This is a genomic window from Pontibacter diazotrophicus (genome assembly GCF_003367245.1).
Lineage (GTDB): Bacteria > Bacteroidota > Bacteroidia > Cytophagales > Hymenobacteraceae > Pontibacter > Pontibacter diazotrophicus.
In genome coordinates, this window is sequence record NZ_QRGR01000003.1 from 115,344 (window position 1) to 173,014 (window position 57,671).

At 46.8% G+C, this 57,671-nt stretch carries 47 protein-coding genes (2 of these 47 cut by a window edge); 20 read left to right on the forward strand and 27 right to left on the reverse strand.

From position 1 onward, the window contains the following. Positions 1-557 carry the end of a glycosyltransferase family 4 protein gene (locus DXT99_RS02660; protein WP_147294159.1) on the forward strand. 697 nt of this gene lie to the left of the window's left edge, so 557 of the gene's 1,254 nt are visible here — the last part of the coding sequence; its start codon lies off the left edge, out of view; it ends in the stop codon at positions 555-557. Positions 558-741: 184 nt separating this feature from the next. Here the strand turns inward: DXT99_RS02660 and DXT99_RS02665 are convergent, their stop codons facing one another. The 11 genes from DXT99_RS02665 to DXT99_RS02715 all read right to left on the reverse strand — a co-directional run bounded on the left by DXT99_RS02665 (position 742) and on the right by DXT99_RS02715 (position 12,314). Then, entirely contained in the window at positions 742-1,725 is a 984-nt protein-coding gene (locus DXT99_RS02665; RefSeq protein ID WP_246000416.1) for a glycosyltransferase family 2 protein, read from the reverse strand. A 64-nt stretch (positions 1,726-1,789) separates the two neighbouring features. Then, positions 1,790-2,677 (reverse strand): alpha-1,2-fucosyltransferase, encoded by an 888-nt coding sequence (locus tag DXT99_RS02670; protein WP_115563980.1) that lies wholly within the window; start codon positions 2,675-2,677, stop codon positions 1,790-1,792. A gap of 176 nt (positions 2,678-2,853) precedes the next feature. Continuing rightward, positions 2,854-3,993 carry a glycosyltransferase family 61 protein gene (locus DXT99_RS02675; protein WP_181885005.1) on the reverse strand — a complete coding sequence of 380 codons (1,140 nt, stop codon included), beginning with the start codon at positions 3,991-3,993 and terminating at the stop codon, positions 2,854-2,856. A 293-nt stretch (positions 3,994-4,286) separates the two neighbouring features. After that, the gene (locus DXT99_RS02680; protein ID WP_115563982.1) at positions 4,287-5,291 is read right to left on the reverse strand and encodes a glycosyltransferase family 2 protein; all 1,005 of its coding nucleotides are present in this window, start codon (positions 5,289-5,291) and stop codon (positions 4,287-4,289) included. A 15-nt stretch (positions 5,292-5,306) separates the two neighbouring features. Then, a complete protein-coding gene (locus DXT99_RS02685; RefSeq protein WP_115563983.1) occupies positions 5,307-6,218 on the reverse strand; it encodes a glycosyltransferase family 2 protein in 912 nt (303 codons plus the stop codon). A gap of 9 nt (positions 6,219-6,227) precedes the next feature. Further along, positions 6,228-7,247, reverse strand: a complete 1,020-nt coding sequence (locus DXT99_RS02690) for a polysaccharide deacetylase family protein (protein WP_115563984.1) — start codon at positions 7,245-7,247, stop codon at positions 6,228-6,230. After that, positions 7,244-7,990 (reverse strand): methyltransferase domain-containing protein, encoded by a 747-nt coding sequence (locus DXT99_RS02695; protein WP_115563985.1) that lies wholly within the window; start codon positions 7,988-7,990, stop codon positions 7,244-7,246. The genes DXT99_RS02690 and DXT99_RS02695 overlap by 4 nt, the downstream gene beginning before the upstream one ends. After that, positions 7,983-8,870, reverse strand: a complete 888-nt coding sequence (locus DXT99_RS02700; RefSeq protein WP_115563986.1) for a glycosyltransferase — start codon at positions 8,868-8,870, stop codon at positions 7,983-7,985. The genes DXT99_RS02695 and DXT99_RS02700 overlap by 8 nt, the downstream gene beginning before the upstream one ends. A 13-nt stretch (positions 8,871-8,883) precedes the next feature. After that, a complete protein-coding gene (locus DXT99_RS02705) occupies positions 8,884-10,146 on the reverse strand; it encodes a glycosyltransferase family 2 protein (RefSeq protein ID WP_115563987.1) in 1,263 nt (420 codons plus the stop codon). A gap of 26 nt (positions 10,147-10,172) precedes the next feature. Beyond that, on the reverse strand, positions 10,173-11,453 hold the full coding sequence (locus DXT99_RS02710; RefSeq protein WP_115563988.1) for an ABC transporter ATP-binding protein: 1,281 nt from the start codon (positions 11,451-11,453) through the stop codon (positions 10,173-10,175). Positions 11,454-11,459: 6 nt separating this feature from the next. Further along, entirely contained in the window at positions 11,460-12,314 is an 855-nt protein-coding gene (locus DXT99_RS02715; RefSeq protein WP_115563989.1) for an ABC transporter permease, read from the reverse strand. Between the two features lie 1,154 nt (positions 12,315-13,468). On the opposite strand from DXT99_RS02715, the gene DXT99_RS02720 reads away from it, so the two are divergent. Beyond that, entirely contained in the window at positions 13,469-16,918 is a 3,450-nt protein-coding gene (locus DXT99_RS02720; protein ID WP_115563990.1) for a PA14 domain-containing protein, read from the forward strand. Between the two features lie 323 nt (positions 16,919-17,241). Then, on the forward strand, positions 17,242-19,461 hold the full coding sequence (locus DXT99_RS02725; protein WP_115563991.1) for a right-handed parallel beta-helix repeat-containing protein: 2,220 nt from the start codon (positions 17,242-17,244) through the stop codon (positions 19,459-19,461). A gap of 128 nt (positions 19,462-19,589) precedes the next feature. Here DXT99_RS02725 and glgX read toward each other — a convergent pair whose 3' ends face one another. Then, complete coding sequence (gene glgX, locus DXT99_RS02730; protein ID WP_115563992.1) at positions 19,590-21,764, reverse strand: glycogen debranching protein GlgX; 2,175 nt, start codon at positions 21,762-21,764, stop codon at positions 19,590-19,592. A gap of 414 nt (positions 21,765-22,178) precedes the next feature. On the opposite strand from glgX, the gene DXT99_RS02735 reads away from it, so the two are divergent. Next, positions 22,179-23,570 (forward strand): mechanosensitive ion channel family protein, encoded by a 1,392-nt coding sequence (locus DXT99_RS02735; protein WP_115563993.1) that lies wholly within the window; start codon positions 22,179-22,181, stop codon positions 23,568-23,570. 91 nt (positions 23,571-23,661) lie between these two features. On the opposite strand, the gene DXT99_RS02740 is transcribed toward DXT99_RS02735, so the two are convergent. The 4 genes from DXT99_RS02740 to DXT99_RS02755 form a co-directional block, all read right to left on the reverse strand. Beyond that, entirely contained in the window at positions 23,662-24,024 is a 363-nt protein-coding gene (locus tag DXT99_RS02740) for a DUF6122 family protein (protein WP_246000417.1), read from the reverse strand. A 105-nt stretch (positions 24,025-24,129) separates the two neighbouring features. Further along, positions 24,130-24,894, reverse strand: coding sequence for an oxygenase MpaB family protein (locus DXT99_RS02745; RefSeq protein ID WP_115563994.1), 765 nt, complete (start codon positions 24,892-24,894; stop codon positions 24,130-24,132). A gap of 180 nt (positions 24,895-25,074) precedes the next feature. Continuing rightward, entirely contained in the window at positions 25,075-26,157 is a 1,083-nt protein-coding gene (locus DXT99_RS02750) for a PAS domain-containing sensor histidine kinase (protein ID WP_115563995.1), read from the reverse strand. 246 nt (positions 26,158-26,403) lie between these two features. Next, on the reverse strand, positions 26,404-26,940 hold the full coding sequence (locus tag DXT99_RS02755; protein ID WP_115563996.1) for a YceI family protein: 537 nt from the start codon (positions 26,938-26,940) through the stop codon (positions 26,404-26,406). 328 nt (positions 26,941-27,268) lie between these two features. Here DXT99_RS02755 and DXT99_RS02760 point away from each other — a divergent pair, with 328 nt between their 5' ends. Beyond that, positions 27,269-27,526, forward strand: a complete 258-nt coding sequence (locus DXT99_RS02760; protein WP_115563997.1) for a hypothetical protein — start codon at positions 27,269-27,271, stop codon at positions 27,524-27,526. 63 nt (positions 27,527-27,589) lie between these two features. On the opposite strand, the gene DXT99_RS02765 is transcribed toward DXT99_RS02760, so the two are convergent. Both DXT99_RS02765 and DXT99_RS02770 read right to left on the reverse strand, forming a co-directional pair. Beyond that, positions 27,590-28,012, reverse strand: a complete 423-nt coding sequence (locus DXT99_RS02765) for a nuclease A inhibitor family protein (protein WP_115563998.1) — start codon at positions 28,010-28,012, stop codon at positions 27,590-27,592. Positions 28,013-28,054: 42 nt separating this feature from the next. After that, complete coding sequence (locus DXT99_RS02770; protein WP_246000418.1) at positions 28,055-28,828, reverse strand: DNA/RNA non-specific endonuclease; 774 nt, start codon at positions 28,826-28,828, stop codon at positions 28,055-28,057. 823 nt (positions 28,829-29,651) lie between these two features. On the opposite strand from DXT99_RS02770, the gene DXT99_RS02775 reads away from it, so the two are divergent. Beyond that, positions 29,652-30,476 carry a Cof-type HAD-IIB family hydrolase gene (locus DXT99_RS02775; RefSeq protein WP_115564000.1) on the forward strand — a complete coding sequence of 275 codons (825 nt, stop codon included), beginning with the start codon at positions 29,652-29,654 and terminating at the stop codon, positions 30,474-30,476. A 116-nt stretch (positions 30,477-30,592) separates the two neighbouring features. Here DXT99_RS02775 and DXT99_RS02780 read toward each other — a convergent pair whose 3' ends face one another. After that, positions 30,593-32,029: a pyridoxal phosphate-dependent decarboxylase family protein gene (locus DXT99_RS02780; RefSeq protein ID WP_115564001.1), complete on the reverse strand. Its 1,437-nt coding sequence runs from the start codon at positions 32,027-32,029 to the stop codon at positions 30,593-30,595. Between the two features lie 187 nt (positions 32,030-32,216). Here DXT99_RS02780 and DXT99_RS02785 point away from each other — a divergent pair, with 187 nt between their 5' ends. The 3 genes from DXT99_RS02785 to DXT99_RS02795 all read left to right on the forward strand — a co-directional run bounded on the left by DXT99_RS02785 (position 32,217) and on the right by DXT99_RS02795 (position 36,315). Continuing rightward, positions 32,217-33,008, forward strand: a complete 792-nt coding sequence (locus tag DXT99_RS02785; RefSeq protein ID WP_115564131.1) for a PhzF family phenazine biosynthesis protein — start codon at positions 32,217-32,219, stop codon at positions 33,006-33,008. Between the two features lie 466 nt (positions 33,009-33,474). After that, a complete protein-coding gene (gene pulA, locus DXT99_RS02790; RefSeq protein WP_115564002.1) occupies positions 33,475-35,406 on the forward strand; it encodes a type I pullulanase in 1,932 nt (643 codons plus the stop codon). Positions 35,407-35,721: 315 nt separating this feature from the next. Continuing rightward, positions 35,722-36,315, forward strand: a complete 594-nt coding sequence (locus DXT99_RS02795) for an HD domain-containing protein (RefSeq protein ID WP_115564003.1) — start codon at positions 35,722-35,724, stop codon at positions 36,313-36,315. Here DXT99_RS02795 and DXT99_RS02800 read toward each other — a convergent pair. Continuing rightward, entirely contained in the window at positions 36,287-36,745 is a 459-nt protein-coding gene (locus tag DXT99_RS02800) for a Crp/Fnr family transcriptional regulator (protein ID WP_115564004.1), read from the reverse strand. The two genes, DXT99_RS02795 and DXT99_RS02800, sit on opposite strands and share 29 nt — an antisense overlap. 8 nt (positions 36,746-36,753) lie before the next feature. Next, positions 36,754-39,477, reverse strand: a complete 2,724-nt coding sequence (locus tag DXT99_RS02805) for an MFS transporter (protein WP_147294160.1) — start codon at positions 39,475-39,477, stop codon at positions 36,754-36,756. Positions 39,478-39,810: 333 nt separating this feature from the next. Between DXT99_RS02805 and DXT99_RS02810 the strand changes: the two genes are divergently transcribed. Further along, complete coding sequence (locus DXT99_RS02810; RefSeq protein WP_115564006.1) at positions 39,811-40,281, forward strand: DUF4126 family protein; 471 nt, start codon at positions 39,811-39,813, stop codon at positions 40,279-40,281. A 106-nt stretch (positions 40,282-40,387) separates the two neighbouring features. Here DXT99_RS02810 and DXT99_RS02815 read toward each other — a convergent pair whose 3' ends face one another. The 3 genes from DXT99_RS02815 to DXT99_RS02825 all read right to left on the reverse strand — a co-directional run bounded on the left by DXT99_RS02815 (position 40,388) and on the right by DXT99_RS02825 (position 42,361). Further along, on the reverse strand, positions 40,388-41,086 hold the full coding sequence (locus tag DXT99_RS02815) for a CPBP family intramembrane glutamic endopeptidase (RefSeq protein ID WP_115564007.1): 699 nt from the start codon (positions 41,084-41,086) through the stop codon (positions 40,388-40,390). Between the two features lie 125 nt (positions 41,087-41,211). Further along, a complete protein-coding gene (locus tag DXT99_RS02820) occupies positions 41,212-41,649 on the reverse strand; it encodes an acyl-CoA thioesterase (protein WP_246000419.1) in 438 nt (145 codons plus the stop codon). A gap of 274 nt (positions 41,650-41,923) precedes the next feature. Further along, positions 41,924-42,361, reverse strand: a complete 438-nt coding sequence (locus DXT99_RS02825; protein WP_115564008.1) for a nucleoside deaminase — start codon at positions 42,359-42,361, stop codon at positions 41,924-41,926. 503 nt (positions 42,362-42,864) lie between these two features. Here DXT99_RS02825 and DXT99_RS02830 point away from each other — a divergent pair. The 6 genes from DXT99_RS02830 (at position 42,865) to DXT99_RS02855 (ending at position 49,057) form a co-directional block, all read left to right on the forward strand. Continuing rightward, complete coding sequence (locus DXT99_RS02830; protein WP_181885006.1) at positions 42,865-43,671, forward strand: phospholipase A; 807 nt, start codon at positions 42,865-42,867, stop codon at positions 43,669-43,671. 180 nt (positions 43,672-43,851) lie between these two features. Beyond that, positions 43,852-44,061 carry a response regulator transcription factor gene (locus DXT99_RS02835; protein WP_181885007.1) on the forward strand — a complete coding sequence of 70 codons (210 nt, stop codon included), beginning with the start codon at positions 43,852-43,854 and terminating at the stop codon, positions 44,059-44,061. A gap of 253 nt (positions 44,062-44,314) precedes the next feature. Next, positions 44,315-44,998: a peptide-methionine (S)-S-oxide reductase MsrA gene (locus DXT99_RS02840; RefSeq protein WP_115564011.1), complete on the forward strand. Its 684-nt coding sequence runs from the start codon at positions 44,315-44,317 to the stop codon at positions 44,996-44,998. Between the two features lie 264 nt (positions 44,999-45,262). After that, a complete protein-coding gene (locus DXT99_RS02845; RefSeq protein WP_115564012.1) occupies positions 45,263-46,900 on the forward strand; it encodes an alpha-amylase family protein in 1,638 nt (545 codons plus the stop codon). A gap of 45 nt (positions 46,901-46,945) precedes the next feature. Beyond that, positions 46,946-48,550 carry an alpha-amylase family glycosyl hydrolase gene (locus DXT99_RS02850; RefSeq protein WP_115564013.1) on the forward strand — a complete coding sequence of 535 codons (1,605 nt, stop codon included), beginning with the start codon at positions 46,946-46,948 and terminating at the stop codon, positions 48,548-48,550. A gap of 30 nt (positions 48,551-48,580) precedes the next feature. Then, entirely contained in the window at positions 48,581-49,057 is a 477-nt protein-coding gene (locus DXT99_RS02855; protein WP_181885008.1) for a DinB family protein, read from the forward strand. A gap of 154 nt (positions 49,058-49,211) precedes the next feature. Here DXT99_RS02855 and DXT99_RS02860 read toward each other — a convergent pair whose 3' ends face one another. Then, on the reverse strand, positions 49,212-49,493 hold the full coding sequence (locus DXT99_RS02860) for a hypothetical protein (protein ID WP_115564015.1): 282 nt from the start codon (positions 49,491-49,493) through the stop codon (positions 49,212-49,214). 511 nt (positions 49,494-50,004) lie between these two features. Here DXT99_RS02860 and DXT99_RS02865 point away from each other — a divergent pair. Continuing rightward, entirely contained in the window at positions 50,005-50,733 is a 729-nt protein-coding gene (locus DXT99_RS02865; protein ID WP_115564016.1) for a DUF4397 domain-containing protein, read from the forward strand. Positions 50,734-51,018: 285 nt separating this feature from the next. Next, complete coding sequence (locus DXT99_RS26945; RefSeq protein ID WP_181885009.1) at positions 51,019-51,837, forward strand: membrane or secreted protein; 819 nt, start codon at positions 51,019-51,021, stop codon at positions 51,835-51,837. Positions 51,838-51,856: 19 nt separating this feature from the next. Here the strand turns inward: DXT99_RS26945 and DXT99_RS02875 are convergent, their stop codons facing one another. After that, complete coding sequence (locus DXT99_RS02875; RefSeq protein WP_115564017.1) at positions 51,857-52,780, reverse strand: lytic transglycosylase domain-containing protein; 924 nt, start codon at positions 52,778-52,780, stop codon at positions 51,857-51,859. A gap of 424 nt (positions 52,781-53,204) precedes the next feature. Beyond that, positions 53,205-54,290: a hypothetical protein gene (locus DXT99_RS02880; RefSeq protein ID WP_115564018.1), complete on the reverse strand. Its 1,086-nt coding sequence runs from the start codon at positions 54,288-54,290 to the stop codon at positions 53,205-53,207. A 515-nt stretch (positions 54,291-54,805) separates the two neighbouring features. Here DXT99_RS02880 and hrpB point away from each other — a divergent pair. Together hrpB and DXT99_RS02890 are read left to right on the forward strand one after the other, a co-directional pair. Continuing rightward, positions 54,806-57,358 (forward strand): ATP-dependent helicase HrpB, encoded by a 2,553-nt coding sequence (gene hrpB, locus DXT99_RS02885; protein WP_115564133.1) that lies wholly within the window; start codon positions 54,806-54,808, stop codon positions 57,356-57,358. A 170-nt stretch (positions 57,359-57,528) separates the two neighbouring features. Next, positions 57,529-57,671, forward strand: partial view of an AsmA family protein gene (locus tag DXT99_RS02890; RefSeq protein ID WP_147294161.1) — the 5' portion only. 3,775 nt of this gene lie beyond the right edge of the window; the window shows 143 of its 3,918 coding nt (coding positions 1-143); the start codon lies at positions 57,529-57,531; the stop codon falls past the right edge of the window.

Below are 57,671 nucleotides of genomic sequence, written 5' to 3' on the forward strand. Positions count from 1 at the left end.
CGAAGCACCAAATCCCTGAGAAGTTCATGCTCTTTTTGGGCAACACTGCTCCTAAAAAGAACACCAAAGGTGTGCTTTCAGCCTATGTCGAATATTGCCAATGCACAAAAGATCCAGTACCTATCGTTATCCTTGATCATGACAGGTCACATGTACTAGCCTTTTTATCTGAGTTCAACAAAAAGCATCTTATACCGCATTTTGTGTTTCCTGGGTATGTGGCACCTCAGCAGATGCCTATGATGTATAATGCAGCCGCCGTTTTCCTGTATCCTTCACTTCGTGAAAGCTTTGGCCTGCCTATTTTAGAAGCTATGGCATGCGGCACGCCTGTTATTACTTCTACCACTTCCTCTATGCCAGAAGTAGCCGGTGGTGCAGCTTTATTAGTAGACCCATATAAGGAAAAGGAAATTGCGGAAGGCATCCAGAAGCTATTATCTGATGATAACTATTACACCGATCTTGTGGCGAAAGGGTTGAAAAGAGCTGCTGACTTTACCTGGAAATCTTCCGCGAAAGCCTTACTATCTATATATGACACCTTTGACAACTAAGTTCAGGACACGTCACTCGCGTCTTATTGAAAACTTTTGGGTCAGCAATACGATTGGGTTTGTCAAACAGCTATACCGTACAGGATTGGTCTTTTCATGCTGATTAACCAACTCTGATGAAGAGGTATAGAACTTTAGGAGCAGGATATATTTCTGATTGGCAAGTCGAAAGAGAACTTTCTATTTACTTTCTATTTAAAAACATCTTAACATAAATCTTAGCAATCTTCAAGTATAACAGAAGGTCGCTGTGCAGGGATAGTGTTTGTCTTACCTGCTGCTGAACGCCACTTTTGTTATGGGAAGAATGCCAGACCTGGTTGGCCACCCTGATGCCGTAGTGGGCGTAAAACTTTTTTGTTTTTTTCAGCAGCTTCTCTCTCTCATCTTCTGGCAGGTAGCCCTGAATATATTCCATTACCCTTAAGAGATCTTTTAGATACTGTCCGGTTATAAACTTCTGCCCTGAAATGGAGCTGCCGTGCTTGCGGTAATCAGCTAATACCTCCGGTGTATAGGCTATGGGATAATACCGTGCTATTCGAACCCACATCTCCCAATCCTCACCGTAGGTTACACCATAAAATCCGCCTAACGCTTCATACACCTCCCGCCGCACTGCAATTGCTGCATATTGTACCCGCTGATACTCGCTTATTTTCAGAAGCCAGTCCTTCAAAATACCGTCCTCTTTCATTTCAGGCCTCTGATCGTACATTTTCTGGCCTCTTTCATCAATGTAAGCAAAACCGCTAAAAGCAGCTCCGGCTTCTGGATATTTATAAAACAACTCATCCAGCTTTTGGTAATACCCATCAACTACTCTATCGTCACCATGCAAAATATGTACTATCCTGCCCTGTGCCCGATTGATGCAGGTTACAAAGTTACAGAGGCTACCCACATTCTGTTCCTGCCTGTAATACTTCACCCTTCCTTTGCCGATGGCAAGTACCAGGGCCTCCACATCAGCATCCGTACTGGCATCATCTATTACCTCAATCTGCATATCCTCTGGGGCAATGCCCTGCTTCAAAACACTTTCAAGCGTTTCTGTAAGGTATTGTGAGCAATTGAATACCGGAATCATCACTGACCAGTAGGGGCGGTTTCCGGTGACTGCAACCGGTTGTATGGAGGGCGGAGAAGATGGAATCCTTTCCATCATATGAATATTATTTAGTTGTGGAACAATATATATATCCTTTTTAAATAATCCAGAACATTATAGTCTATAATTTAATCCAGGAGGGGAATTGGATGTGAATACCTTTATTCATCTCTTCGCTTACCACCCATTTTTCAGGAGCTATGACAATTTTGTCCGGGTTCTTGTTTAAAAATGCGGCCCACCAGCTAAAAGTACTGTTCGCGATTATGTTATGACGACAGTGGCTCATGGCGTCTAATTCCAGATAATCCTTCTTGCCTCCTTCAACGTCAACAAAGGTCATAGGGACATGCATCTTTAAATTATCTTTTGCCCAGTCTAAATCGTCAGAAAATATATAGAAGTTAGGATTTTTTATCTGGCTGTTAACATGTTCAACTGCCTTTTGATAATAGTGCAATGGCATTACGCCAAAATAAGATGCGTTGTTCAAATCACTAACATAGTCCCCCCTCCTGATGTGTAGAGAAACAGAAGTGCTATCTTTCTCAATATCTTTTAATGATTTTACGGTAAATGTTTCTTCTTTCTTGAGCGTCAGTTCTCCCAATATGGTAGCATCAAGTTTTTCATAATATTTATGATGTTGCCAGAAACCCTCCAGCAAAACATTAGATGAAACTTTCATCACCTCAGGTTCAAACCTCCAGTTTTCATCTTCCACATAATACTTCCTTTTATACTTAGGACGGTAGCTGTCTATTTTCCTATATATTTTAGCATAGAGAGAACTACTATAATATTCTCCTATGAGCTTTTCTACTTCACTTTCAGTAGCAAGAACTTCATCAATATTATAGTGGTTGAGCTTATAACTTCTTCCGTCTTCAACTCCCAGATTTGCTATATATAATTTAAGTGTTGTTTCATTTTTGATTGCCAACTGCTTTCCTATTGTGTACTGGAAAAGCTGGTTCCCTAAACCACCTGTCAAAGTCACTACCACCATAGTTAGTTAAGGATTTTTAATTTATAAAAAGAAGTACCCGTTTTATATTCAAAATAACACTCAAAAGCGCGTGCATAGAACAGGCAGTTAAAGCTAACTCTGCGTCGCATGCTGTTTATGCTATCTAGAGGTTTAATAAAGGTAAACATTTGGTGCCGTTATAGTTCAAGGCTAAATCAAAAAGCCTTGTTAACCCTCTCAGGCTGCTGCAAAGCCGTATGCAGGGTTTCTTCCAGTTCCGGAACATTTACCACCAGATCAGCATCATTGATTGCAACTGTATCCTCTGAAAGCGGCATGGTTGTACCTGGCATGGTGCAGGGAACCGAATAGTATGCAAGGCCAATGCTGGAGGCCATCAGGTAATAAGCATCATTTAGAAAAGCCTGGTTCATCATTTCCACCACTCTCGCTCCTGACTGCAGAAAGAGAATGTTCACCATATTCGATCCGTGCACACTTACAAAGACGGCTGTTTCAAGCATTAACTGTACCTGCTCGTTAAAAGAAAGGCCTTCAAAATAAATTATTTCAAACCCATACTTTTCCAGAACCGGTAATACCTCGTTTTCATTTAACAGCCTGCGTGTGTTTTGCCGCGAACGCGAAACAAAAATGCGCCTTTCAGGAACGGCAGGCTTGTTATAGAAATGCTTCAGCAGCTTTCTTCTCACCTTAACTATCAGTTCTTCCTCCTCAAGCCTTGGCAATGGTACAGATCCGGGTAGCTGCATATTCTTTTCAGAAGCAGTGGCTTGCTGGAGTCTGTACGCTGACTGGCTCCCATATTCCTCCTCCTCGTAATATACCAATTCCGGTAAAGCCAAATTCGAAACTTTTATAACCTTATCATCTCTCCTGCTCAATGGCAGCACGTTTTTAAACCCCAACAGGTCAATCGTGCTCCTGATATAACCGGGGGCAGGATCAGGAATAAGTAACTGGAAATCCGGGTATTTTTTCTGCACCAATAGTAGCCGTGGTAAAGATTCAATCATCCAATGGTAATAGTTTTCAGCAGACCAATTGTCATACACAAGGGCAACAATTTCTGTATCGGGAATCTCTTGTACATCCTTCGCCCACTGCTTCACGAATAGCATCCCTTTTCGGTATAAGGTCATGTCTCTTAGCCATGGAAGGCTTGGCGCAAAAATTCTCAGGTACTTAAAAACAACACCCCGGCCACTCACCCAAACGTCTTTCATAACAAAAATGCGCCGCCCGGGGATGCTTTTAGTTTTAACAAACTGGTTTGCAAACTCCTCCGGGAGCTTTTCATAATTAACGGGTAGAGACACAGGCAAAGAAAACATGGGAGGTAAAACATCCTCTGCTCTAGTTTCCTTCCAAAGCGGGAGTATGCGAGCTATCAACGTGAAAGATCGATAGACAGTCTCACGAAAAGATTTCCTTATTATCGTCACTTTCATGGAAGCATGGCATAAGATTAACAATATATTTTCCCGGAACAAAAGCTATCTAGTTGATACACCTGCTCCTCCTCTACCATATTTTTGCTTGTAAAAAAACTCAGAATCAGCCATAAAACCTTCTCCAACCCTACCTGCCAATACTAAAAGAAGGGAGGTAAAATATCCAGTGCTGACTAAACTACCCGCAGCAAACGAGCCTTTACAACATGATACAGAAGCTTAAAATAGCCTGCCCTTAGCAACAATAGAGTCCCCTTGAAACGCGGTAGGTTTCTAGCGAAATAATCAAGAATAAACCTCCTCTTATACTTAGCTGCTTGCTCTATGGCGCTGGTGTCTCTGTTCACATTTTCCCTGGCTTGGATAGCGCTTGTTAGCTTGTCCAATTCCCGTATACAATTCAAGACGCTGCTAACACTCTGCTCTGCCAGTAAGGGTTGGAAATTATGCTGCAAACACTCCACAAAACTAGCAGGGATGGTATAATCCGGGCCTGCATAGTACCGAAAGTTGCGCAACAATTGCTCTTGCTGCGCCTGCTCGTACTCCTGTTTCTTGAGCACCTGGTGCAGGCTTTGGTTAGTAACCCGGTAATCGAGCAACACCTCAGGCAGATTATAAATCACAAACTTCCGGCTTAACTGCCAGAACAACTCGAAATCCTCTGCATAGGGTACTGCATACATCCCCACCTCAGTTACAGCTTGCTTCCGGTACATAACCGTAGGATGATATATCCAGCAGATAAAGGTGAGGTTATAATAGAAGTAATCACTTTCAAACTTATCCTGCCGTACAAACTGACCATCTTCCGAAATTACTCTCACCAAAGAAGACACCATCGCACATTCCGGGTGCGCCTGCATATAGGCAATCTGCTTTGACAGTCGGTCCGGGTAACTGATATCATCGGCATCCATGCGGGCAATGAATTCCGATGCCGAAAGCGCTATCCCCTTGTTCAATGTTGCTGAAATACCCAGATTAATCTCGTTCAGAACAAGGCGGATACGCGGATCTGTATAAGATTTCACAATCTCCACACTCCCGTCAGTAGATGCATCATCGATGATCAAAAATTCAAAATCCGTAAAGGATTGCTGTAAAATGCTATCAATAGCCTCCGCCAGATATTTTTGGGCATTATATACAGGCATCAATACTGTTAGCTGCGGCATATTACTTCATCAACATCAGGTTTTATTCTGAAATAGTTGCTTTACCTTACCCGGTAAAACCTCGGTAAGGTAATGGAGTTTTGGATGGCGGTAAGGGTGCCAAGCTTTCTTTAGGAGTTTCTGCACACCTTCATCCTCTACATGCTCCCGCTGCAAATAGGCTTCAAACCATTTCAGAAAATAAACTCTTACATCGTTGTAATGCCCGTCTGCATGCACCCACTGTACAATGGAGCCGGTTCGCTGCCTGTAAAGGTTGTTGCAGGCAGATGATATATATACCTTCTCCTTCAGGTAAACTTTGTTAAGGAAACCCTGATCTTCATATAGCTGATATTTGCCGGTGAATGATTCCTCAAAACCTCCTACTCGCAGGATAGCTGCCTTTTTTAGCATCAGGCCCGAAGGGCAGGGAGCAGCTCCTGCACTTAGTGGATATAAGTGATATAATAACTCTGTTGGCTGGTACACCTTATCCTGCGGTGCCCCTACAGCAATCGCTACATTTTCAGCATCTGCCTTATCCCAACTATACCAGTAATCAGAAGCTTCCGCTACCATGCTAATCTCCGGATGACGCTGAAATATTGCAACCTGGTTTGTCAGTTTACCAGGCAGCCACACATCATCGGCATCCAGAAATGCAAGCAGTTCTCCTTTTGCATGCGCAATGCCATGGTTCCTGCTGGCACTTAAGCCTTTGTTGCGGTGTCCCTCGTGCTCCAGGTAAAAGATTTTGCCAGTAAACCGCTGCGCATATGTTTTAGCAATGGCAGAGCTACTATCTGTTGAGCCATCATCTACCAGTATAAGCTCCCAGTGAGGGTAATCCTGGGCCAGAACACTCTCTACAGCCTCCGTGAGGAATTTTTCCTCATTCAAGAAAGCTATAATCACAGAAACAAAGGGTGCGTGTGGATTTGCCATTGCGTTAGATTAAATGCTGTACTTCCATAACTGCAGCTGCTTTTTGAACTCGGGCGCAGCCATATTCTTAACCTGAAACCGCCCCAACCTATAGCGGTTTGCATTCCTGATAACAGCTTTTTCCTCCGTGGTAAAAGCAGCTGCAAACGCAACTCTTTCAGCTATAGCCATGGTCTCATTGTTGTAATTGCCATAGGGGTACGTAAGAAGGTCTATTCTTTTTTGCGCTATTTCTTCCAAAAAGCACTTGTTCTCCTCTATCTCTTTCTCCTGAAATTGCGGTGCATGGTAGGCCAATGCCGCATGTGATACAGTGTGAGCTCCCAAGTCAAAGAGTTCGCCTTGCCCTAAATCCTTCAACTCCTCTCTGGACATACTCCTGCAGTCCGGCCTGGCAGATGCTGCAGCACCAGCCCAATCCCTGATTTTCTGCAGCGCTGCCTGTTGTTCGCTCACAGGCAATGGTTTTAGTTTCTCCCAAAGCCTATAGAAGAGGAGGCTTCTTTTAGATGGAGGTTCCTGCTCACAGGATTTCCAGGCTTTGTGCTGCTGCCGGAGGCTTTGAGTCAGCTGTGCCTCCTCTTCCAGATTAAACGCTATACTCGCCCCAGCTACCTCCAAATCCATAACGGCAGGAAGTGATTCAGAAAAAAGTATCAGATGCTCTAACTCGTCCCACCAGAACTCCTTTTGCTGCCCCACATTACCGGAGGTGATGAAAAAAGTAGCCGGCAGGCAATACTTTTCCAGCAACGGCTTTGCCGTCTGGTAGTTATCTACATACCCATCATCAAACGTAATAGCAATAGTGTTTCTTTCGACAACTCCATTTTTAAGTCTTTCTACCATTTCCTTTAGCGGCACAACACGGTAATACTGCTTTAAGACCTGCAGCTGCTGCTCGAAATTAGCAGAGCTCACTGCCACTTCCCATACATCCGACTCCGGCTCTGCCACCCTGTGATACATCAGCACGAGTGCCTTAGGAGCAATGTATTTATAATAGATATGGCGTAACTGTGCTTTCAATTAGATGCTGATTTTACCGCTTTTACCGTGATGATAACCTGGAAGTGTGGATCATTGTAATCCAGTTTTTCTTTCGGCACCTCAGACAAACCCATGCCATACAAAAAGGCCGAGGCGACAAACACATTCCCAAACGTATTGACCTCTACCTGCCCCTTCTCAAACGTCTCCGTCATAAGCCGGTGCATAGCCTTATCAGTAAAAGCCCATAGCCATGTTTCTTTCCACTCCCCGTGATCGATGGGCGTGATACCCGGCACTGTAAGCAGCAAAGTTCCTCCCGGCTTCAGGATGCGGTGGCAGGTTGCCAGAGCCCCTTTAAAATCATATATGAGATGGAGTGTCTGGGTCAGCACAATGCAGTCGAAGGTGTTGTCCGGAATCTGAGGAGCATGGCTGATGTCACCAATCAGTGTGGCCGCAGGGTTCTTTTCGTTCACATGCAGGATATCGCTTTTTGTTATCTTATCGCCGCCAAACTGCATCGTATACGCATTATCCCCTATCTCCATGGCGTGACCTCTGATACTGCCGGATTCTCTCTGCAGAAAATTCTCGATGTAGTAACGGTCTATCGGGCCACCACGGTCATAACCAAACTGGGTACTGAAGGGTGTTGCACGTTCAAAGTCACCAGCGTCAACGGCTCCTACAGCAGGCTTATAGGCTTTGTATAAGTTGTTTTCGTGCAGCCACCTCAACCCAAAGGCAGGCATATTATTCTTGATAAAAGACTTAAGCATGTAAAAGTGATTTTAACATATACTTCAGGCCTAAAACAGGCTTGTGTTTAACTAACATAGAGAGAGTTCCGGGCGTAGCTGTTGCCTTTTTGGAAATCAGCTTCCTGTATAATTCGTCGCAGTAATAATTTTTCCAGACGGCATGGCCCCTGTCAAGTGCTTCCTGTTCCACCGCTGACTGTATATTCTTCTGCTGCCGGTCAAGCACCTGCAGCGCTGTAGCCAGCATAAACGGGATATTGCCGGACATGTTAGCCGTATGCAGCCGGTACGCCGCTATTTTTCCGGTATGGTGAAGAACTGGGTACTTGCGGGTAATTCTCAGGTACAGGTCATAGTCTTCGCAGGCTTTCAGGGAGGTGTCATACGCAAACTCTTCAAACACCCACCTCCTGTACATCACTGTGGCGTGCATGCCTATGTAGTTGCCTTGCAGCAGGTGGAAATAATGTTCGGAGGGAACTTCATAGACCTCCTCTTTTACAATCCCTTCATCTACAAACACTTTGTCGTGTCCACCCGATACAAAGGCCAGTTGCTCATTTTGCAGCAGGTAGTGCACATTCAGGTTAATGGCATCAGGCAAAAGCCAATCGTCTGCATCCAGAAACACCAGTAGTTCCCCTTCGCTATGCCGGACACCTGTGTTTCGGGCCGCAGAAAGGCCCTGGTTTTTCTGATAGATATACTTCACCCCTTTTGTGCTTGCAGCTACTTCGCGGGTATTGTCTGTTGAACCATCGTCTACCACAATGATCTCAATTGATGGATATGCTTGGCTCCATACGCTCTCAAAAGCCTCCTGCAGGTACGCGCCGTGGTTATAACACGGAATAATAACCGATACCAGGGGTGAGTCGATGTGAGAAGAAGACAGCATTTTCTTCCTGTTATTATTTAGAAGCCGGCCTGCGGTTTCGTATATAAAAAGCCAGCCCTGAAAGTACGCCTTTTATTTCAGCCCAAAGTGTACGGTACTGGAAATGGTAAAAGGGGAACCCTTTCCAGATAAGTTTCATGTAATAAGGAGGCAATACCTGGAACAGGTGCCTTTTATAACCTGCCTCCTGCCGAAGCCGCTGTTGCAGCAGGGCAGCAGTTGTAAAGCCTCGCAAATAATAGAATATCTGTTTTTTTAGTCCCTCTATCTCCCTGCGGTGCTCGTGATGCACCACCGCTCTGGGGTTGTAAAGAATTGTGTGCCCGCTTTCCAGTATCCGGTACCACATCTCAGAATCACCGTTGCAGCCAGCTGCCCCTACATCCAGCAACTCATCAAATAAGCCTACCTTTTCCAGTACCTCTTTTCTGAAAGCCATATTCGCGCCTGCTCCTATCTCCCATACCGGTGGACCTTTTGCTAACGTTTTATTGAAGTATACAGCATCATATACTTTATCTGTAAACCCACGGTTAAAGCTCCAGTGTTTCTCAAAAATCAGCTGTGCCTCGGTATCCAGTTTAGCAGCAATTACAAGGCCTGTCATGGCGGCCACTGCTTTATCCTGAAAAGTCTGCCAAACCCGGTACACCCACAGCGGATGTACTTCCACATCGTCGTCTGTGTAAGCGACAATAGGCATAGTTGCGCTTAACACTCCCGTGTTACGCGCGATGTCAAGCCCCGGCCTTGGCTCTCTTACGTAGGTTACTCCTTCAAACTGCAGCACCACCTCTTTTGTGTCATCATTGACAGGGGCATTATCCACTACAATGACTTCTTCCGGAAGGCATGTTAACCGACTCAGTTGCCTCAGACAGTTCTGCAGAAAGGAAGCTCTGTCACGGGTGCAGATCACCACTGACACGGGTACTTTCTCAGGTATAGCCGCGGCAGTCCAGGCGGACATGGCAGTATCCATCCAGCGCTTCCACTCCTCATACCTGCGGTGTTGAAGCAACTCTTCCCAGTGTGCCTCTTTGGTATGCATGGAGGCCGTATACTGTTCCACAGCCGGACGAATGGCCGCGATAAACTTATCTCTGAACGAGGCGTCTGAAAGCTTTTCGTCGGTGCCTATAAAGAGATGACCTAAGGCAACAGAGTCCCACCAGAAAACAAGATAGCTTGCCTGCCGGCGCAGATCAGGCACAGGCAGTGCAGACAGCTGATCGAGGTATATGTGCGCAATATGGTATGGTGCGTGTGCCTGCATAGGGTGATGACAGCGGTTGAGAGGTACTACTGTAGAACTAACTCTGTTTGCTCCAGCCTGAAAGGAAGCTTAGGACGCACAGCACCCCACCATTTCCCATACCACTGGATGTTTTCGCGATAGTCCTCCAAATCAAAGCTCAGGCACTCCTCATAGTAAAACAAGGAGACGGATGTATTCTTCAGTATGATCAGGGAGAAATAGTAAGACCCGTCGTTCAGGAAGTTTCCCGGAACAGTGCACTCCCCCTTCACAACGCCTTTATCACATTGCGTTGCCGGTGAGGGCGCATCAAAGATACACTCCCCACCGTACGTGAACAGGTGAAGCCCCGCGCTTAGAAGAACATCATCTGTCATGTTCCAAAGCTCGAATTTTACTGTCAGGGGTGTGCGGATGTCGAGCGGAGCATTAACATCAAGAAGGTGAGGCACCAGTTCTACAGATTTAATCCGTACGTGCTCATTTCCGGGCGCTTCTTCGGGTTTACTCCAGCTTTGCTTAAGTTTGTACTGCTGCACACCGGTAATGTATTTGCCCACTATACTGGTCACCTCCCCATATTCCTTCAACTTGCCTTTGTTCAACCACAGCGCTTTGTCACAGAGGTTATTCACTGCCTGCATGCTATGGCTTACAAATAAGATGGTTCTTCCTTCTGATTGCGATACATCGCGCATTTTGCCGAGACATTTTTTCTGAAAGTCAGCATCGCCTACCGCCAGTACTTCGTCTACAATCAGGATATCCGGCTCGAGGTGTGCTGCCACAGCAAAAGCAAGGCGCACATACATACCGGAGGAGTATCTTTTAACAGGCGTGTCTATAAAGCGCTCAATTCCTGAGAAAGCAACTATCTCATCAAACTTGGTTTTCACCTCGTCTTTTCGCATACCTAAGATGTAGCCACTCAGGTAGATGTTCTCCCGTCCTGACAGTTCCTGATGGAAACCTGTTCCTACCTCAAGGAGACTGCTGACTTTGCCGTTCCCTCTGACATGGCCACTGGTTGGGCGTACAATACGTGAGATAATTTTCAGCAAAGTTGATTTCCCTGACCCATTGCTGCCAATAATACCTAAAGCCTCCCCCTGCTTAACCTCAAAACTAATATTTTGCAAAGCCCAAAGAAACTGTTTGCTTTCTGAAGCATCTTCCGCCCCGCTCAGCGTAAAAAATGGATCTTCTTTCCTTAGGATCGCAGTAGTCCACCAGCGCTGTACGTCCTGCCGGAAAGAGCCGGTGCCTACAGTTCCCAGTCGGTATAACTTTGAGAGGTTTTCTACCTCTATTACTGTTTCTGCCATACTAGCTTAAACTACGTCAATAAGTTTGTCTCCTTGTTTGTTGAAGATCAACATAGAGCCGGCAAACAAGAAGAGGGTGAAGAGCACACTATAGATCAGCTGTGGTATAGTAACGGTGCCTTCGCCTAATAAAGAAAGCCGGAACAACTCAAACAAAGGTGTAAGCGGATTTAAAAGTACAATCCATCGCACCTTTTCCGGGATGTAATCAATGGAATATATAACAGGTGTCAGGAACATGAGTAATCGTATACTAAGCCCGACCAGATTGGCTAGATCGCGATACTTTGCTGTAATCACAGAAAAAAGTAAGCCAAGCGAAAGTGCAAGCATGCTTGTAAGTAATATAACAAATGGCAAAGCCAGCAGCCAGGGACCAACAGAAATTGAAACATCTTCAAATACCAAATAATAAGCTATCACCAGCAGCAGTAATATCATCTGGAACAAAAAGCGCATAAAGTGGGTACTCAGCTGCGAGAGAGGCATAATGAGTCGTGGAAAATACACCTTGCTAAAGATATGGGCATTTTCCCTATAAGTAGCTGACGTTCCATTAAAGCCATCACTAAACAAGTTCCACAGTACAATACCCGCTAAATAAAACAGCACAGGAGGCACAGTACCAGTCGGAATGCCTACTAATTTATCAAAAACCAAAACGTAGGTCACCAACGTCATTATTGGCTGAAAAAAAATCCAGAAGGGCCCTAACACGGTTTGCTGATAGTTCAGTAGAAAGTCACGCCTTACTAAACCAACCAACAGGTGCCGATACTCCCACAGTTCATCCAGCCTGGATCCCATCCAACTTGTCCTGCTCTGGATTTCCCAATCCCATTTCTTATTATTAGCTGACATAATACACCCTTACTGATATTAAAGTTAATTGTTTTCTTAAATATAAAAATTACTATTTATATTAATACTATTTAAAACAAGTGAAGTAATACAAATATTGACTTACAAAATCTAAGTAGATCAATTTCATTGTCACTACAACTGATCTAGCGCGTAACAATTGTATGCTTCCTCAGTTAAGACCTGTGTTACAACCACTTTCATGTAGCTCATCAAATATAAGTAGCTTTTACTTAGGTTTTCCTGTCAGCATCTCTTAATCCTGTAGTCTCTCGAATTGTTTAAATCAGGCGCGGTAATAAGAGTAGTTCACTCCCTCTCAGGCAGCAGCACAGCCAACAGTCGTTATTGGAGTAGGTAAACTGTTTAATGCGCCATAACAACAGTTGCAATAGGTGCACGCACTCCTATTGATTAATGCATCACATACTACATATTATCTGCAGAACACTATGCCTGATCAGATAGCTTCAGCAGGATGAAAAAGCTTATGGCAGGTATTTCCTAAAACTGCTCCTCATATAGAAAGAACAACCCTGGTTCAAAATTACAAAAACTGTGTTATAACATAATAAGTACAATTTCTACTCATCCCATAATAAAAAGTAGCTCTACAGCATAATTATAATTTTTGAATCAAAACAATATAATTATTCTTATTAAAAATAAATATAATATAGACTATAAATAATTATAAATAATCACTTTTTGTTAAAGCCTTATATCTGGCACAAATAAATTATTAACATAATAAACCTGCCTAAAACGGCTATAAAGAGCTTAAAAGCATTTTTTAATATTTTTCTTTAAAATATACCCCTTCACTGATATACAGTTAATTATATTTACAATATATTAGCGCAACCAATAAGCTAATTTTGACAATATGATTAAATCTATGCAATCACAAAAAACCTGCGCAAGCATTTACTGGTTTTTAGTACCATTCCAGACACCTCACCCAGCTTGTCTGAAATAAAATAATCCATTTCTACTTTTAAAGCAATTCAATCAAACCTACTCTTGTACCCTTGATGAAGCTTTAGCCCTTGTGGCAATCAACTGTAGCCCCGGATCAGCTCATTTGCTGAGCAATCAGGATACAGCGCTTCTTTCTGGAAATCATGCAGCAGTAGCCAAAGTCTTATCCCCTTATGAGATTATTATCCCTGGCAGCATGCGTCATGCTGGTCTTCATCACCTATTCGCTAGAGGCGGCCACTTATTATGTGAGTGCATCCGGAAAAGATGCAAACACGGGCACATCCAAAAGTCAGGCATGGGCCAGTATAGACAAAGTCAACGAGACAGTATTTGTACCCGGTGATTCCGTCCTTTTTGAAGGAGGCAGCACCTTTTCAGGTAGTATTTATTTTGACTCAAAGGTTAGAGGCACTGCTTCCAAGCCAATTTTTTTAGGATCTCACGGAACCGGGAGAGCCAAAATAAGCAGCGGAAGTAACACAGGCATCTATGTTTACAACTCAGCTGGCTTTAAGATCGAGAATATTGAATTCATGGGATCGGGCCGTACGAGCAGCGAAAGCAACGGGATTAAGTTTTACATGGACCTGCCCAATAACACCCGCCTGGACTACATCGCAATTGACCGTATCGAGGTATCCGGATACCGCTACACAGGCATTTCGATAGGAAGCTGGAACGGGGCGAGCGGCTTTCATAATGTTTCCATTACCAATAGCTCCGTGCATGACAACGGTGACGGAGGTATAGGCACTTATGGAGAAATAACACCCGCGCACCGTAATGTGTACGTAGGCAACATAAAGGTATATAACAATGCCGGCCTGCCCGAGAAGACAGATTCACACAGTGGCAATGGCATAGTACTAGGTGACGTGGACGGCGCCATCATTGAACACTGTGAGGCTTATAACAACGGCTGGCTCAACGCCTGGTCATCTGGCGGCCCGGTTGGAATCTGGGGCTACAGATGCAATAACCTCATCATCCAATATAATGAATCGCACCACAATAAGACCGGTACCACAAAAGATGGCGGCGGGTTCGACATCGACGGGGGTTGTACTAACAGTATCATGCAATACAACTACTCCCATGACAATGAGGGAGCTGGCTACCTTGTGGCACAATATGTAGGGGCACCTGCCATGAAAGGAGTTATTGTCAGGTACAACATCAGCGAAAATGACGGCCGAAAAAACGGGTATGGTGCTATACACTTATGGTCTTCAGGCGCTAGCGGCGGTATACAGGACCTCGAGGTCTACAACAACACCATCTACCTCACCCCTGCCACCAGTGGCTCACCCAAAGCGCTTTGTGTGCAGAGCGGAGGCGCAGTGTCTGCTCAAATCAGAAACAACATTTTTCAGGTTACTAATAGCCTTGAACTTGTAAATGCAGCAGTAACGGCAGGTGTTAAATTTGAGGGAAACGATTATTGGGCAACAGGAAGCAGTGCAAAATATAAGTGGGGCAGCACCACGTACTCTACGCTGGAAGCATGGCGCACAGCTACCGGGCAGGAAAAGCTGAACGGAATCGCCTCCGGGTATAGCCTGGACCCGGAACTGAAGCAGCCGGGGCAAGGAATCACGTTAAGCGATACCCGCCTGCTACACACCCTCCAGGGTTACGAGCAGAAGGAAACTTCTCCATTACTAGGCAAAGGAATAGACCTGGCTGCAACGCTGAATAAGAATACAGGAACGACTGATTTTTACGGCAACAGCATTGTGCAACGAAGCACGTACGCTATAGGAGCACACCACCTGACAACAAACAGCAAAGTGTGCCTGAACAGTGGCACGGTACTCCTTGATTTCGGTACGACAGCCGGAGGAACGTATAGCGGACCGGGGGTAACGGAAGGCAAATACTTTAACCCGCTAAGTACAGGAACAGGAAACAAAGCGCTTACTTATACTTTCACCGATAAGAATAACCTGCAACAGCTAACTCATCATACTATCACCGTAATAGATGACAGCTCCTGCCCTAGCAAGTCCATCACCATAGTGGCCCCTACTACCTGCTCCGCCACTGGCAGCATCCTGCGCGAGCACTGGGGCAACGTATCAGGCAGCAGCGTCTCTGACATCCCGTTGAGCACCAAGCCAACCAGCACCAGCCAACTGAGCCTGTTCGAGGCGCCCACCAACCTGGGCAGCAGCTACGGCGCCCGCGTCCGGGGCTACATCTGCCCGCCGCAGACCGGCGACTACACCTTCTTCATCGCAGGCGACGACAACGCAGAGCTCTGGCTGAGCACTGACGAGAGCCAGGCGAACAGGAAGAAGATTGCCTCCGTGACCGGCTGGACCTACTCGCGGGAGTGGAACAAGTACGCCTCCCAGAAGTCGGCAGCCGTGCGCCTGGAGGCAGGCAAGAAGTACTACATTGAGGCCCTGCACAAGCAAGGATGGGGAAGCGGAAACCTGGCCGTGGCCTGGAAGATGCCTGACGGCAAAACAGAAGCTCCAATAGCCGGTGGCATGCTCTCGCCTTATAGTTCCTCCATCGCCAATGAATCACCCGTAGCCAGCGCTGGTACCGACAAAACCATTACACTACCCGCCAACAGTGTGTCCCTGAGTGGCTCGGGCATTGATAGCGATGGAACCATCAGCAGTTATAGCTGGAGCAAAGTAAGTGGCCCTACAGTTACCTTGAGCGGAGCCACTTCGGCAAATCTAACAGTAAGCAACCTGCTGGAGGGTACTTATGTCTTCCGCCTGGTAGTAACAGACAACGGGGGAGCCAGTGTGTCAGATGATGCCACTGTAACTGTGCATCCAGCACTCACTACCTCCTGCTCCGCCACTGGCAGCATCCTGCGCGAGCACTGGGGCGACGTATCAGGCAGCAGCGTCTCTGACATCCCTTTGAGCACCAAGCCGAGCAGCACCAGCCAGCTGAGCCTGTTCGAGGCGCCCACCAACCTGGGCAGCAGCTACGGCGCCCGCGTCCGGGGTTACATCTGCCCGCCGCAGACCGGCGACTACACCTTCTTCATCGCAGGCGACGACAACGCAGAGCTCTGGCTGAGCACTGACGAGAGCCAGGCGAACAGGAAGAAGATTGCCTCCGTGACCGGCTGGACCTACTCGCGGGAGTGGAACAAGTACGCCTCCCAGAAGTCGGCGGCCGTGCGCCTGGAGGCAGGCAAGAAGTACTACATCGAGGCCCTGCACAAGCAAGGATGGGGAAGCGGAAACCTGGCCGTGGCCTGGAAGATGCCTGACGGAACAATGGAGGCCCCAGTAGCCGGAAGCAAACTCTCGCCTTACCTGGCTACCTCTACAGGCTCCGGCCTGGTAAGCGCCTCTAACCTGCAAGAGGAAGAGCCGCAGCTGAACGAAGCGCAACTGAAGGCTTACCCGAACCCTTTCACCACAGACGCGACGGTGCAGTTCACGCTGACCGCCTCAGAGGAAGTTTCGCTGGACCTCTACGATATCCAGGGCAGGCTGGTACGCCGGCTATACCAGGGAACGGCAGAGGCAAATGCAACGCGCAGCTTTGAGCTGACAGCAGAAGGCTTAACCCGCGGAGTTTACATCATCAGGCTGGTGACTGGCTCTAAAGTGCTGACGCAGAAAATAGTGCTGGAAAAATAACCACTTTCACAGCCCATACTTAAAACCCGCTCCGGAGCACCGGAGCGGGTTTTTGATTTTATAAGTTTAGCTCCAGGCAAATAATAAGTTGCGGCTCAATGAACTATACAAGTTCACATGCGCTCCTGACATCCTTCATTTTCATTAGCAACAAATAAATTTATATAGCAGTAATTCCTTCCAAGCCCAGTTTTGCAGTCGCAACTTGAACCTTAACCGGTTGAATAAAAACAGCTTGTAATTTTAATTCTAAAAAAAGCAGCGCTTTTTTGGACCTCCCCGGGCTGAACCAGTAACCTTCTGTTGGTAAACAGGTAAATAATATGCACATATTACCTGCGTACATCCACATGAAGCCACTTCTTTTTTCCACCTGCTTTATGCTGGCTCTCTTCTCTCACTCGTTAGAGGCGGCTACTTTTTTTGTAAGCCTGTCTGGTAACGACACTCATTCCGGTAACAACAAGAGTCAGCCCTGGGCCAGTATCACGAAAGTAAATAACACAGTTTTCAGCCCCGGCGATACCGTCCTCTTCGAAGGGGGCAAAACTTTTGTGGGCAGCATCGTATTTGGCGAAGAAGTTGGTGGTACTGCCTCTGAACCCATTTTTTTCGGATCTTATGGTGACGGGAAAGCCATCATCAGCAGCGGGGACAACGTGGGATTCAGTGTACAGAATTCAGCTGGCTTCAAAATTCAGAATCTTGTCATCAAGGGCTCGGGGCGCACAAGCAACGGAAGCAATGGAATTGAGTTTTTTACGGACCAGCCGAACAGCTCCCGATTGGAGTTTATTTCAATAGACGGAGTGGATGTTTCCGGGTATCATGATAAAGGAATTTACATTGGGAGCTGGAATGGAGCGAAAGGCTATGATGGGATTTCTATCACCAACAGCTCGATACATGACAACGGCGAAGCGGGCATCGTGTCTTACGCAGAGACGAAGCTCGGCCACCAGAACATGTACGTAGGCCATAACAGGATTTTCAACAACACAGGCATCCAAGGCCGTGACATCCACACGGGTAACGGCATCATTATAGGGGATGTAGACGGAGTGCTGATAGAATATTGCGAAGTGTACAACAACGGCGAACTTAGTGATGCACGCGATACAGGGCCGGCGGGTGTCTGGGCCTACAAGTGCAATGATGTGCTGATTCAATACAATGAGGCGCACCACAACAAAACCGGAGGTACCAAAGACGGTGGCGGCTTCGATATAGATGGCGGTGTTACCAATGCTGTTATGCAGTACAACTACTCCCATGACAATGACGGGGCAGGCTTTCTCGTCTCACAGTACAGAGGCGCCCCTACCATGAAGAACATTACCATACGGTACAACATCAGCGAGAATGATGGCCGCAAGAACAGTTATGCCGGCATCCTTTTCTGGTCTTCCGGGTCCAGCGGCGGCATTCAGGATGTGGAGGTATACAATAATACGGTGTATCTCACGCCATCAGGCGGATCGCCATCCGCCATTCGCCTGTTTGGAAAGCTTTACAGACAAGTCCGCATCAGGAACAATATCTTCCAAACCACTCCGGGCACCGTGAAAACCGTGACGAACACAGCAGACAATGCTGATATACTTTTCCAAGGCAACAGCTACTGGAATGCAGGAGAAGACCTGGATATTGAGTGGGAGAAGGGCAGTTATACATCACTTGAAGCGTGGCGGGCAGCAACGGGACCAGCAGCAAAAAGGCAGGAAACACTTGACGGCTCTCCTGTGGGTTATTTTGTTGATCCACAGTTGATCGACCCGGGCAAGGAGGTTACCATTTCAGACCCTACCAAATTGTTCGCGCTTAGCGGCTATGAACTGCATGAAGCATCACCGCTCATTGATAAAGGACTCAATTTATCGGCTCTTTTTGGAATCGAAACCGGCAACCAGGATTTTTTTGGCAACAGTCTTGCGGACGAAGAGAAAATTTCTATTGGTGCTTATCAGTTTAAATCTACTGTGCCGTTGCCTGTAACACTGAGTTTGTTTGAAGTTAGCAGACAGGGAACTGACGCCGTCCTTTACTGGGAAACAGCTTCAGAACAAAACAACAAAGGTTTTGATGTGGAGGTATCTGTTGATGGAGAACACTTCAGGACACTGAGCTTTGTAGCCAGCAAAAGCAGCAATTCTCAACAAACACTGCCATATACCTTTCGCGATACGGAAAAGAACAAAACAGGCATCCGGTATTACCGTCTCAGGCAAATAGACACTGACGGAACCTCCACTTACTCTGAAGTGAAAGCCGTGACTTTTGAACAGGAGCACTTTACAGCATCAGCCTACCCTAACCCCTTCTCCAGCAGCTTTACACTTGAAGTAAAGGCAGAGAAAGAAGAGATACTGCAAATAAATATGTCAGACGCAGTAGGCCGCCATGTGCTCCGCCGGGAAGTGAAGCTACAGCAAGGAAGGAACAAATTAACACTCGAGATAGGTAGAGAACGACCGGCTGGCTTGTACATTATCTCAGCCCGCCACGGTGACAAAAACTTGAAGTTAAAAGTACTGAAACAATAATTGATATAGTCTACATATTTCAGACTCAAAAGCAATTTAAAATAACAGGCCGCACCTCCTTGTAACGGAGTGCGGCCTGCTTTATTTAACTGAATTTGCAGTTAAGGTTGCAACTGCCTTTTAAAACATTATTTGGACTTAGTAGTCAAAGGATGATGCAGCAGTACCACAGAGCGGGCATTTACTTTTATAGTTTCTGTTGCTTTATACACTTCTGTTCCCTCTCCCACAACATCTTCATGGGTATCCAGAATCTTTGTCCACTTTGAGCCATACTTTTTATCGGGCAGTTTGTAATCCAGTGACTCATGATGCGCGTTGAATATCACATAGAAACTATCGTCCTTCACCTGCTCTCCTTTGGGACCCAGAGAGTGAATGCCCTGGCCATTTAAAAACACCGCCAGTGACTTTGCATAGTCATGGTTCCAGTGTTCATCGCTCATCTCTTCGCCTTCAGGCAGGAACCAGGCAATGTCTTCTACACCAACACCTTTTATAGGCCGGCCCTGGAACCAGCGACGGCGGCAGAAAACAGGATGGTCCTTGCGCAGCTGGATGAGTTTTCTGGTAAATTCCAGCAGGTCTGTATCAGCCTCCTCCCAGTTGAGCCAGGAGATTTCATTGTCCTGGCAATACGCGTTGTTGTTGCCATGTTGCGTACGGCTGATTTCATCACCGGCTACAAGCATGGGTACTCCCTGAGACAAAAACAAAGTGGTAAGGAAGTTACGCTTCTGCTTTTCGCGTAAGGCTAAAATCTCCGGATCATTGGTAGGGCCTTCCACGCCGCAGTTCCAGGAACGGTTGTGGCTTTCCCCGTCGTTGTTGTCTTCCCCGTTCTCCAGGTTATGCTTTTCGTTATACGACACCAGGTCGTTCAGCGTAAAACCATCGTGGGCCGTAATAAAGTTAATACTGGCTGTAGGCCGGCGGTAGTCGTCCTGATAAAGGTCCGAACTGCCGGTAAAGCGCTCTGCAAACTCAGCCAGCATGCTGTGCTCTCCGCGCCAGTAGTCGCGCATACAGTCCCGGTACATACCGTTCCACTCTGTCCAGCCGGCAGGGAAATTTCCTACCTGGTAACCTCCTTCGCCTACGTCCCAGGGCTCAGCTATATGTTTTACCTGCGATATAATGGGGTCCTGGTGTATGATATCAAAAAAGGACCCAAGCTTATCTACACCATGGAGTTCGCGTGCCAGCGCAGAGGCCAGGTCAAATCGGAATCCGTCCACATGCATCTCCGTAATCCAGTAGCGCAGACTGTCCATGATGAGACGGAGCGCACTGGGTAAGCTGGAGTTTAAGGTGTTCCCGGTACCGGTATAGTCCATGTAATACCTTTTGTTATCCTCTACCAGCCGGTAATAAGAGGCGTTATCGATACCCTTAAAAGAAAGCGTTGGTCCCATATGGTTTCCTTCGCCCGTGTGATTATACACCACGTCCAGTATCACCTCTATACCTGCTTTGTGCAGCTCCTTGACCATGTTCTTGAACTCAACCACCTGCTCCCCTAGAGTGCCACCTTTGGTATACCGCACATCAGGGGCAAAAAAACCAATAGAGTTATAGCCCCAGTAATTCGTCAGGCCCTTTTCTACCAGGTAGCGGTCCGTTATAAAATGATGCACCGGCATAAGCTCAATCGCGGTGATACCTAGCTCCTGCAGGTATTTAATGGTGACAGGATGCGCTAATCCTGAATAGGTTCCGCGTATATCTTCCGGAATTTCCGGATGCAACTGAGTAAAACCCTTTATGTGTGTCTCATAAATGATAGACTTGTAATACGGTATTTTAGGTGCCTTATCATCCCCCCAGTCAAAGGAAGCGTCTACCACCACTGCTTTCGGAATAAAAGGGGCGCTGTCGGTATCGTTCCGGCTCAGGTCTTCATCCGGGTGGCCGAACTCATAACCGAAAAGGGAGTCGTGCCACTCAATTGTTCCGGAAATAGCTTTGGCATAAGGGTCAATGAGAAGCTTGTTGGGGTTATAGCGGTGGCCGTTATGAGGATCAAACGGACCATGTACCCTGTAACCGTACAGTTGCCCTGGCTCGATGCCCGGCAGGTATGCGTGCCAAACCTGGTGGGAGCGCTCCGTCATTTTGATTTTAACGGATTCTTTGTCATCTTCAACAGAATTGAACAAGCACAGTTCCACACCTGTGGCATTGTCGGCGTACAGTGCAAAATTGACTCCTTTTCCATCCCAGTTAGCACCTAAAGGGTATGGGCTGCCGGGGTATACTGTTGTTTTCTTTTGATTTGTTGGTTCGGATATTTTCAGGTCCATGGTAGCTAAAAAATAGTTTTAATTATGACTTGTAGTCAAAACTAACCTTAAACGCTTTCAAGGTAAGTCCAGAGGGTACATTAACATATTATACTTTGTATAATATATTTGGTTTATTTCAACCGCTATACGTGCATTTAAATTGAATGTACGTAAAAACAATGCAATTGAAGAACCATCCGTCCTTTGTTGCCATGCTACCATTGCAATTGCCTGTACATGCCTTTTGCTGTAAAGCTGCGTGAACATCCCACCTTCAGCCCCTTTTTTCTAATCCCCTTTCTGCTACGGCTACACAAGCTGCTATACCCGTACACTAACATATCACAAGCAAAACCACAAGTGTGGCTGATACAGCGTTGAAACAGAATTTTCCACTGAGAGTAAAACAAGCATAAATATTGCTAAAAAAGTATGCCTCCTTATAACCAGAACAGAAGACTTAACAGAAGCCTAAGCAGCAGGAACAGGAATGTTAGAACACCTATACAGCAGCGAAGTACTACGCAGCAGCCAGGTGGCAGTGATGGTGTTCGGACCCAGCAAAAGTACAGGGCCAGAAACAGGAAAAGACGAGTTGCCCAGCCCTCCAAGGTAAAAGGAGCCGCAGAAAACAGACTCAAGAACTTCCGGCAGGCATCCATCTTAGCAGTAGCCATCACTGGTTTCATCATCATGCTGACTTCTCCTTCCGAAGCCGGACTGGCTCAGGATGCTCCGCAGGAGGAGACGGTGGATTCTGTGGCTATAGTAGACGAAGTAGCGCTAGAGGATTTAGTAGCGGCCCCGTCAGACACGGCTGCCGCGGACAGTACTTTGGCTGGCTCAAGCAAGGAGTCGGCTGATCAGGCCATAGGTGCCCTGCAGAATCTGTGGGATAGCTTTTATTTTAACCTGCCCAAAATGCTGATCGCCATTGGTATCCTAGTGCTGGCCTGGCTCCTGACGAAAGCACTGCGGGCATTGCTTCATAGAACTATCGGCCGCTGGCAAAGCTCCAGTGCGGTTACAACCCTGACGCTTATCGTGGTATGGCTGCTGGCAATAGGTATAGCCGTAAGCGTGGTCGCCGGCGACATTCGGGCCCTGGTCGGCTCTTTCGGTTTGATAGGCCTTGCCCTGTCCTGGTCTTTGCAAACACCAATAGAAAGCTTTACAGGTTGGCTGCTCAACTCTTTCCAGGGTTATTATAAAGTAGGCGACCGTATACGGGTAGGAGAAGTTTTCGGGGATGTGTACCGTATCGATTTCTTAACCACCACAGTATGGGAAATCGGTGCTCCTTACCAGCCAGGCTTTGTGCAGGCAGAACAGCCGACAGGCCGCATGGTAACATTCCCGAACAACGAAATAGTAACTGGCACGGTCATTAACCTGACGGGGGATTTTCCCTTTGTCTGGGATGAGCTGAGTGTGGCCGTTGCAAACGAATCTGACATAGAACTATCTATCAAGGTGATGGAACAAATCTCTACAGACCTTCTGGGAGATTATATGATAGAGCCTGCGCGCAGTTATGCCCGTTTATTGCGAAAAGCTGGCCTCGGAGAATTTGTGGCAGAGAAGCCTCAGGTATTTATTTCATTAGACGATTCCTGGACCAACATCACCATCCGTTACCTGGTTGGTGCCCGGGAGCGCAGAAAATGGAAGAGCGAACTTACCTTACGGATAGCGCAGGAACTAGCCAAGCCGGAATACCTAAAGAAGATTATTCCAGTATATCCACGCCAACAGGTACAGTTCATTAACCCGGAAGGCGTACCAGTTGACTCAGAAATTTTCAAGGGCAGTGGAGAGAAATAATGCTTCTCTCCATTTACCTGAGGTATGTATATCTAGTTTTAAGTATACAGCCCGGCGAAAGAAAAAGCCTGACAGAAAATGCCATTGAGAATCAGAAAGAAAACGAGACTAACACAGCATTACCCGCTCTCACACATTCTGCCGTGTCCAGCAGAATATGAATGACAAGCCCCAGTCCAATCAATCTGGTTTTGGGATAAAGAGCGAGTGCCACATAAACCGGGATAAGCCAATAGCTGTGCAGCAGGTGATATCCTACGCTGCACCGGTCCGGGTCCACGATTGGGCTTGCTGCCACATGATCTATATCAATCAAAATACCAGCCAGCATGACCAGGGTAGCATGCCTGAAATCTTTCCGGAAGAAAAGCGCCGCCACCAGCAACGGCACTGCCACATGAAGAAACAGGTGAAGAATAAATGCCGGCGTCAGTACGCCTATGAGAGTGTCCATCTGAATTTAATCAACGATTCCCCCTCTTTACTGTGCCGCCACCCACAGGGTTTACGCAGCCTCCCTCCTTTTAACACTTCCGCTGATGTGGCGCTTATTTTTAGTTCAGGCAGGCACACTATCCAAATCCTTTACCTCTGACTTTATTTTTGAAGGGAGGAATACAGTTTTGATAAGGCCTTCTAAACGCAGTGCTCGACTAATTTTGTATACCCGGATAACAGGTGAGAGCACCGAAATGCTATTCAGCTCCAGCATTTGCCTTACTGTTTCAGGAACAATAAGTGTCTGTGCCTGCAGAAGCACAGTGTACCTAAAAAGGCCGAGGTGTTTCCTGTATTGCCGGAACAGGTCTTCTGTATAGTTGCTTTTTTGCAGGTTTCGCACCAGATGTTCTTCCCTAGCCAGTTTCCACTCCTGATAAGTAGCTGGCAGTTCTTTTAATCCCATGCGGCTGCCCACCCTGTAAAACACATCGAAAGTCTCTGTTTTTTCTGCTTCCGTCATTTCCCTTTCCATTATTTCATACGCACGGATAGAGTAATCTATCAGCATGAAAAGCACATCACGGTAGGCCCAGTCGGGTATGCTTGCTCCACGGTTAGACTCCACACCAGCATGAATGGAAGCCATTTTGTCAATGGCCCTGTTTGCTGCTTCCAGGTCAGAAAAGATAATCTGCCGGGCATAGGCTACGGTAGAAAAGAGTCGGCCTAAAGGGTCGGCTGGGAGGCGGCCAGTAAAATAAAGCCAGTCCACTGCCTTGTTCAGGGCAAACTCAGCGGAAGCGCCAGCAAAAATAAAAAGTATGGTTTCGCTCTTCCCCCATATCTCTCTCACAACAGAGTTTTCATCTACAAAATACTTCATACCCTTCAAACATTGTTTGCACACAAAATGTGCAATGCCCACCGACAATTACGATCAAATTTCCTACAAAGCGGGTATTCTTTTTTCGGTGCAGTTAGTTTAGAAGAAGAAAGTACATATAGCATTACTATTCAGGAGGGACCTGGACTGGTGATGTAGAGGATTAAAGCTCATGCTTGCCTACTCACCTGGCAACGGGAAGGTCAGGAAAAAAGTCGTGCCCTCATTCTCTTCGCTTTCGAAACTGATGCTGCCGCCCTGTATCTCCACCAGGTCCCGGACTATTGACAAGCCTACACCTATTGAGGTTTCCCCCTGCAGTCCTCTTCGGGCAGTTTTGTTATACCTGTTAAATACATCAGCCTGAAGGTTTTCCGGAATTCCGATACCGTTATCGGAATGTGCTATGACTAGCTTTCTGCCTTCTCGCTTAATCGAGATGCTGATGTTTCCTCCCACCTTCGTGAACTTGATAGAGTTTGAAACAAGGTTGTTTATAATCTGCATGAGCTTTACCTCATCCAGTTCCACCATTATTTTATCTTCATCGCTTTTTACCTCAAAATTAAACTCTACACCTTTGGCTACTCTATAGGAGTTTAGTAGCTTCTGCACCTTTTCTACTACATCAAAGCGTATGATATTTACATATATCGTAGGAGATTTCAGGTGCTCGTCGCTTAGCAGGTTGTCAATCAGTTCGAGGCAGTTATCATAAGCATTCAGAATGATTTTTGTGTAGCTATTAATTTCTTCATTCTTTTCTTCATCATACTCACTCTGCAGCAGAGAGGCTATTCCTTTAACAATAGCAAGGGGGCCACGCAGGTCGTGTGCTATAATCTCGAGGGTGCTGTTTTTCCTTCTTGTATACTCTTTGAGGTAATCAACATACTGTGACTGCTTTGTTACATCTTCGGCTTCGCCAGCTATATGGGTTATAACGCCCGCTTCGTTTTTTATAGGATGAGCCTCTACTTTAATTTCTTTCTGGGATCCTCCGGGTAGCGTAAGGCTGAACTCCACCTCACGCCCTTCTCCCTCTTTTATTATTTGTTCCAGGCGCCTGTAAACGGCACTCTTGTCATCAGGATGGATGGACGAAGTTAATAGTTCAGGTGTTTCCACAATAAGCTCGCGATCTGCCTCCCAAACCTTACTCACAGCTTCGCTTAAATAGTCGAAACGCAAGGTGTCAAGGTTAAACAGGAAAAATACTTTCTTGCTGGATTTTCCAAACAAGTGAAACAAGTCATTGTCCATTCTGGCAGTTTGAATTTTGTGTTGGTAACCTAAATTTACCTGGTAAAGTTAATAAATAGGTACGTATATGTAATTTAGGTGTTCACATGAATGGAGTATAAAAGCCTAAGGCTTTGATAGATAGAGCGGAATGGAAAATGCGATAAAATGGAGCTAGGCAAATGTTTTCAGCTTTTGGAATAAAAAGCAGCTGCTTACATTATAAAATGAAAGCAGCTGCTTTATTTGATTATCTCCGGGAACAGGTTATCCCTGTCTTACTAACTGTATCTCAGCGTGAAGGCGGATTTCGTCACTAACAACCACATTACCCGCTTCCGTTACAGCATCCCAGGTTAGCCCAAACTCTTTCCTGTTAATTTTTCCATCAATCGTAAAGCCAGCCTTTGTCTGCCCGTAAGGATCCACTACTATACCATGGTGTTCTACATTTACTGTAACAGGTTTTGATACACCTCTGATGTTCAGGTCGCCATGCAGTTTGGCGAATCCCGACTCTGTTTCTTCATATTTGTTTCCTACAAACTTTATCTGCCCGTGATTAGACACATCAAAGAACTCTTCTGATCTCAGGTGTGTGTCCCGCTGTTCATTGTTTGTGCTCACAGAGTCCACATCAGCAGTAAAAACAATAGAAGAGGCTTTCGTGAAGTCCTCTCCATCTGTCTCTACTTCTGCATTAAAACTGCTAAAATATCCCGTAACGGTTGTTATCATAAGGTGCTTTACCTTAAACTGTACCTCACTGTGTGCGGGATCGACTGTCCATTTTACATTTGCCATAGCTTTGTGTTAAAAGGTTTTAATTAGTTGTAAGGCTTTATATAACGTATAGCCCTGTTAAAATACATGTCCATACATAAGTTAACCTTCTTCTATAGAAGATTTCTGCCAATTTTGTTACAAAACATACCATATAGTTTACAAAAGCTTGTTTTTGGTAATTCTTAACTCGTAGCAGGACTTAAATTGCTATTTCCTTCCTGTTTCACCTCCACTTTCTTACCTAGGGTCTACTGCTTTAACAGGGGCAATTCAGCAGCTACCACCGCTGCAAGACATCCTATTGTGGTGGATTGCAGTACTAGTACCTTAACAACATGAATCGTATATGACACAAAGAGAAGTTACAGACGAACAGAACACCACCTGGACCTGTGTGCAAGCCTATGCAGGCTTAGATAAAGAAGCCTCCGAAAAGGCCACAGAATTGGCTGAAAATGATAATGGCACAGTACCTGTAGTATGTACGCCCAGCGGCGGAGCGCAATCGGTGCGGCCCGGACTGCCTAAAAACTGGTTCGAAAAGCTATCAGACAATGAACTCCTTTCAGAGATAGCAGCTGCCCAGGAAAAGAGACAAGATTGAGAGGCCTATGTGTATGGCATTAAAGCCTTGGGTATATAAAAGGTATTCATTTCCGGAGTCTCTTCAGGTTTCTACAAGAGTCGTCTTTAGGCCGGCATAGTCCCCGGTAGCAGTCTTCCCAAGCACAAGAGCCTGTATCCGGCGCTTGCCAACCTTGTATACCTTTACCTCTTGCAGGCGCTGCTCCAACAATTCCTGCAGTTCACGAAACCGTTGGGCAATCTTCACCTCCTCCTCCCCTGCATCAGGGTCATCACCTACCATATTCCGGAAAAAGTAAGGCAGCTCTACAACCTCTGCTTTTACGCCTTCCGGCATATCAGGCAGTTGAGCAATTGCTGCAGGCAATGCACTGCTATCCTGCACCTGCGGGAAATGTACTACCTCAAAGGGAGCGTCTGTTTCGCTCCTGTAGAGCAGGCCATCTGAAGCAGCTCGAAACTGTTCCAGCAGAGCAGAAGTAGATGCAGAAGCAGAATTGTTCATGGCAGGCTTTTTTGATATTCTTAATCACTTTGATATGGGCTTTTACTGCGCAGGGACCTCATCAATCCTACTTTCCAGCACCTCCTGTATCTCCTCCGGCACTTCAGAAAGCAAGTCATACCCGGTGGCCTGCTCGATAGCGTCTACGGTGGTGCGGTAAGAGCTCCAGTCTGGCCGAACAGATTGGGTATTTGGGGTATTTACTGCTATTACCCGTGTGCTGGTGTTGATGCGGGAGAGATCATTGTTTCCTTCCGGCAGCACGACCAGCACTTTCCAGATGCGGCTAGGCACTGTCACCCGCCCCTCATCAACTTTCTTGGCTGTTCCGTTGCTGCCAGTGCCACCTACGCCGTAGCTGCCCATTATCACATAAACCTCCTGCCCTGCCTGCACTAAATCACGGGTATAGTCTTCGAGGTTTGCCCATGTTTCCTGGTTATTTTTCGGGGCCTGTGGGATGATGTTCGTCATCAGGAAAGTAGCGGCATTATCCTCCACCGATTTGGTACGGTCAGCTGACGGCACATTATGCCCCCGGTCGAAACCGCTCCCGGTGTAGCTACCTGACTTCACACGGTACCAGCCTTCGGGCAAGGTCACATCTGTCCGGAAGTTGTCTTGACGGGGAGCACTGCCCAGCCAGTCGTTGCTCACATGCCAGCTCACCCAATTCGGCGTGCCCCTGCTTTTGCTGTAAGACAAGGCATACTGCGGTTTGCTTAGCAGATAATTGTTCGCGTTGCTTACTTCAGCAGTGGCTCCACTGGGGTTGCCCAACAGCATTTGCTCCTCTTCTAGAGAAATGCGTGGCATAACTGCAGTTTGCTGGCAGCTAATGGAGATGATCCAAATAAAAACAAAATAAGAGAGGTGACGAAAACGCATATATATTTAAAAATTAAGAGCCGGTGAGGATACTGTTCTCTTATAGTAACGCCTGAATAATGCGCTTGTTTTTAGTCTGGATGAACTTTTTGCCCCTTTTACCTCCTCTGCCAAAATATGAAGCGACTGCACCTCCGGTAGATACCTGACTATGAGCAGTTCAGCATCAGGTAAAAGTTTTTCTCTCTATGAAAATAGATTTATTCCTTTATTCCTGCTATATATGCTGCTCTTAAAGTAAGCTTTCTAATACATACTGGCTGCAGCAAATAAGTCGTTCTCCACTACGTGCTTCTTCCTGTGATATATAATGATATCAGCTTCCATCTCAGGGCACCATTTTTGAGTATAGAGAGAAGAGCATCACATACATACTTATACATTTAAAGCAAAGCACACATGGGAAAGTCACAAGACGCGAAAAAAGAAGCGAAGAAAAAGCCTGCTAAAACAGAGAAAGAGAAACGCGCAGCAAAGCAGGAAAAGAAGAAAGGCCGGGATTAACTGCCTGAATTGCCTGTATAAGACAGGTGTAATTTTTCTACAGCAAAGGGATCAGCAGTAACCAGCTGGTCCCTTTGCTGCTTTTACCACTGTAACTGATGCAGGCCATATGAATAGTTACAAGCTGCTATACCAACTGTAGCATGCCCTATCGCCTGCTTTTTTGCAAAAAAGCAATATAAGCCCTATCGTTGCAAACACAAACCTGCATCCGGCAGGTAAAGCTGTTTGAATAAAACCTACACAAATGAATATCAAAGCCATTTGCTCCGACATAGACGGCACCCTGCTTGACAGTCGCCGCGAACTATCACCGAGAACCATTTCCGCTATCAAAGCGCTTGACAAGAATATGCCGGTTATACTTGCCTCTTCGCGTATGCCCGGCGCCATGCGCCACCTGCAGGAAGAGTTAGGGATTTTGCACCACCCCATGATCTGTTTTAATGGCGGCTATGTTCTGCTGTATAACGAAGGGGCTGAGACACCTACCGTTGTGGATTCCGTGCAGATACCGGTTTCGACCTGCTCCGCGATAGTAGAAATGGCAGCAGGAACCGACATCCATGTCAGTTTATACACCGAAGACCTTTGGTATGCCCCTCAGGTTGACAAATGGACAGAGAAAGAAGAACGCGTAACTAAGGTGTCGGCGAATGTGGGGGCCTTAGGCCCCGTATTGGACAACTGGCACGCAAGCAACACGGGGGCACACAAAGTAATGTGCATGGGGCCCGAGCAGGAATTAGCCCAAATGGCGGAGGCACTGACAGAGAGGTTCGGAAACGAAATTTATATATACCGCTCTAAATCAACGTACCTCGAGCTGGCGCCACGCACTATATCAAAAGCCACAGCACTCGAGCTCATTCTACAAAATAATTATGGTATAGCGATGACGGAAGTTATGGCTTTTGGCGATAACTATAACGACATTGACATGCTGAAAGCGGTAGGGAAAGGCATAGCAGTAGCCAATGCACGCGAAGAAGTTAAAGCCGCCGCCGATGAAGTGACTTTAAAAAGCACCGAGGATGGTGTTGCTGTGGCGATAGAAAAATACCTGCTGTAACAGAAGTACTGCTGCTGCCACCTGGTGGCTAACATTAGGTGCTAACAGAAGAAGCTGCCTGAAATCAGGCAGCTTCTTCTGTGTCTGGGATTCTCAGAATAAAAAGGATAGCTACGTTACACCTCCGCAAGTATCTGCACGGCCTTCTCCTCTATCTCCTGTAGCAGTTCCTTTAGCTCTTGTATCGTAGTGAGCGGGTTCATCAGGGAAACACGCAGGTAAAGCTCGCCATTCAGGACTGTCTGCACAATGTAAAACCTGCCCTGCTCCAGCAACATGTTCCGGATAGCCTGGTTCAGCGGCGTCAGTTCCCCCTCCACTTTATAGCGGAAGCAGACAATGTTACACTCCGGCTCATACGCCAGCTCGAAGTGCTTGTTTGACCGGATGAGCGATGCAAAATCCGCGGCAAGTCCATACAGCCGCTCAATGTTCTCCCTGAAAATTTCATCCCCATAGGTTCTGAAAATGGTGTACACATTGAGAGCAGACATAGCCTTGGTACATTCAAAGCTGCGCTTGCCGCCGTTGTACCACTCCTCTGACTCCTGCTCCACCCACAGGTATTGGGCCCGCTGGGAGAAGGTCTTATAGGCGTCGCTGCCACGCTTAAAGACTAAGGCAGTAGATAAAGAAGGGGTCATCATCATCTTATGATAATCCACTACAACAGAATCTGCTTTTTCGATGCCTTGTATGAGATGCCTGTACTTCGGCGAAAAGGCAGCAGGAGCGCCGTGTGCTCCGTCTACATGAAACCAGATGCTGTGTTTCTGGCTAAAAGCGGCAATGGCCTCCAAATCATCATAAGAACCGGTAGAGGTAGTGCCTGCGCAACCTATCACGCTTATCACCTGCTTCCCTTCCGACACAGCCTGCTGAAGATAAGCCTCCAGCAAATCCGTCCGCATCTGGAACTTCTCATTCACCGGCACCTTTATGATGCCCTCAGCGCCGAGCCCCATAATGCGGGCGGCACGGTCGATGCAATAATGTGCCTCCTCCGACACCAACACCGCCAGCTGAATCCCTTCTTTATAGCCTTTGTGCCATATCTCCGTTGCAGCGGCTCTTGCTGCCAACAATGCAGTCAGGTTGCCCAGGGAGCCTCCCGACGTTATAAAACCGGAGGCTTCGGTACCGTAGCCAAGCTTCTGCGCCAGGTGCTCGGTCAGTATTTTTTCCAGTGTGTTGCCCACCATACCCATTTCATACACCCCCATGCCCTGGTTCAGCAAAGCAGTAACAGCCGATGAAAGAATTGTTACAGGTAAGGTAGGTGTTGTCTGGTGGCCCATGTAGCGTTTCCGGTGTACCTGTATAGATTTGGACAGCACGTCTTTGAACAACTCGTTAGGGTTCTCCTGTAAAGGCTGTTGAAAATCCTGCTGCCAGTAAGCCAGTTGCTTATCCGGGTCCTGCCATGGAATAGCCCTTACCTCGTTTCTGTCTGTAGTGGCCTCTGCCAGGTAATCTGAAATCATATCGATGAGCTGATGTCCTTCCCTACGGAAGCGCTCCGCGTCATATGCCTGCGCTAACTTATCCTCCATAATTGTAATTCGTTTTTTATGCTGCAAAAATAACTAAATCTGCAGCGAAGCTACTAACTGCAAGGCTGACTATTTGCCCTGAAGTCGCAAGGGAGCACAATAAGTAATGTCTTAGTTGGGGCAATGCTCCAGAAGGCAATAGCATTTGTGCTAATTTCGCAACAGAACATCTTGATAAATCATGCTTATGCCATTCCCTCTCTACCAGATCGACAGCTTTACAGATAAATTATTCGGCGGCAACCCGGCTGCTGTATGCCTCCTGCAGCACTGGCTGCCTGACCCTGTACTGCTGCAGATTGCAGCGGAAAATTTTCTGCCAGAAACTGCCTTTATCATTCCCTCCACAAAGGCAGAACACTATCACATCCGGTGGTTTACACCTGAAATTGAAATGGATCTCTGTGGGCATGCTACTCTGGCTGCTGCACATGTTGTTTTCAAACACGTAGGACTTGCATCAGATAAGGTAATTTTCAGCTCAGCCAGCGGAGAACTTACTGTTACCAGGCAGGGCAGTCTGCTAACGCTGGATTTTCCATCGCGTATGCCTGTTACTGCCGAGCTTCCGGAAATAATTCTGAAAGGTATGGGCAGGAAGCCTCTGGAGGTGTTAAAAGCCAGAGATTATGTGCTGGTGTATGACAGTGAGGACACAGTACGGGCGCTACAGCCAAACAGGGCCATTTTAGACAAGATAAACCTGGATCCGGGCGGCATCATTATTACAGCAAAAGGAGAAACATCGGATTTTGTCTCCCGCTTCTTTACACCCCAGGCCAGCATCTTTGAGGACCCGGTGACTGGCTCGGCCCATTGCTCTCTTATACCTTACTGGAGCCAACGACTCCGCAGAAAAGAGCTGACAGCCCTGCAGGTATCTGCTAGAACCGGTAAACTATATTGCACCGATAAAGGGGACAGGGTGCTGATAGGCGGTACTTGCGTAACTTATCTGCAGGGTACTATTTATATATGAAGCCTGTGCTAAACATTAAATTTTATGTGAGTGTTATTTTAAGCCTGAGAGTTCCTGCAAACAGTTGATATTATACAGCCTCAGTAAAAACAGCTTGCAAACACCAAAATTGGTCAGCCAGTATGAGAGCACGGTTCCTTTGCTTTCCGCTCAGCCCTGGCACTTTATTACGCTAACAGTACTTTTTTTAGTTGCTTGACAATAAATTTTAAGTATCTTAACCGAAAAAACACTTACGTCTTTCTATGCATAAATACTTACTTACGCACCTGATACGTAAAGCAAAAGCAGCGTTTCATTAACATTTTCTGGTGCTGGCATAACAGCAACAGGAGGTTTAATCCGCAGCTTTAAAATTAATTTTACCTGGGCTAAACATTGCTCATAATTTGCACAGTAATTGCTTTTAGTTTTCTAGCCGATTCACACATTTTACCTTACGTTCACTTTACTTTTAACAATCAATATGACTCTTTTTTCAACCAAGGCAAACGTTTCATACAGAAGCTTCAGTGATTACCCTACTTACGCTGAAGAAAACCTCTGGACACACTACACCCCTAAAAAAACCACCTTCAAACTATGGTCACCGGTGGCAGAGGAGGTAGTGGTACACCTTTATACAACAGGAGACGGAGGAGAGCATCTGGGGAAAGTTGAACTGGAGGAAGTAGATGAAGGCCTCTGGGTAGTGGATGTAAGGGAGGACCTGCTGGGAACGTATTATACTTTTCAGGTAAAAGTAAAAGGGAAATGGCTTAATGAGACGCCGGGTATATATGCCACGGCTGTAGGGGTGAACGGCAAACGCGCAATGGTGCTGGACCTAGCAGCTACGGATCCTGAAAACTGGGAAAACGATAAAGGGCCAGACGTTGCTTCGCCAAATGAGGTAGTGCTGTACGAGACACATGTGCGGGACTTCACCATCAGTGGAAACTCCGGCAGTTCAAAACCCGGCAAATTCCTGGGCCTGGTAGAGCAAGGCACCACCAACCCCGAGGGCTTACCTACGGGCATCGATCACATGAAGGAGCTGGGTATTACGCACGTGCACTTACTGCCTGCCTTCGATTATATGTCTGTGGATGAGTCTGCCCCTGATAAGCCGCAGTACAACTGGGGCTATGATCCGCAGAACTATAATGTACCGGAAGGCTCCTACTCATCTGATCCATACCGTGCGGAGGTGCGTATCCGGGAATTCAAAGAGATGGTGCAGGACTTCCACAGCAACGGCCTTGGGGTAATATTAGATGTGGTGTACAACCACACCGGCCTTACAGAAGGGGCTAACTTTAACCTGGAAGTGCCGGGGTACTACTACAGGCATGCGGAAGGAACGTGGTCTAATGCCTCAGGCTGCGGAAATGAAACAGCCAGCGAGCGCACCATGATGCGCAAGTTTATCATCGAGTCGTGCAGGCATTGGGCGCAGGAATACCACATCGACGGTTTCCGCTTCGACCTGATGGCCATTCATGATATAGAAACCATGAACCTGCTGACGGCAGAACTGAAAAAGATAAACCCGAATATTATCGTTTACGGCGAAGGATGGACTGCCGGAGGAAGCCCCCTCCCCTATACTCAGCGCGCTTCCAAGTCGCACACGTATATGCTGAAGCAGGTATCAGCCTTCAGCGACGATATGCGTGATGCGCTGAAAGGATCTGTTTTTGACGCAAGGTCCAGGGGCTTTATAAGTGGGGCTCATGGTATGGAAGAGTCTATTAAGTTTGGCGTGATTGGCAGCATTCAGCACCCTGAGGTGCACTCGGGCCGCGCCGCATGGGCAAGAGAACCGTGGCAATCTGTGTCTTACGTCTCCTGCCACGATAACCAAACGCTTTACGATAAGCTCAAGGTATCGTGCGAAGGCGCCTCTGAAGAGGAAATAGTAAACATGCACCTGCTGGCTAATGCCGTTGTGCTCACCTCGCAGGGTATTCCGTTCCTGCATGCAGGCGTAGAAATGCTACGCACCAAAAAGGGCGAGCACAACAGCTATAACCTCCCGGATTCCATCAACCAGATCAACTGGAATTGGAAGACAAGCCATAAAGACGTTTTTGCCTATTATCAGCAGCTTATTTCTTTAAGACGAGCACACCCTGCCTTTAGTATGCCAACTGCAGAGATGGTTTACCATCATCTTGAGTTTGTTAAAACATCACCGGGCCTGGTTGGCTTCCTGTTAAAAGGGAATGCGAACAACGATAGCTGGAAAAACATTTTGATTTATTATAACGCCAACAAATCAGCTGTTCGGTTCACTTCAAGAGATGAATGGCAGGTTGCCGTGAAAGGAAAAACAATTAATCAGGCCGGAATAGAAACGGTGCGAAACGAGGTTGAAGTACCACCTGTATCTATGCTCATGCTGTTTCAGGAATAAACTCCTCTCTCTGGCATCATTAAATGTAAACAGCAGAAAGCTTCGCTCAGACACAAATAAAAGTCTTCAGCTGTCTGTCTTCAGACAGCTGAAGATCATGAAAATATTTAAGGCAAAATAATGATGGGTATAACATTATTTTGCCTATATTCATTTTAATATTACAAGACTCCAATTGAATATTTGCTATATCGAAAGAAGTGGCGGGTAATACTACAGATAATCGGATTTATCAGAAACTGGCAAACTACATGTTTCGTGTTAAACATACCTATTTTATTTAGTTTAGTGAAGCCCGCTAAACTAACTGTAACCATGGATGTATTTCCTCAGATTCAGAAACATGTCATTGGCAAGCTACAGAAAGGCTTGTCTGAAAAACTGACATACCATAATGTCGCGCATACCCTGGATGTATTAAAGCAAGCTGTTGCGATAGCAAAAAAAGAAGGAATAACAGATGCTGAAGACATGCTGCTTCTGAAGGTGAGCGTACTTTATCATGATACCGGCTTTATGTATGCCTATCACGACCACGAAGAAAGAAGCTGTGTCGTAGCCACTGAAGAGTTGCCTGCCTTTGGTTTTACAGCTGCTCAGATAGAAAAAGTATGTAACATGATACGTGCCACTAAGGTACCGCAGAACCCACAGAACCACCTGGAGCAGATTATATGCGATGCTGATTTAGACTACCTGGGGAGGCCAGGATTCTTTGAAACAGGAAATAACCTCTACAAAGAATTTCTGGAGCAGGGCATCGTCACGAACTTCAAAGAGTGGAACATGCTTCAGATACGCTTTCTGGAAAGTCACCAGTACTTCACCAAGACTTCTTTGAAGAGGCGGCAGAAAGTTAAATCAGACTACCTGCAATCCATCAAAGAGACGGAAGGCTTGTTAAATTAGACTTGTGGTGGGTAACACTTTTGTCATCCATTATGCGGAGGCGCCTGCAGAGTGTTTTTAGGATCCCCTTCAGAATTTCTGCATTATCCATTAATACTTCGTAAAAGGGCTCCTGCTCCAGTTTCAGGAGGACGGTTTCTTCTTCGGTAGTGGCACTCGCAGATCGCTTTTCAGAATCCAGAACAGACAGTTCCCCTACTATTTCATTTTTATCCAGTATGGCCAGGGTATGGCTGCCGTCATGTATGCGCACCCTGCCTTTGTATATAAAATACATGCAATTGCCCCTGTCGCCTTTTCGAAACAGGTTTTCATCAGCCTCCAGGTAAACTTCCTCTAGAATGCCAGCTAAGCCTATCAACTCCTGCTCCGGTGTATTCCGAAATGTCTCTGATGAACGAAGAATCAATACTTTCTCTATCAATAACATCTTTATTCTTAGTTAAGCATCGATAAAACATATTCCCTGGTCTCTTCAAAGAGGTTGTCAACCTTGCCGGCTTTTTTGTCCAGGATGTGCCTCGGAAATTTCTTTTCCTGAAGCCTCGGTATCATATAGCAGGCAACAGACATGGTCCAGGAGTTGAATCCAGCTTTGTTCTCCAAGAGAATTTCCTCAATAATGGCACTGGCGGGCATCTCTTTGGTGTGAGGCACCACCACCTGGTTTTTGCATATATCCTGCTCCAACTCAATCAGGGTATTTATACCGTTAAAGTATTTCTGCGGGATAATCAGTTCCAGCATTTCGATGGCATTATAGACCTTTGAAGGGTCACCAACATTGTAAAGCTCCATGACACGCTCAATCTGCGGTCGGTCATAGAGCAGCGACAGACTTTTGAATAGCATCTGTATATCCTGGTGGATTTCAGAACAAACAGCATCCTGCAGTGGTTTAACAACTTCAACGGATACCAGGTGCAGGTAGTACGTAGCCTTCAGCAAGCTCTGATCCAGCTTTACCTGAATCCATCTTCTGAGTAGAAGCTGCGACTCAGCAGAAACGATAGCCTTTTGCTGCCAGAGAGCATCCACTACTGCTGCAGTAAAGTTTATCTCCTCCTTCAGCATCCGCTCTAAAAAAGCAATAGAATACCCGCCCCTCATTTTACCGGCAACTTTGATGAGCAAGCTCGTTATAGCCTCCGGATATAGCTTGTTCTGGATGTATGCGGTCGCAAAAACGGTATCGCCAAAGTGCAGCAGGGCTTTCTGAAGCGGCAACAAGGCTTTCTTATCCAACGCCACCTGCACCGTTTGCTCCAATAAGGCAAAGTCTTTTACCTCCCCCACTGCCTCAATAGCCTTTTTATAAACCGCAGGTGCCTCATCCTGTAGGAAAGTCTCCAACACCTGCTCAAAATCACTCCTCCTGGTTTCTATAATGATTTCTATGGCAACAAGCTTATCTTCTTCATTTCGGCTGTTTACCATCTTCAACATCTCCTCTGCTACAACAGTATCTGCCTCCACCTGGTTACGGTACAAAAGCCCAACAATGGCTGCTTTCTTACAGGCCTTGTCCAGGTCTTCTATAGAAGCAGACTGACTCGCCAGGTTTTGTGTGTCGAGGTAATAAATTGCCTTCATTAAATGAGGCTTTATGGATGGGTCGGAATCCGCGTGCAGGCGATTCTTGAGTAGCGGCAAAGCCTCTGTCAGCCTGTTCTCCATAATTCGGGAAACGACATACTCTTTCACTTCACAGGACTTACTATGCAGTTGCCCGAACAACAGCGTATTAATATCCTTATAACCGGATCTTTCCAGGAGATGCAGGGCATGAATAGCCTTCTGCGGTTTTTTACTACTTGCTTTCTTCACCAGAACATCCGTTACTGACTCGTCGTTCAGAAACAGCTCTGAGCCTGTAAAGTAGCCCCGCTTGATAACATTGATCAGGGTACGCATATAAGACTTACGAATCAGAAAAACACTTGCAGCCCAAACCAGCAGCAGGACAAAAAGCAACCTTGACACCAACGTTATATCCAAACCGCTGTGATACTGCAGGTATACGGTCAGAAAAATACCAACACCCAATAGCGCGAATGGCAAGGTATAGCCTTTTGCAATTAAATGTCCCTTCAGGCGGCTATGCGGGTGGAGCGGCTGAAACAGGACGAAGAAAACCGGTTCCTGCAGTGTGGAACGCAAAATCTCTGACAGCAGCACCATTACCCCGAAAACATACAAGTGCGTTGACAAGCCCTCTCCGGATATAATAATGAAACCGTTAATGGCCAGCAGCAGCAAGGGCGCAATAAGCAGGCAGTTCGCAACACCTAGCCGCGCGATAACCCTGCTGCTGAAAACCAATTTGATACCGATAGCGATTAACCTGCCTAAGGCAAAAAAAACAGCAATAAACGTGGCCAGTTCATGATCATTGGCGCTATATTTCAGCTTTATTTCTTCCAGAAAAGTGAAATCAATGATAGCGTAGATAATGTAAGCAAGCAGCGACCATAGGGCAATATTGAAAATAAGACGGTTATGAAAGTAACGTTCAATGATGGACTGACTTTTATGTTTTGGGTGTACTGCTACATGATGTGTCATGCCGTGGCCTCCGTCTTCTTTGTCTTCGTAGCTAAACCTCCGGAGCAGCACATAGGCTACACCGAAAGCGACAACAGACACCCACAACAGGTTAACCACCCCGATTAGCGGCACCAGCGCTGTTACAGAGAAATAACCCAGCATCTTAGCGGGTATGTCGCCAGCCCCAACAATGGAGAACAGGCGCTTGCTCTCCCGCACATTAAACATGATAGCCGTCATTCCCCAAAAGGCATAGCCCACCAGCATATACACCACCATATTCCAGGCACCCAATAACGGCGGCATCCACTCAATTGTAAAAAAGGTCAGGCAGAGCCAGTAAAGCCAGACAGAAGTGGCAGAGAAGACGGTTATCACCTGCAACAGCTTTTTAGAAGACATGCGTGCCTCCAGCCTGGCATAAATCAGGTTAGCTACAAATAAAAGAACCGCTGCAAGAATATATATTTTCGGAAATACGGAAACAGGGTAAGAAGAGAGAATAAGCGTGAGCGAGCTTGTAAACAAAAAAGCAGTGGCCACACCCATAAAGTACTGCACGAGAAAGAGGTGCCCTACAAGCCGTGCTTCGCTTGGCTTTATGTTTAGAAGCAAATTTATCCGCTTATACATAGGTGTCCAGATTAACTGCTGAGCTTAAACATCTCACTGAAGTATAATTGCATTCCTTTTCACTAAATATTGTATAAGTTAAAAAATTAGTTACATAAATAACATTTTAATAACTAAAAAGATTGAAGTTCAGCCAAATGATAAAGTTCTATAGACCCGTATAACAGGCGCTTTGCCGCTGGTTTACTTTGGTCCTATATTCTGAAAAAGATAAAAGCTGAACCACAATTGCTGCAAAATCAACAAAGGAACATGTTCATCAGATTTTAGCTGAAATCAGATGCCCTGCGTAAATGGTCTATAAAAACAAAAGCTATGAACAACACACTTTATAAAACCTTAGCATTCGGAGCCCTCGCCGGAATGCGCTCATTAGCGGCCCCTACACTACTCAGTCACTTTGTGAGTGAAGATGGGAGCTCTCCTCTTCAGCATACTCCTTTACGTTTTTTAGGAAACAGCACGGTAGCCATGGTCTTGAAGGGATTAGCAGCCAGTGAACTGGTGGGAGACAAAATGCCGGGTGTGCCTGATAGAATAGAACTGCCTTCCCTGATCATGCGGGGTACTACAGGAGCAGTGGCAGGCGCAGCTATATACCTGATGAGTCATAAAAAGGCGGCAGAAGGAGCTGCCATTGGTGCAGTGGCAGCCATCGCGGCCACTTACGGCAGCTTTTACCTCAGAAAAACTCTCTGCGAGAAAACCAGACTGGCCGACCCAATATATGGCGCACTGGAAGATGCCCTTGTCATTGCCAGTGGTATAAAAGCCGCTCAACTGTAACACAGCCATCGTAAAAAAGAACGGCACAGCCCGCTATTCAACTGCAGAAGCGGGCTGTGCTGCTTTTTTCTTTACCAGTACGGCGCTCGGGTTTAGCTGGTATAATTCAGGAATGGCGTGAAAATTTAACAGGGCGAGTTTGCTGCATGAGGAGCACGATAAGAAATACGGCGAACGCCAGAACCGGCAGCTGTAGGTAAAACATGCTCTCTAAATTACTCAGGTAGCGGGTGTGTACAGACGTGACCGCTGAAAAAAGGCTGCCACCCTGTTTGTTAAAGATGATTTGATCAATAAAATTCCAGCCCCAGTGCAAACCTATCGGAAAAGCCAGTGAACCTGTTCTTGAGTAGGCATAAGCAAACATAAGTCCCCAGAGGCCGGTGCTCACAAACACCCAAATCATCACAACAGGGTTACCCAGCACTCCGAAAGTAAACCAGTGGTAAACACCGAAGGCAGCTGCACTAACAAGGTTTGCCTTTTTCTCCCCCATTAACGTAATGGCTTTATACAGAAAGTATCCCCTGAAAAGCAGTTCCTCGAATAAAACAGATTGGAAGGTGCTGTACAGGCCCTCAAACAAGAACCCACGACCTGTGTCAGGAACAGGCTCCCAACTGAAGTTGGCTATAAAAGACAGGAGATAACTTAAGGTTACGGCCAGGCACAGCGTAGCCAGAAAGCCCAGCAGCAACTGCAGCACCCTTAAAAGCGAAGGACTCAGCCCTAAAACGGCAAGGCTTTTATGCTCGAGTCGCAGCAGCCCCCAGAAAGCAAAAAGTATTACTACATTGCCCAACATATCTTGAGAGGCTTTTATATATGCAGCATGCCCTAAAGCAGCGGTAGCTGCTTTAGGGCATGCTGCATATTGTCAGGAGGGAACGAATGTCTTATACCCTTAAACCTCGTCTGCACAGACCGGTTTTAGGCACGTATTTCCTCGAAGTCGATGCTTTTTGGCAGGGTAGCAAATTTTTCAACAAGCTCAGCAGGAAGCACTGTCAGTTTTCGCTTCTCTACATCTAACCAGGCACCATCCACAGTAACCACGGCAGCCCTAACACCATCCTCCCGGTATACGATGTGGCGTATCGACCAGCGGGACCCGTCAGGACGGCTCTTGGTTAATTCTATAGTTACCTTTATCTTTTCATTGATTCCTACTTCACGCAGGTAAACAAGCTCTTCACGAAAAAGTATGGGTCCTACCTTCAATTCCTGAAAAGTTTTGAAGTCAAGGCCGAGGCTGTCCAGGACGGAAATACGGGCTTGTGCGGCAAAGTCAGCATAGGCTGAATGGCGCATGTGCATATTAACGTCCAGGTGAGACCACATTACTTTACCTTCGTAAACATTGTTCATTGTATTAGCTATTATATTCGTATTTGAGATACCATGAAAGAGCCCAAAGCGTCTCGTTCATTTCAATACTGCTTTGAGCAAAAAGGTGCCCAATTCTTTTATTACCAGGATTGCACGCCAAATATAGAATAATCCACTTAAAGAGCAGCGATTTGTTTTCCAGTACAATGGTTTTTTAAAGCAGCCACTGAAACAGATAACATACCATTGGCGCTTTTATGCAAGCGCAAATCACGTGCCCCCTCTGCATTTGATGGTTTTTTATATCTGATATTTATACACCGATGTCCTCATTCCAGAGGGCCGGCTTTTCATCTATAAACTTTTGCATGAGATCATAGCAGGCACTATCATTCACAACAACCACTTCTACTCCTTTTGAACGCAATAAATCTTCTTCTCCCAAAAATGTCTTGTTTTCTCCTATCACCACTTTAGGGATTCCATACAAGAGTATGGTACCCGAGCACATAGAGCACGGGGAAAGTGTTGTATAGATGGTGCATTCTTTATAGACAGAGGCTGGTTGTCTGCCGGCATTTTCAAGGGCATCCATTTCACCATGCAGCACCACACTTCCATTCTGAACACGCTTATTATGGCCTTTGCCAATTATTCTGCCCTGGTGCACCAGTACCGAGCCGATAGGAATACCTCCTTCAGCATACCCCTTTTGCGCCTCATCAAAAGCAACTTGTAGAAATTCGTCCATACTAAATTTATTAGGTTCAGAAGATTTGCAATTTACCCTTCAAAGCTAAAGTTTAAAGTGCAGGTTTCCTCTTCTCATACAGTTTTGTTTCAGGCTATCATTCAGGCTACATCGTGTTGAAGTTAGAAAAGAGTAAAAATTCTGGCTCAATTTTAAAATTCCGAAGGTAAGCCAGATCATCGCTATGTCCACGTATGCCATGTTTTACAAGAAGCTCCCCTGAGTTAAATATTCATAATTTTAAATTAAGGAATTTTAACGACAAAGGTTATGGGTATTTAAATTAATTCACCGGAAACCGGCTTTTTACACATCTGCTACAGACGCCTTCCACTAACGTATGAACCTACCTGTATGCTGCAAAACTGGAAAGATTTAGCCCAGCAACCTTAACGTAACGGGCAGAGTATTTACAAAGCAGCAGACACCCTCTATTATACAACTTAAGCGGCGGCTCGCTTTAATGGCAGCATCTCCAAATTAACAGCAGCATGATAAAACACATGAGGTTCCTATGCCTCCTTATAATCATTTTTTCAGCTAAAACAGGATATGGGCAACGAATCAGCAGAGATTCGGCCACGCAGATACTAAAATTAACGCCTGCATTCACTATTTACAGGGACAACTATATAGTAACCGGAACCACACCAACAGAGGTACCGACAGGTGAAAATTCGGACATCAAATATCAGATTAGCTTTAAGCACCGGCTCACAGATGCGAGCCTGCCCTGGAATTCATACCTGTTTCTAACTTATACTCAAAAAGCTTTCTGGGATATCTATTCATGGTCCAGCCCGTTTGATGAAATAAACTTCAACCCTGGCTTAGGCTTAGGCAAACTGCTTTTCAGAAACGGAGAACTGCTAGGGTCTTTAGCGCTTCAGATAGAGCATGAGTCAAATGGGCGGGATAGTACCCAGTCCAGAAGCTGGAATTTTGTCTCTGGCAGCTATACCATGCTCATCACTCCTAAATCTGTCGTGCAGCTTAAGGCATGGCTTCCTTTCTTTTACAAAAGTGACAATCCGGACCTGATAGACTATGTTGGCTATACACAGGCAATGTATATACTGGAAATCAAAAAGGACAAGTTAATCCTGGATGTTCTGGGCAGGAAGGGCGCTCTTGGCTGGAAGGGAAACATACAGGCACAGCTAAATTATAGACCAACCAATTCCGGAAATGCATTTATCACTTTACAATGGTATCATGGATACGCCGAAAGCCTGATTGACTATCAGAAAAAAACCAATATGCTCCGATTAGGAATTAGTGTAAAGCCCTTCAATTACCTGTTCTACTGAGGGATACAAAAATATTATAGAGTACTTCTCTGCCTATAGGTCTCTTTTTAATTCCTGGGAGGTGCCACTCATAAAAATCACCACAACTGGGTATTGCCCTTGTTATAATGTCATTAGATATTTGATTATTGAATAAATCTGAAAGGCAGTGGTGACATAAGTATTAAAATGACTTTTTTTATGAAAGCAAATTTACAAATCCTTAGCTGGCGGGAGTGCTCTATGATAGCCTATTTAGCGGATGGCTATACCAACAAGCAGATTGGAGAAAAATTTAACCTGAGCGAGGATGATGTGCAGGAATACCTGCAGAAAATGATGAAGAAAAAGGGGTTTAACCATTCCTATCAGCTAATCAGCTGGGCTTACCTGGATGGTGTGTTGAAGTAAAAATGCTTCCTTTCCTGTCCTTTTTTTTATAAATCAGCATACCCTCTCTTCTTACCCGCAGGAGACAGTATGGCTGCCTGTTGTTAAGGTAGCTTTTCCAAAGCACTTAATTCCTCCAATACAAGGGTATTTAACGCAATACTGCAGTTTACTATCCTCGTTATATTCACAAAAGCCCTGATGTAACGCTTGTTACATAATATGCTCATCTCCCCTTTCACAAAAGCCTGCTTTTTGCGTACTTCAGTTATTGATGCCTGATAAACGCTTAATTAAACCACCCCTGGACCTGGCCGCTCCTGAGCAAACAGTGATGGCTACCTTCTCTATGGGTTGCTTCTGGAGCCCTGATGCTCTTTTTGGGAGTGTGGAGGCTGTGGTACGCACGCGGGTAGGCTATGCAGGCGGCACCTCAGCAAATCCTACCTATTGGACCCTGGCAGATCACATTGAGACGCTGCAACTGGAGTATGACCCAGCCAAAACAAATTACAGTGAGCTACTGCAGCTGTTTTTCTCCAGTCATAAAGCAACCCGTGCCCCCTGGAAGAGGCAATATATGTCTGCCATGTTTTATCATAACCCGGAACAGGAACAGCAGGCCCGGCAGGCTAAAGCACACTTGATGAAAACAACAGGAGAAAAAGTATTTACTGAAATATATCCTTTCGAGAAGTTTTACCTTGCTGAAGATCGGCACCAGAAGTACAAACTGCAGCGCCTGCCTGCTCTCCTGGAAGAGTTTCTGGAGATGTACCCAACCATCACTGACCTGACTCACTCTACAGCAGCAGCGCGTATTAACGGTTACCTGTACGGGTATGGCAACTTGCAAAACCTGGCGCATGAAATCGATCGCTTCGGCTTATCTCCTGCCGGCCAGAAAATATTATTTGACAACGCCAAAGCCCGCAGAACAATACGGTGCAGCAGCTAAGCTCACGCTTAGTAAATGTTTTATCTGTTGAGCTGTCAAGGCCGACTCAGAACCTCACCTTATGCCTTGCCGTTTCAGTTGATAACAGTGCTTTAGGCTGAACAGAAAGACAGGTATGGCAGGATATACCGGAAGATAAGCGTCTGTTCTTATCATGTTGCCAGACTTTTTTACCCTGCTTATCCTGTCTCATCTGCATTACTAGCCATTCAGCCTTTACATAGGCGGAAGCACTCTATGGTCAATGTTAAACAAAACTATCTAATGGATAAGCTTTGGTACAAAGAAGCAGTGTTCTATGCAGTAGACGTGGAAAGCTTTCAGGACGGAAACGGAGACGGTGTCGGTGACTTTAAGGGTCTTACAAGCCGCCTCGACTACCTGGGTGAACTCGGTATAAACTGCCTCTGGCTACTTCCGTTCTTCACTACTCCCAACCGCGACAACGGCTACGACGTCCGGGACTACTATTCCATTGATGCCCGACTCGGCAACCTGCACGATTTTTCCGAGTTTGTAGCGGCAGCCAGAGAGCGGAAGATACGCGTACTGATAGACCTGATTATTCACCACACATCCGATGAACATGCCTGGTTTCAGGCCGCCAGCACAGACCCAAGCTCTAAATTCCATCAATACTATGTATGGCAGGAAGATAAGCCAGTAGACGAAACAGAAAATGTATTTCCCGGGGAGGAGGACAGCGTGTGGACGTATGAGAAACGGGCAGGTGCTTATTATCATCACCAGTTTTATTCGTTTGAGCCTGACCTGAACGTGGCTAATCCCGAGGTACAGAAGGAGATTCTTTCTATCATAGAATTCTGGCTGGCCTTCGGCATTGACGGCTTCCGGGTGGATGCCGCCACTCATTTGCTAAGGAGCAAAGGCATTAAAGGAACTGCTGTTAAAAAACCTGCAGCTTTCCTGAAGAGCCTGCGCGAAGCTGCCACCAAAAAGAGCGATGCCACTATACTGTTGGCGGAAGCCGACGTAGAGCCCGAAAAGCTTGATTTTTACTATGGCAAGGGAAACCGCTTTAACATGCTTTTCAATTTCCTGCTGGATAACTATTTGTTCCTGGCACTGGCAAGAGAAGACGCCAAACCCATTGCTGATTACCTGAACCGGCCTATACCTCCGGCTGATTGCCAGTGGGCTAACTTTCTGCGCAACCTCGACGAGCTTGACCTGGAGCGCCTGACAGAGCAGGAGCGGCAGGATGTTTTCGATACGTTTGCACCGGAAGAGAACATGCGCATCTTTTTCCGCGGGATAAGAAGGCGAATGGCACCCATGCTGAATGGCGACAGGAAATACCTCGAACTGGCCTACAGTCTGCTCTTTACCATGCCTGGCTCCCCACTACTCGTGTATGGCGATGAGCTTGGCATGGGCGATAACCTGGACCTGCCGGGCCGTGCCAGTGTACGAACGCCTATGCAATGGACAAATGAAAACACAGGAGGCTTTTCTACTGCCCCGCTTGATAACCTCTTCAGAAAGCCTATCACAAAAGGGCCTTTCAGCGTGAAGAAAATCAACGTGGAATCACAGCGTCATGACTCGCTCTCTTTACTGAACTGGATGAAGCGCCTTATTATGATGCGAAAGAACTGCCTGGAAATAGGATGGGGAGCTCCCAAGGTGCTGATTTCGGACCAGCCCCAGGTACTCGTTCATTCATACGACTGGAAGGGCAACGTACTTGTTTTTGCGCATAACCTTTCTGCTAAACCCTGCCAGCTCTCGATTCATTCTAGGGAGTTCCACCTGCGCCAGTTCGTCGATATTTTCTCCGACGTTGACTATGAACCGACCAAAGAGGATACGACTCAGATAGAGCTGGGTGGACATGGCTACCGTTGGTTCAGGGTAAACCAACTGAAGACGAAACAGTAAGAAATAAGTAGGATAGTATGAACAGGAGCCAAAAATAATAAGCGGATGAAAGAAGAACAGAAGCAGCACCTTTGGTGGCAGACAGGCACAATATACCAGGTATACCCCAGGTCTTTTCAGGACAGCAACGAAGATGGAGTAGGCGATCTGAAGGGTATAACACAAAGGCTCGACTACCTGAAATGGCTGGGGATAGACGGCATCTGGGTCTCCCCCTTCTTCTCCTCCCCTATGGCCGACTTCGGCTACGACATCTCCGACTACTGCGGCATACACCCCCTGTTTGGTACCATGCAGGATTTCGATGAACTGCTACAGGAAACACATGCCCGGGACATGAAGCTGATCCTGGACCTGGTGCCAAACCATACATCAGACGAACACCCTTGGTTTCAGGAATCGCGTGCATCAAAAGACAACCCGAAGCGGGACTGGTATCTCTGGGAAGATGCCAAACCCGATGGTTCAGCACCGAATAACTGGCTCAGCGTTTTCGGGGGCAGTGCCTGGGAGTGGGACGAAAAAACACAGCAGTACTACTATCACGCCTTCCATATAAAGCAGCCCGACCTGAACTGGCGCAACCCAGAAGTGCAGGAGGCTATGCTGAACGTAATGCGTTTCTGGCTCGACAAAGGTGTGGACGGTTTCAGAGTGGATGTGATGTGGCACATGATAAAGGACAAACAACTGCGCGACAACCCGGTAAACCCAGATTATAATCCGCTGGAGCTACCCTACCGGCAGCTTTTCCCGACCTACTCCACCGACCAGCCGGAAGTGCATGACATTGTGCGTAAAATGCGCGATGTTCTGGATAGCTACAATGAGCGCATGATGATTGGAGAAATATACCTCCCCATTCACAAACTGGTGGCCTATTACGGAAGAGAAAATAAAGGCGCCCATCTTCCATTTAATTTCCAATTGCTCGCGCTGCCCTGGGACGCACAGCAGCTTGCTTCGGCTATAGATGAATATGAGGGCGCCCTGCCACAAGAGGGCTGGCCCAACTGGGTACTCAGCAACCACGATAAACCCCGCATCATCAGTAGAGTCGGGAAATCGCAGGCAAAAGTGGCGGCCATGCTGCTGCTAACGCTGCGTGGCACGCCTACTATTTACTATGGCGATGAGCTGGGGATGCGCGATGTTCCCATACCCGAGGAGGAAGTACAGGACCCACAGGGACTGAACATGCCGAAAATGAACCTGAGCCGTGACCCTGCCCGCACACCCATGCAATGGGACAGCAGTGCTAATGCTGGCTTCACCAACGGTAAGCCGTGGCTCCGGCTACCGGAAAATTTCCAGAAAGTGAACGTAGCGGCGCAAACAGATAACCCCTACTCCATGCTGTCTTTCTATAAAAAGCTGTTAAGCCTGCGCCAGCAAGAGCCTGCCCTGCATGTTGGCAGCTACGCCCCCGTACACGCCGACACCCAGATGATTGCCTACACCAGGCAGGCAGAGGGCACCTGCTTTTTGGTTGTTCTGAACCTGACCCACAGGCCCTGCTACTTTAAACCGGAACACCACACTTACAAGGGAACTATCCTGATCAGCACTTATATGGAGCGCGAAAGTACACCCGTAACAGGTGCCATTAACCTGAGTGGGGACGAGGGTATTATTGTGCGGCTGGATTAATGGATTGAAAACTCAAGAATGTTAACAGCTATGGAACAAGACAAACAGCTCCGCGAACAACTGGTAAAGCTTTTACGCGGTGGGCAGGCCTTTAAAACAAGAGATGAAATCTTGCAGGGTATCAGCTTGGAAGAGGCGGGCAAAAAAGCCGCTAACCTCCCGTATACCATCTGGCAGTTGCTCGAGCACCTGCGCATTGCCCAATGGGATATTCTGGAATTCAGCCGCAATCCGCAGCACCAGTCGCCGGAGTGGCCGGAGGGGTACTGGCCGCAGGAAAAAGCGCCAGCCAATGAGGCTGCTTTAAACAAAACACTGCACGCTATTACGACTGACCTCGAAGAGGTAATAAATTTAATACAGGATCCGGCCAATGATCTATTCGAGCCATTCCCACACGGCAACGGGCAGAACCTGCTTCGGGAAGCCATGCTCGTTGCCGAGCACAATGCCTACCACCTTGGGCAAATAGTAATAATAAGACGTCTGCTGGGAGAGTGGGAATAATCATTCAGTCAACCTGCGCCGCATGTGGCTGCAATATTGTTTTGCCAGGCTAATCCGATAAATACCACAAACGCTTCGGTCTTTAAAAAGGAAATGCTGTGTTATACACAGCATTTCTTAAATAATTTATTTATTTCTAATTGAGAGTGCAGCTTTAGTAGCTGTTTCTTCTTTTAGCCTGCTGCTCGAGCGCTTTTAATTCATATTCAGCGGCTTTCAGCCTGCTTTTGGCAGCTTTTTCTCTTTGTTTCGCTTCTTCCGCATACTGCTCAGCTTGCCTTACCTCCTGTTTCAAAGCCCTTACCTCCTGTTGCTGTGCAGCTACCGAAGGATCGTTTGATACGCTGTTGCCAGATAAAGCAGAGCAACTAAGCATAATGGGTAAGAACAAAGCCATTGTGCCGGATGCTATTGCTTTGCTTGTAATTAATTTCATAATATGTTATTTAGTTTAACATATATAAATACGGGTATAGTGTACAGGTTGTTTGTAATCAGGCTGCGGTGGCCCCTCAAATCAAATTGAAGCGTAGGGATTTGGGCGGTTCTAAGTCTGCATAATTTGTGCAAAAAATTCAACTTCTGGGCTGCACATTGTTATCATATATTCGAAAGTAAACATCATTTCAGACAGATTTACAACTCATTTGGCGCCTGTTTAATGAACGCCTTGATTAACTGTTCATAAGTAATTGCATCCATAATGGACAGGTTGAAGGACTGTGTCAATCATACGGGAGAACCTCCAACCAAAGCGCATCTCACCAGCCATTTCATATTCTCGCTCCTCTCAGACATAAATAAAATCAGAGCAATGCAACCATCCTGCTGTTTATTGGGGTCTATCCCATGTCAGCACAGTGTTAACTGAGGCATTTGTCAGCGTATAATGTGCTGGCAGAATTTACATGTTCTACTAATCCATCACACACTATTTACACACTATTATGAAAAAAAAATTAGGTAAGCTGTCTTTAAGTAAAGTTACAGTCCTTTTATGCAGTTTATTAATTATTTCTTTAACCTCATGTCTCGATGCGCAGGACTCAGATAATGATGTAGTACAGCCTGCAACTTATGTTGCCATTTACCATGGAGCACCCGATGCCCCTGAATTTGACATTTTTGTAGATAACAGCCGCATCAACAGCCAAGCCTTTAAGTACGCCAATTATTCAGATTATTTTAACTTCATAACGCCGGGAAACCATAGGCTGAAGTTTACGCCCGTCAACGCTTCAAACGCATTCATCGATACAGCTTTAACTTTTAGTGAAGGTAAAATATATTCCCTTTTTGCAGTAAACAGGCTGCAGAGTATAGAACTGCTGGCAGTAAAGGATAGCCTGATAATACCTGGTACTGGTGAGGCCGGTTTACGTGTGATACAGCTTTCTCCTGACGCCCCTGCCGTAGATATTGTCATGGTAAAGAATAACACCAGCACCTCCTTCACCACCAACCTGGACTTTAAAGAGACAACAGCTTTCCAAAAAGTAGCGTCAGGCACCCATACCATTCAGGTAAGAAGGGCAGAAAATCAGGAAGTTTTATTGTCTGTACCTAACATCACGTTAGAGTCTGCAAGAAATTATTCGTTTATCATCCGAGGATTTGCAACACCTCCCACCGGTAACTTAAATGTGCTGAGTTTGCAGGTAATCCGTAATCATTAAGTGATACTGCTTTAAATCCATTCAGGGTTATTTACAGGCCGCTTCTCTCGTGAGAGAGGCGGCCTGTCTTTTTGAATAGGGTTATTTAGCCCTCCCTCCTGCTATACCTGCGCCGTGATCGGCTCTCCGCTTCCTAAGCAAAGAAGCACAAGGTAATAGCGGCACCAACTCCATTCCCGCAATTTCGTTGTATCTTAAAGTTGAATTTGTGTATTTTTAGTACCTGCTATATCAGGTTTCACAAACGGAATTGAAAATAGTTCTTTAAAACCAACCTCTTAAGCGATGATAAAAAGAAAACTATTTGCCGGCAAAAGGATTTTTTCTCTGGGCTTACTGCTGCTGGTAGGCTTTACAACTCCACATCCGAACCAGGAAGCAGAAGCAGACGTAGCAGCACATGCTGTTGTGCAAGCCACTGACCTGGAAGGAGCCTGGCGCCTCATCGACCCGGTAGAGATAGAGCAGGCAGCCATCCCGAACGCCACCGCTGTGAAAATTATAGAAGACGGGCTTTTTTCTGTGGCTTATTATGATGAGACCGGAAAGAAATTCTTGGGTACCTACGGCGGCACTTATGAGGTTTCCAGAGGCAATATCTCCATGACATATGAGTTCAACACCTTCGACAGTACCGCAGTGGGGAAAACGGCGACAGGTGCTTATACTATTCTGAACGACAAATTAGGTATAGAGGGAATAAAAGGAGCACAGGCCACCGAAACATGGGAAAAGATACCAGTAAATAACGATGCTTCTCCCCTGGCAGGTGCCTGGCGCATACGTGCCCGCGAAAGGGACGGTCAAATGAGCCCCATGAACCCGGGGCCACGCAAAACGATTAAGATGCTATCAGACAATCGCTTTCAGTGGATAGCCTTTAATTCCGAAACAGCAGGCTTTTTTGGTACCGGAGGAGGCACCTATACCACTGAAAACGGCAAGTACACTGAAAATATCGAGTTCTTCTCCCGCGACTCCAGCAGGGTTGGTCAGCAATTGTCCTTCGACTTTGATGTAAAGGAAGGTGATTGGCACCACAGTGGCCTAAGCAGCACAGGTAACAAAATAAATGAAGTCTGGCACCGACAGAACAACCAATAACAATCCTCTACAGCTGCGACTACTTTGGTAGTTGCAGCACAAATTCTTTTCCCTCAGGTACTGTGAGATCGTAGCTCTTAATCCAGGGGTTATAGTAGCGCAGGGTTTTGTAGTTAATGCCTTGTTCCAGAGCAAAAGCAGGAAGATCGGGAATAGAAGTAGTGACCACTAAGGGTCGCGTAGGCAAAGGGTTATAGCCATGCTCCTCTGTAAAGTCAAAGCCATACTTTTGTGGATTTCCCAGCACCTCTTTCAGCGCCAGTATCCGGAACATATAGCGCGATGTTTCGTCGTTCAGGTATAAGTCATAGTAAGAATCTACTCCCTGCTTCTTAAGCGCTCTTGCGATGCCACCCATGCCCCGATTATAGGCGGCGGCGGCATTGGTCCAGGTGCCGAAGCGCTCTTTAGCTGTCTTGAGGTAGCGGATAGCTGCCAGTGTCGATTTCTCAACATGAAAGCGCTCGTCCACCTTCCCGTTTACAATCATTCCGTAGCCACGGGCGGTGTCTGGCATCAGCTGCCAGAAGCCTGCCGCACCGGCTGGCGATGTAACATGCCCGAAGAGACTTTCGGCAAGGGCCAGGTATACGAAATCCTCCGGCACGTCATTTTCCCGGAGCAGTCGTTTCATTTCAGGGATGTACCGCTGCATTCTTTTAAGGCCCATTAACGTTCTGTAGTGCGAATAGGTATTAATAAGAATCTCCTTATCCAGGCGTTCGGCTACATCGGGCATATGAAGTGGTACTGGCTCACCTGCAAAAGTAAGCGCATCAGGCAAAGCAGGAGGCCTGTAACCCTTTGCTGATGTAACGGCGTTTGTCTCAGCCTCAGAAGTGACTTCAGATTGCAGGGACGGGGGCTGCTGACTGCAAAGGTGCAACGAGAGTCCTATTATGACCGTTCCTACCCATCCGAATTTCCAATATTGCTTTGTCATACGCTCCTCCTATCAGTTTTATATTCCCCTTCAGTTGTATAACAGCTTTACAACTGTTTTATTCCTAAAGTTAGAAAAAAACAGCCGGGTATCGAAGGACCGTCATCCCAAAAGCAGTTTCATGAAGGGTTCATGTTCAGAAATACAGTAGTCTTATAAATGTATTATACCTGTATATCAGGACATTGTTATAAATGACAGCATAATTCACCTTTATCCAAAATAACCGGAAAACCACGCGATCAACTACTCTTCTTGGTTTACAAGGAAGAATGGGAGCGCAAAATATTCACTTCAGTATCAACGCTTCTACAAAAACAAAAACCTCCCTGCACACCACAGGAAGGTTTTTGTTTTTATCATTTCTTAGTAACGATACTTTGCCTGGCCTTGTAAAGGTGCCTAAAGCACTCGTACAGCCAACCTATCTTCCGAATGTCTCATTCTCCGGGAAAGGCATTTTACGTATCGTGTATTCTTGCTGCGGGGGTTGGGCACCTTCAAATAGTTTGTTCAGGTGTGCGTACAAAACAAATACCTCATCTCCATAGCCTGTGGCTGTAGTCGGGAAAACCGGGCCTGTCATAAAGCTGTTGTTCAACGTGCCTGTTTCCCAATTGTCCCCGCTCATAAAAGAAAGCACTCTACCCGAAGCCTCTCCACCTGCATTGTTCACCACTATCAGTTGCTCGCCATTCTGACTCAGCAGCAGCCCGTCCGGTGACTCAAGTGGGTCATTGAGCTGCACCTGGCTAATGGCATCAGGGTTGTTCAGCGGAATCTTGTAGATCGCATTTTCAACTGAAAAAGCCACCAGCAGAAAGCCTTCGGGGTGAAAAGCGATACCGTTGAAGCCGAAAGCACCTTCCGGAGTGGCAAAATCCTCGTCTTCGTAAAATACCGTAGCATTCCCCCATACATCAACCTTATAGATGATTGGAGAGAAACTGTCAGTAATATAAGCATTGCCCAGTTTATCTATGGTAATATCATTTGCGAAGTGTGGCATACCAGGGCGTAATGCTGCCAGGTCTACAAAATGCATCAGGGCACCCGTCTGTAGGTTATAAATGCCTAGCACCGCCGTCTGACCGGCTGTGCCTGGAGTAGAATTAGGAGTACCTCCCGGATCAGCACCAGCTACCAACACTCTACCTCTGGCCTCATCCACCTCCAACCCGATGGTGGAGATAAGGCGGTCATCCGTAATAAACGGCATATAATCTCCTTCATAGTTCACAACACCGATATTGCCTGAGGTAACAGAGGAAACCAGGAAACGCCGGTTGAGAGCATCGTGGCTAACCCCTTCAGGATAGAGCCCCGGACTAGTGAAGGTGATTGTTTCAGGAATGGCCTCGGCCTCCTCAATATCATCAATTACATCTTTGAAATCATCCCAAAACTCCTCAGGAGAACAGGAAATTGTGCCGAAGCATATCAGAAGAAAAAGCAGGTAGGAAAAACGCTTTCGCAGGAAAGAAGTTGGCGTTACGGATAATTGCTTCATAGTTAACTGAGGTTTTAAGTAAGTAATGAACAGGAAAATAAATCACACCTTGTAAAACAGATAAAATCACTGTCTTGATGAATCATTATGGTTAGGCCGACAGGAAATACAGTAACGTGTAAACGCTTCACCTTACTGCTAAACCATAAGTTATATAAGTATACTCCTACGGTCTCGGGAATAGCTAATTTACCTTAAGATTACTTAGTAAAGGTCCTCATTCACAAGGAGAAATGATGAGGTGAATAAGCGAATGCAAAGATTTTTCCCATTGCTCGTTCGAGTATAACAGGAGCATGAAAAAGAAAAAGCTATTATGAAATTTCAGACAGCGCATTATAATCAGCACTAGTCATATAATTTATACAGCCAATTTGCAGTATGCTAAATGTAGCAGCAACCATACTATATAATGATTTGGTATTCAGCACAAAGCGCAAACTAACTACTGTACCGCTAACCTGCTACGCTTTTACTTTATTACCATATATGCTTTAAAATAAAGAACTTTGGAGGTGAACTCTATTTCATTTGATTCAGTGCAGAACTTACCTGACTTACCCGTTAAAGAAGCGCTCCCCAGGCTGCTGTCCGCTTTGAACACCAGCTCCAGAGCAGTACTCGAAGCCCCGCCTGGTGCCGGCAAAACCACGCTTGTCCCCCTGGCACTGCTGGAGGCATCCTGGCTGAACAACGGGAAAATCATTATGCTGGAGCCCCGGCGCCTGGCTGCAAGAGCTGCAGCCCAGCGCATGTCTGATATTCTGGGCGAAACTACCGGCCAGACGGTTGGTTACTGGGTAAGGATGGAGCATGTGGTATCGGGCAAAACGAGAATTGAGGTGGTGACTGAGGCCATTCTCACACGTTTAATTCAGGATGACCCGGGCCTGGATGGTGTTGCTGCTATCATATTCGACGAGTTTCATGAACGTAGCCTGCAAGCTGATTTAGGCTTAGCCCTGGCGCTGGATGCCCAGGCTGTTTTGCGGCCGGACCTGCGCCTGCTGGTGATGAGTGCCACACTCGATGCTGCCTCCGTAGGCAAGTGGCTGGATGCGCCAGTTATCCGGAGCGAAGGCCGCCAGTATCCGGTAGAAACGTTTTACCTGCAGCCAGCAGAGGTGGCCGCCGCGGGTAACCGCCACATGGAACGGCTGGCCAATCTCGTGCCCAAATCAGTACGGCAGGCATTGGCGGCAGACACCGAAGGCGATGTGCTGGTTTTTTTGCCAGGTAAAGGGGAAATACGGAAAGTAGCCCAGCAATTAGAAGGCAAATTGCCACCCGCAACCGACCTGCATTTACTGCACGGTGAACTGACTCTATCTAAACAACTGGCGGCCATTCACCCGGCTCCCAAAGGAAAACGCAAAGTGGTCCTGACCACCAGCATAGCCGAGACGAGCTTAACCATTGAGGGCATTACCATAGTGGTGGACGGAGGCTATGCAAGGGTACCGAAATTTGTTCCCCGCACCGGCCTCACCACCTTAGCAACCATTCCGGTTTCCAGTGCCGCAGCCGATCAGCGACGTGGGCGGGCGGGCCGGCTGGAGCCGGGCGTTTGCTATCGCCTGTGGTCCGCGGCCGATCAATTGCAACTCCCGGACAGGCAGGCACCGGAAATATGCGAAGCTGATTTGACAGGCTTCGTACTGGAACTCGCGCTTTGGGGTGCAAAAGATGCCGCTGCGCTGAAGTGGCTGGACACGCCTCCTGCTGCGGCCATGTCTCTGGCGCGTGATCTGCTGCAACGTTTGGGAGCTGTTGACCAGGCTGGCAAACCCACCCGCCATGGCAAAGCTTTAGCCTCACTGGGTGTACACCCCAGACTGGGCCACCTGGTGATGCGAGGCCAGCAAGCAGGTTCTGGGAATACTGCCTGCGCGCTGGCTTCCCTCCTCTCTGAACGGGACATGCTCAAGCCAATGCAGCTCAACTGGCAGGAGCCGTTGCCGGACCTGCAGTTGCGCCTCGAGATCCTGGCAGGAAAACGCCCTCCTACTCCGGGCTATGTGATAGATGAAAATGCACTGCGGCGGGTGCGTGAACAGGAACAGAACCTGCGGCAGCGCTTGCGGATATCAGAAAACAGACTAAACACAGACCCTGCCGGCTTACTTACGGCCCTCGCTTACCCAGACCGGCTGGCACAGCGGGAATCGTCCGGACGGGTACGGCTGATAACAGGCCAGCGGGCACTCTTGCAGACGGAGCTGTTCGGTGAAGCCGAGTTTTATGGTGTGGCGCACCTCGACTTAGGAAAGCAAGCGCGGGTGTTGCTGGCGGCACCAATAGCAAAGTCCGAAATTATTGAGCATTTCTCTGATCAGCTGGAAGAGTTACAGGAGGTGCGTTGGGATGCTGCTACCGAACGGGTAGTCGCGCGACAGATTGTACGTTTGGGTGCGCTGGTACTGGAAGAATCCACACAACCGAAACCCGTTCCGGAGCTTGTTGCGCAGGCGCTGCTACAGGGTTTACAGGAGAAAGGCGTGTCCCGGTTGCCGTGGTCGGATGAAGCCCGGCGTACGCGGCAGCGGCTTGCCTTTCTGCACCAGCTGGACCCAGACTCCTGGCCGGATACGTCGGATGCTGCCTTGGCCACCACCATGGAAATGTGGCTGCTACCGCACCTGGCAGGCCTGCGCACTATGGAGCAGGTAGCCCGCCTCGATTTTAACGAGATACTGCTGTCTGACCTGTCGTGGGAGCAGCGGCAGGAAATGGATCGGCTGGCCCCCACGCACCTGGAGGTGCCCAGTGGTTCACGTATAGCCGTTAATTATTCAGATACCGCTGCTCCCGTGCTAGCTGTGCGGCTTCAGGAAGTGTTCGGAATGCTGGATACCCCCACCATTGGGAGCGGCAAAGTACCACTGCTCCTCCACCTCCTCTCTCCTGCCTCGCGCCCGGTGCAGGTAACCCGGGATCTGCGCAGCTTCTGGAGCACCGGTTACTTTGATGTCCGTAAGGACCTGCGCGGCCGCTATCCCAAACACCACTGGCCTGAAGACCCGCTTTCAGCCCCGCCAACAAGAGGTACGAAGCGAAGGCCGAAGTAAGTAGAGAGAGTAAAGATAGGGGCACAAGGTTATCAGAAGCTATCTGTATGCTGCCTTCACCTCCATCAAACTCACTTTAAGATTTGCACAAAAAATCTGTTTTTATCAAAATGCCGTAACATATATATAAGGCTTTTACCATGCCTGAAAACCCTAATTAAAGATACCCCATGTCACAACCAGCTACGCCAAGCCTGGGTCGGAAAGTGTTAAAGATTACAGGAATAATACTTGGAGGCATGGTTGGTTGCATTCTGCTGGCGTCTATTTTACTGCTTACGGTTTTAGAACCTGTTGTAGGGCGCATCCTGAA

What these genes read in the sequence shown, in the direction of transcription:
- DXT99_RS02665 (WP_246000416.1), bottom strand. Translation starts at nt 1,725, where the DNA reads ATGATGGAAAGGATTCCATCTTCTCCGCCCTCCATACAACCGGTTGCA.
- DXT99_RS02670 (WP_115563980.1), bottom strand. Translation starts at nt 2,677, where the DNA reads ATGGTGGTAGTGACTTTGACAGGTGGTTTAGGGAACCAGCTTTTCCAG.
- DXT99_RS02675 (WP_181885005.1), bottom strand. Translation starts at nt 3,993, where the DNA reads ATGTTTTCTTTGCCTGTGTCTCTACCCGTTAATTATGAAAAGCTCCCG.
- DXT99_RS02680 (WP_115563982.1), bottom strand. Translation starts at nt 5,291, where the DNA reads ATGCCGCAGCTAACAGTATTGATGCCTGTATATAATGCCCAAAAATAT.
- DXT99_RS02685 (WP_115563983.1), bottom strand. Translation starts at nt 6,218, where the DNA reads ATGGCAAATCCACACGCACCCTTTGTTTCTGTGATTATAGCTTTCTTG.
- DXT99_RS02695 (WP_115563985.1), bottom strand. Translation starts at nt 7,990, where the DNA reads ATGCTTAAGTCTTTTATCAAGAATAATATGCCTGCCTTTGGGTTGAGG.
- DXT99_RS02700 (WP_115563986.1), bottom strand. Translation starts at nt 8,870, where the DNA reads ATGCTGTCTTCTTCTCACATCGACTCACCCCTGGTATCGGTTATTATT.
- DXT99_RS02705 (WP_115563987.1), bottom strand. Translation starts at nt 10,146, where the DNA reads ATGCAGGCACACGCACCATACCATATTGCGCACATATACCTCGATCAG.
- DXT99_RS02710 (WP_115563988.1), bottom strand. Translation starts at nt 11,453, where the DNA reads ATGGCAGAAACAGTAATAGAGGTAGAAAACCTCTCAAAGTTATACCGA.
- DXT99_RS02715 (WP_115563989.1), bottom strand. Translation starts at nt 12,314, where the DNA reads ATGTCAGCTAATAATAAGAAATGGGATTGGGAAATCCAGAGCAGGACA.
- DXT99_RS02720 (WP_115563990.1), top strand. Translation starts at nt 13,469, where the DNA reads ATGAGATTATTATCCCTGGCAGCATGCGTCATGCTGGTCTTCATCACC.
- DXT99_RS02725 (WP_115563991.1), top strand. Translation starts at nt 17,242, where the DNA reads ATGCACATATTACCTGCGTACATCCACATGAAGCCACTTCTTTTTTCC.
- glgX (WP_115563992.1), bottom strand. Translation starts at nt 21,764, where the DNA reads ATGGACCTGAAAATATCCGAACCAACAAATCAAAAGAAAACAACAGTA.
- DXT99_RS02735 (WP_115563993.1), top strand. Translation starts at nt 22,179, where the DNA reads ATGCCTCCTTATAACCAGAACAGAAGACTTAACAGAAGCCTAAGCAGC.
- DXT99_RS02740 (WP_246000417.1), bottom strand. Translation starts at nt 24,024, where the DNA reads ATGGACACTCTCATAGGCGTACTGACGCCGGCATTTATTCTTCACCTG.
- DXT99_RS02745 (WP_115563994.1), bottom strand. Translation starts at nt 24,894, where the DNA reads ATGAAGTATTTTGTAGATGAAAACTCTGTTGTGAGAGAGATATGGGGG.
- DXT99_RS02750 (WP_115563995.1), bottom strand. Translation starts at nt 26,157, where the DNA reads ATGGACAATGACTTGTTTCACTTGTTTGGAAAATCCAGCAAGAAAGTA.
- DXT99_RS02755 (WP_115563996.1), bottom strand. Translation starts at nt 26,940, where the DNA reads ATGGCAAATGTAAAATGGACAGTCGATCCCGCACACAGTGAGGTACAG.
- DXT99_RS02760 (WP_115563997.1), top strand. Translation starts at nt 27,269, where the DNA reads ATGACACAAAGAGAAGTTACAGACGAACAGAACACCACCTGGACCTGT.
- DXT99_RS02765 (WP_115563998.1), bottom strand. Translation starts at nt 28,012, where the DNA reads ATGAACAATTCTGCTTCTGCATCTACTTCTGCTCTGCTGGAACAGTTT.
- DXT99_RS02770 (WP_246000418.1), bottom strand. Translation starts at nt 28,828, where the DNA reads ATGCCACGCATTTCTCTAGAAGAGGAGCAAATGCTGTTGGGCAACCCC.
- DXT99_RS02775 (WP_115564000.1), top strand. Translation starts at nt 29,652, where the DNA reads ATGAATATCAAAGCCATTTGCTCCGACATAGACGGCACCCTGCTTGAC.
- DXT99_RS02780 (WP_115564001.1), bottom strand. Translation starts at nt 32,029, where the DNA reads ATGGAGGATAAGTTAGCGCAGGCATATGACGCGGAGCGCTTCCGTAGG.
- DXT99_RS02785 (WP_115564131.1), top strand. Translation starts at nt 32,217, where the DNA reads ATGCCATTCCCTCTCTACCAGATCGACAGCTTTACAGATAAATTATTC.
- pulA (WP_115564002.1), top strand. Translation starts at nt 33,475, where the DNA reads ATGACTCTTTTTTCAACCAAGGCAAACGTTTCATACAGAAGCTTCAGT.
- DXT99_RS02795 (WP_115564003.1), top strand. Translation starts at nt 35,722, where the DNA reads ATGGATGTATTTCCTCAGATTCAGAAACATGTCATTGGCAAGCTACAG.
- DXT99_RS02800 (WP_115564004.1), bottom strand. Translation starts at nt 36,745, where the DNA reads ATGTTATTGATAGAGAAAGTATTGATTCTTCGTTCATCAGAGACATTT.
- DXT99_RS02810 (WP_115564006.1), top strand. Translation starts at nt 39,811, where the DNA reads ATGAACAACACACTTTATAAAACCTTAGCATTCGGAGCCCTCGCCGGA.
- DXT99_RS02815 (WP_115564007.1), bottom strand. Translation starts at nt 41,086, where the DNA reads ATGTTGGGCAATGTAGTAATACTTTTTGCTTTCTGGGGGCTGCTGCGA.
- DXT99_RS02820 (WP_246000419.1), bottom strand. Translation starts at nt 41,649, where the DNA reads ATGAACAATGTTTACGAAGGTAAAGTAATGTGGTCTCACCTGGACGTT.
- DXT99_RS02825 (WP_115564008.1), bottom strand. Translation starts at nt 42,361, where the DNA reads ATGGACGAATTTCTACAAGTTGCTTTTGATGAGGCGCAAAAGGGGTAT.
- DXT99_RS02830 (WP_181885006.1), top strand. Translation starts at nt 42,865, where the DNA reads ATGAGGTTCCTATGCCTCCTTATAATCATTTTTTCAGCTAAAACAGGA.
- DXT99_RS02835 (WP_181885007.1), top strand. Translation starts at nt 43,852, where the DNA reads ATGAAAGCAAATTTACAAATCCTTAGCTGGCGGGAGTGCTCTATGATA.
- DXT99_RS02840 (WP_115564011.1), top strand. Translation starts at nt 44,315, where the DNA reads ATGCCTGATAAACGCTTAATTAAACCACCCCTGGACCTGGCCGCTCCT.
- DXT99_RS02845 (WP_115564012.1), top strand. Translation starts at nt 45,263, where the DNA reads ATGGATAAGCTTTGGTACAAAGAAGCAGTGTTCTATGCAGTAGACGTG.
- DXT99_RS02850 (WP_115564013.1), top strand. Translation starts at nt 46,946, where the DNA reads ATGAAAGAAGAACAGAAGCAGCACCTTTGGTGGCAGACAGGCACAATA.
- DXT99_RS02855 (WP_181885008.1), top strand. Translation starts at nt 48,581, where the DNA reads ATGGAACAAGACAAACAGCTCCGCGAACAACTGGTAAAGCTTTTACGC.
- DXT99_RS02860 (WP_115564015.1), bottom strand. Translation starts at nt 49,493, where the DNA reads ATGAAATTAATTACAAGCAAAGCAATAGCATCCGGCACAATGGCTTTG.
- DXT99_RS02865 (WP_115564016.1), top strand. Translation starts at nt 50,005, where the DNA reads ATGAAAAAAAAATTAGGTAAGCTGTCTTTAAGTAAAGTTACAGTCCTT.
- DXT99_RS26945 (WP_181885009.1), top strand. Translation starts at nt 51,019, where the DNA reads ATGATAAAAAGAAAACTATTTGCCGGCAAAAGGATTTTTTCTCTGGGC.
- DXT99_RS02875 (WP_115564017.1), bottom strand. Translation starts at nt 52,780, where the DNA reads ATGACAAAGCAATATTGGAAATTCGGATGGGTAGGAACGGTCATAATA.
- DXT99_RS02880 (WP_115564018.1), bottom strand. Translation starts at nt 54,290, where the DNA reads ATGAAGCAATTATCCGTAACGCCAACTTCTTTCCTGCGAAAGCGTTTT.